This is a genomic window from Ensifer sp. CCNWLY38 (genome assembly GCF_037120565.1).
Classification (GTDB): Bacteria; Pseudomonadota; Alphaproteobacteria; order Rhizobiales; family Rhizobiaceae; genus Ensifer; species Ensifer adhaerens_H.
In genome coordinates this window covers 57,489-112,610 of sequence record NZ_JBBBBO010000004.1, presented here as the reverse complement: position 1 = coordinate 112,610, position 55,122 = coordinate 57,489, and the positions used below count along the sequence as shown (strand labels likewise).

The window sequence follows — 55,122 nt, the reverse complement described above, 5'->3', positions numbered from 1 at the left end:
CAATCTCATCCATGTTCGTGCCGAGAAAGCCATGTTTCAGGAAGAGATCGCTTGCCGCCGCCACGATCCCCTTGCGGGTGCGCTCCATGCGCGTCTTTGCGCCGTTGCTCAATTCTGCCCCTCCGCCTTGCTGCACTTCACAAATCACCAGCCACACAATAGGCCAGTCGGATTGACAAATCAAACTGGACGGTCCAGTCTAGTTAGTGAGACAGATCGGGAGAGGGCCATGGTGAAACCACAAGCAAGAAATCGAATTGCCGCCTGCCGCTGCGGTCAGGTTGCCTTTGAAGCCGTCGGTGAACCGATCGTCGGCGCCGCCTGCTATTGCACCAGCTGCCGCACCGCCGGCGAGCGCTTCGAGGCCCTGCCCGAAGCGTCGCCTGTGCTGGAAGCCGACGGCTCGACGCGCTTCGCGCTCTACCGGAAGGACAGGATCCGCTGCATCCGGGGCAGCGAGCTTTTGCGCGAGCATCGGTTGACGCCCGAGGCGCCGACGCGAAGGGTGATCGCGAGTTGCTGCAACGCCGCCATGTTCCTCGAATTCAAAGGCGGCCACTGGCTGAGCGTCTACAATCAGCGTTTCGCCCCGGACGAACAGCCGCCACTCGAAATGCGGACCATGACGAAAGATCGCAAGGCAGGCGTAGAATTCGCCGATACACTGCCGAGCTACAAGACGCATTCGGGCCGCTTCATGTGGCGGCTTTTGACCGCCTGGGCGGCCATGGGATTCAAGGCGCCCAGGATCGACTATGTGAAAGGCGAGGCCAATGGCATCTGAGGCTCAGAAGATCGAGATCGAAAACATCGTCTCTCCCGGCCACAAATACCGTGTCGACCGGGTAAAGTACGAGGCAATGCGCGAAGCCCTGCTCGCGATTCTGCCACCGGCCGCACCGGGGCTGACCGTTGCGGAAGCGAAGGAGCGGCTATTGCCGTTGTTGCCGCAGGACCTTTTCCCCGAGGGTGCAAAGGCCGGCTGGTGGCTGAAGGCGGTTCAGCTCGATCTCGAAGCAAAAGGTACGATCGGGCGGGAAACGAGCAAGCCGCTTCGTCTGCACAGGAAGGCATAGGGCAAGCCGGCACTGCCGGGCACTCCCACGCCGGTCGCTATTCCTCTGGCTCGGTGGTGAAGAGCAGTGGAAAACCCGCTTCCTTGGCAAGATCGGTTGCCGCCTTGGCCTTGGTTTCCGCAATGTCGCGCACACAGACGACGACCACCGAAGTGCCCATCTTGTGCGCCGTCATCATCACGCGGTAGCCGGCCTCCTCGCTCATATGGAACACGGCCTTGAGCACGCCGACGACAAACTCGCGCGGCGTGTAATCGTCATTGAGCAGCATGACTTTGTAAAGCTTCGGCCGTTCGAGCTTCGGCTTGACCTTCACTGTGACTTTTCTGGCAACCTCGTTGTCACTCATCGGAACCACCCCGTTGATGACGGAAAGAACGGCACGGCCGCTACCGCATAGTTCCTTATATCGGAATAGATTTAAGGGCAGATCCGAGAGGCAGATCTAAGTGTTGCAGCAACCCCGCCTCAAGAGACGCGCGCCGCCGTATGCGCACTATCCTACGGGCGGCCGCACCGATCAAGCAAAAGCAGTCACCGTCGGTCAGTTGGCAGGCCAGTGGCCGACGAACATCGACGCCGCCTCGTCATAGGAGCGGGCGCGCTCCAGTGCCGCCTCGGGCGGCTGCTTGCGCGCGAGAAGCGCGTGATAGAAGCAATGCACGAAGAGCGGCGCATCGGCCCCTTCGGGCGAACCATCGGGGGCGACATAGAGGGCTGCGCCACCCGCCCCCCACAAAGGCATCGCCGTATGCCTTTCCGCCGGTTTCGCAGCAGGTGCTGAGAACGATCTTGCCGCCGAGCCTGGCATGCTCGGCGACGACCGAAGGCGGCAGGCTACCGTCGACCAGCATCGAGGTGTCGATGCCTTCGCAGTACTCGCCGAAGACGAAACCACTTTCGTCACCGTGGCCGCAGATGGCCAGATACTGATGCACCAGATCGCCGCCGGCGAGCAAGGTCAGGAAGTCCCCGGGTGTTCCCGGCAGATGCAGCGTGACGACGGCGCCAAGGCTCTCCAGCATGGAACGGATCAGCAGCGCTTCAAGCGTGTCGCCGATATCGACGACGGCCACCGGCACGCGCGGGAACATGAATTTCTGATCGATCAATGTGGGCTCCTCAGAATTTTCGCCGCGACGGGACCGGCGGATTTCTGAGCGCATATGCGGCCCAAATACCGCGCGTTCAACGGCGCAAGCCCCTTATTTACCGTGAACGGGGTGTCCACCCTTGACCAGGAAGCGCCCTTCCCGCATAGCCACGCCAACGGAATTTAAGGATACGGACGAGACCCCATGGGCTTCAAATGCGGTATTGTCGGGCTGCCGAACGTCGGCAAGTCCACGCTCTTCAACGCACTCACCAAGACGGCGGCCGCCCAGGCGGCCAACTACCCGTTCTGCACCATCGAGCCGAACACCGGCGAAGTGGCTGTGCCGGACCCGCGCATGCGCAAGCTTGCCGACATTGCCAAGTCGAAGGAAATCATCCCGACGCGCATCTCCTTCGTCGACATCGCCGGCCTCGTGCGTGGCGCGTCGAAGGGTGAAGGCCTCGGCAACCAGTTCCTCGCCAACATCCGCGAAGTGGATGCCGTCGTACATGTGCTGCGCTGCTTCGAGGATGACGACATCACCCACGTCGAAGGCCGCATCCACCCGGTCGCCGATGCCGAGACGATCGAGACCGAGCTGATGCTCGCCGACCTCGACAGCCTCGAGCGCCGCACCGAGCAGACCCGCAAGCGCGCCGGCGGCAAGGACAAGGACTCCATGGCGCAGTTGCCGATCATGGAAGCCTCGCTGAAGCTGCTGCAGGACGGCAAGCCGGTACGCACGCTGCTTGCCACGCTCGATGCCGAAGAGCTGCGCATCCTGCAGGGCCTGAACCTTTTGACCGCCCATCCGGTGCTCTACGTCTGCAACGTCGCGGAAAGCGATGCGGTCGACGGCAACGAGCACACCCGCGCGGTTGCCGAAATGGCAAAGGCGCAAGGAGCTGAGAGCGTCGTGATTTCGGCGGCGATCGAATCCGAAGTGGCCCAGCTGCCGGAAGAAGAATCCAAGGAGTTCCTGAGCGCACTCGGTCTCGAGGAAGCCGGTCTCGACCGCCTGATCCGCGCCGGCTACAAGCTGCTGGACCTCATCACCTACTTCACCGTCGGCCCCAAGGAAACGCGCGCCTGGACGATCCAGCGCGGCACCAAGGCGCCGCAGGCCGCCGGCGTCATCCACACCGACTTCGAGCGCGGCTTCATCCGCGCCAACACGATCGCTTATGAAGATTACATCGCGCTCGGCGGCGAAGTCGGCGCCAAGGAAGCCGGCAAGGCACGCGACGAAGGCAAGGAATACGTCGTCCAGGACGGCGACGTCATCCACTTCCGCTTCAACACGTAAGACGTGGCGCGGCGATCTTGCGTAGCAGGCGCAAGATCAAAGACACAAGGCGCGCTGCAACGGTGCAGCGCACGCAGAGAACTCGGTATCACGGCGCGGCATGCAACCGCGCCGTTATCGTTTCCGGCAGCTGGTCCATGACCATGCGGCGCAGTCGCTGCCAGAAGATGCCGATGAAGAGCACGGTAACGCCGACCACCGCGAAGGCGAGGAAGACGTAGCTGTCGAGCGATGCGCCGGTCTGGCTGAGCATCGTCCAGATCGCGCCACCCAGCGACACCAGCCCGGACGTGACGAAAGCGCGGCGGTCGATGATGAGCCCGACCAGCATGAATGCGGCGACGATCAAAATGGCGGCAACCGCCTGATCGAGACCGGCCTGCCCGTCCCACCACGTTCCGCCGCTGTTCGACAGGAAGACCAGGCCCATCAGCGAATAAAGCAGAGCTGGAGCCGCGGCGAGGTGCAGCCAGAAGGCCGTGTCCGAACGGGAGGTGACGCGTTGCGGATCGGAGATGTCGTAACGCATGGCAACCGCGAAGACGGCCAATGCGCCGACAAGCAAGGTGAGCGGCAGAAGCAGGAAACGATCGCCGCTGGCGATATCGATGCCCAAGGTCTTTTCGAAGGCGAGCAGCACGGCCACCACGCAGATGAGCGCGATCGACAGCACCAGACCGGCAAGCGCCAGTGGAACGCGATAGCGCCAATAGAACAGCGCCAGCGGTATGGGGAAGGCAGAAAAGTAGGCCACCGCGAAGGTCAGGGGGCGCCAGGCATCCGCATGATCGTCCACGAACCACATCGAGGTCATCGCGACCCAATGTACGAGAGCGAGCGTCAGCATCACCGAAGGCAGCGCCAGTCGCTGGCGGCGCACCAGGATTTCCGCAAGCACGAGAATGATCGGCAAGGTCACGAGCGGACCGCCCAATCCCCACAGGCCAACGAGTACGACGACAACGCCGATCGTGATCAGGATATCGTGAAAACCCCTGATGAACCGCGGCTGCTCGCTGTCTTCGGCCGCCCGTGCATCCAATGCGGCGTCTGCCCTCTCCACCGCGGTATCCGGCGCCGCCGGACCGAAGCTGAAGCCGCGATCGGCAAGATAGACTTCCAGATCCTGCACCTGATGTGCAGAGATGATCCCTTTTTCGGCAGCGCCTGCGAGCGCTCTGTTCAGTTCGGTCACGAATGCTCCTCGATCAAGCGCCGGCGGATGCGGCAGCCAGACAGGTGGTTGCATGAACGTCCGGCATGCGCAACCTGGAAATTCAGCCCGCGCTGCCTCGCAACAGATGCGCTCAAATGGATTCCGCTTCGATAAATTATGCAGTAGGTAGACGGCAGCAAATCAGACGGGACAACTCAAGCATGCTGTATTTCGAGGATTTTTCCGAAGGGCGGCGTTTCGACTACACGCCGGTCGAGATGAAGCCGGCGGAGATGATCGCCTTCGCCAGTGAGTTCGACCAGCAGCCGATGCATCTCGACGAGGAAGCGGGAAAACGCAGCATTCTTGGCGGACTTGCCGCATCCGGCTGGCACACCAGCGCCGTCGGCATGCGCATGATGCTCGACGCCTTCATGGGCAATTCGACGTCTCAAGGCTCGCCCGGCATCGACTTCATGGACTGGAGGAAGCCGGTCATATCAGGCGATATCCTCAACGGCTTCAGCCTCGTGCTCGAGGCGCGGCGGTCGAAATCGAAGCCCGATCTCGGCATCGTCAAATTCCGCAACGAAATCACCAACCAGGCGGGTGAGCCCGTGGCGGTCTCCGAATGCACCGTTCTCTTTCGCTGCCGCGAGAAGGGGCAAGCCTGATGATGACGATGGAAGAATTCTACGCCGCTAGGGCCAGGACCGCCATCGGCAGCCTGACCTTCACGGCCGAAAACATCATCCGCTTCGCCCGCGACTTCGACCCGCAGCCTTTTCATCTCGATGAGGAAGCGGCGCGGCATTCGCTGTTCGGTGGACTCTGTGCATCGGGCTGGCATACCAGCGCCGGATGGATGCAATGCTTCGTCCGCTTCTGGAGAAACGAGCAGCGCCGGCTTGCCGCCGAGGGTCTGCGTGCGCCGAACCTCGGCCCCTCGCCCGGCTTTCGCGATCTCAAATGGTTGAAGCCGGTCTATGCCGGAGACACGGTCACCTATTTCGTGACCTTCCTCGAAAGCCGCTCGCTCACCTCGAAACCCGGCTGGCGGATCAACACGATCCTGTGCGAAGGCGACAACCAGCACGGCGAGGCGGTGATCCGCTTCGAGAGCAAGGTGATCGAGTTCGTGTAGCAACGAGCGCCGCCTTCGGGCGACGCAGCTCCAGAGACATCTTAATTCCAGCGCGGTTTGCGCGTAAAATCAGCACCAGACAAAGCGCGGTGCCGCCTGTCACTTACCCCGTGCGGGATGCCCGCCTTGCATCAAGGAAACGGGAGTGTTGGCCATGGAAAAAACCCATGTCTGTGAACTGGCGGACGCCTATCTGCGTCTCGGCGGCCATCGCCGTGTCGTGATCGACGATAACGAGACATCCGTCAGAAGTTGGGAAGACGAGCCTCCGGAAGCCGAACAGTTCTGGCAAAAGGAAGTAGAGACACTGCCACCCGCCACACAGCGTGAAGTTCAGCTGATGTTGCGGACGATCAATCGCCTCTGAAGCGATCGAAAATGATCCGGTGCGGCACGGCAGCGCGGATTTCGATCCGCGCCGCTATCGCCCATCAGGATCAGTGGCCTTCGAATTCGATCAGCGTGCGGACATTGACGCCGAGCGCTTCGAGCTTCTTGCGTCCACCGAGATCGGGGAGGTCGATGACGAAGCAGGCGGCGACGATATCGGCGCCCATCTGCTTCAGAAGCTTGGTGGCAGCTTCCGCCGTCCCGCCGGTCGCAATCAGATCGTCGACGAGGATCACCTTTTCACCCGGCTTGATCGCGTCCTTGTGCATCTCCATCTCGTCGACGCCGTATTCCAGGCTGTAGGCGATGCGCACGGTGTCGTGCGGCAGCTTGCCCTTCTTGCGGATCGGCACGAAGCCGGAGGAAAGCTGGTGTGCGATCGCGCCACCGAGAATGAAACCGCGCGCTTCGATGCCGGCGATCTTGTCGATCTTGGTGCCGGCATAGGGATGCACCAGTTCATCGATCGCGCGGCGGAATGCACGCGGATTGCCGAGCAGCGTGGTGATATCGCGAAACATCACGCCCGGCTTCGGATAATCAGGAATGTTCCGGATCGCGGAGATCAGTTCCGATTGAACGGTGGTCATGGGCAAAAGGGCCTTTGCGTCTCTTGTTACCGCAAACCCATAACACCATCGGCCTCTTTGTCTATAACGGTTTCTTCTCGCGTCGTCGGCGGGAACAATTGGCCGCCCTTGGGGGTTGATGCTACTCTAATCGTGCGGTCGCCCGACCGGCGCGCCGCGCTCTCGCATCAAAGTTTAGACAGGGAAGGAAGCACCATGCGCCTGTTTGAATGCGGTTCCCTCGTCCCGGGTTGCGAATGGCACACGCGCGCCGACAACGATGCCGAAATCGTGCGCCGCGCCGTCGAGCACATGCGCGAAACGCACGGCGAGACGGTCATTCGCGAAAACATGATCGACAACATCAAGGCCCGGATCACCGACGAATCCAAGGCGGCGTAGCCGTCCGGTCAAGGCGGCGTAAAGCCGTCCGGCCCAGACGGGGTAGCCGTCCTCAAGGCGGCGCTAGCCGTCCGCCTAGTCCGGCTGCACCATGGCTTCGAGCCGGGCGATGAGGTTTGCCCGGTCGAGACTGAAGTTGCGCTCGATCCAGAGATTTTCGAGTTCGCCGAGGATCTCCCCCACGCGCGGGCCCGCCGCAACGCCGGCCTTCAGCACGTCGCCGCCATTCAGCGGGAAGCTAGGCCGCTTCCAGGTCTCGGCGCGTGCCAGCAGCCGGCGCAGTGCCGCGGTCTCCGACAGCAGCGCCGGGTCGCCTTCCGACTTGCGCCGCGCCGTTGCCAGCGCCAGCCGCAGCGCTACGACAATCCCCTCCACGCCATGACGATAGAGCAACCGATCGAAGGCCGTGTCGACGGTGGTCGCGGGGACCGCCGGCGCCTTGGCCCAGCGGCTGAAATAGGCAGCTTCCGCCTTCGACAGACGGAGGCGCTCCGCCATTGCCTCCAGCCGCTCTTCATCCGGCGGCACGATTGCGGCCAGGCGCAGAAGCGGGTCCGGCGTCCAGCCAAAGGCCCGCTCGGCGGCAACGATATCCGGGATCGCGTCGATCCCCCATTTTTCCGTTTCCGGCAGAATTTCGGTCAGCACGCCGGCCTGGCGCATCCACAGCAGCGACCGGCCCGGATCGGCGGCGGAAAGCAACTTCTTTGTTTCGGCCCAGACCCGCTCGGCCGAAAGCGTTGCAAGCTTCGAGCGCGCCCTGGCACAGGCGCGCAAGCCCTCGGCATCCGGCCTGCCGCTGCCGTAATGCGCGAAGAACCGGAAGAAACGCAGAATGCGCAGATAGTCCTCGGCGACGCGTTCGGAAGCATCGCCGATGAAGCGCAACGTGCGCGTCTCGATGTCCGAGAGCCCACCGACATCGTCGAACACGTCACCGCGATCGTTCGCGTACAGTGCGTTGATGGTGAAATCCCGCCGTTCGGCATCCGCCTTCCAGTCGGTGCCGAAGGCGACTTCCGCGCGCCGGCCATCGGTCGAAACGTCACGCCGGAGCGTCGTCACCTCATAGGGCGTTCCGTCGATGACGAGCGTCACGGTGCCGTGATCGATGCCTGTTGGCACCAACTTGATGCCTGCCGCCTTCGCCCGCTCAGCGACCTGGTCGGGGCGCCAGGTGGTCGCCATATCGATGTCGCCGGCCGGCAGGCCCATCAGGCTGTTGCGCACGGCGCCGCCGACAACCCTGACTTCGCCGCCCTCGACGTTCAGGACCTCGAAAACACGGCGGAGAGAGGGCGATGAAAACCAGCCTTCGCCGGCAACGGAAGTCATGCGTAAAGCCTTTCATAGAGCATGCGGAGAATGCCGGCGGTGATACCCCAGATGTTATGGTCACCATAGGGCATTCGATAGAAATGCCGCTCCTCGCCCTGCCAATGCCCGCGACCGCGGGCGTGATTGCTCGGATTCATCAGGAAGGACAGCGGCACTTCGAAGACGCTTTCGACCTCTTCCGGATTCGCCATCAGCTCGAAGCCGGGCTTGACCACCGCCAGCACCGGGGTGATGCGAAAACCGGACATGGCCATGTAGTGCGGCAGCCGGCCGATGGTTTCGACGAAGCGCGGATCGAGGCCGATCTCCTCCTGCGCTTCGCGCAGTGCCGCCACTTCGACGGACCGGTCCTCTGGATCGACGGCGCCGCCGGGAAAGGCGACCTGGCCGGAATGCTTGCGCAGGCCCGCCGTGCGCTGGGTCAGGATGACGCTCGCATCGTCGCCATCGTCGACGACGGGCACAAGGACTGCGGCATCCTTGAGATGCAGCGTCTCCAGATAGGGCACGATGCCCGGATTGAGCAGGAAATCGCCATGGTCGCGCCAGGAGGTTTCCACCGGTCCACCCATCTGGGTCAGCGCGCGTCGACGGAACTCGTCAGCGGAGAAGAGATGCCGGTTCATCGCGACAGCGCTTCCAGTTCGGCCGCCGGCATGATCGGGAAGACGGCGCCGCCCGAGCGTACGCAGAACATCTCGGTGCCATCGACTTCAAGCGTCTCACCGAGTTCGACGATGTCATACATGACCGGCCGGGAGACCAGCGCCTCCAGGCGCCCGCGCACATGCAGATAGGGCTTCAGCTCCCGGTTCTCGCCGTGGATGACGAAGCGCAGCGGATGCTCCGGCCCGGCTTCGACCACATCGCCGACATTGGTGCGGAAGGTCAGGACCTGGCCCTCTTCCCCTTGGGTCATGCTCATTTCGACGGCCACGAAGGGCGCATCGACGATGCGGATGCCGACCTTTTCCACAGGAGTCACGAGATAGGTGCGCCCGTCCTCGTCCTTGCGCAAGACGGTGGAAAACAGCCGGACCAGGGGCTGCCGGCCGATCGGTGTGCCGAGATAGAACCAGGTGCCGTCGGCGCGGATCTCCATGTCGATGTCGCCGCAGAACGGCGGATTCCAGCGGTCCACCGGCGGCAAGCCGCGCGCCTTTTCGCCGGTCTGCCCCGCAGCACGCGCAATCAGTGCCGCCAGTCCGGCGGCATCACCGGTTTGCTGAATTTCGGCTTCTGCCATTGTTCCGTCCCGTTTGACCCCGATTTTCAGATCGAGACCTTTGATATCTCACGAGATAGTGCGTCGGCGCCGACTTGTCAGCCGTCCGGCAGGGTCTAAATTGGAATTTGGCAACTGAAATCCCGGTATGGGGCGATTCGGTTTAACAACGGGCAACCGGGGAGTACGACCATGACTGTGATGAAGGGCGCGACCGACGCGATCGACGAGAAGGCGATTGTCGCCGCGGCCGAAAGCGCTCTCGGCGAAATCGCCCGGGTGCGTGCGGAAGTCGGCAAGGTCATCTTCGGCCAGGAAAGCGTTGTCGAGCAGACGCTGCTCGCCGTTCTCTCCGGCGGCCATGCCCTGCTCGTCGGCGTTCCGGGCCTTGCCAAGACGAAGCTCGTCGCCACGCTCGGCACCGTACTCGGCCTTGATTCCAGCCGCGTGCAGTTCACGCCCGACCTGATGCCGTCAGACATTCTCGGCTCCGAAGTCATGGACCAGGATGCGGCCGGCCATCGCTCGTTCCGCTTCATTCACGGCCCGATCTTCACGCAATTGCTGATGGCCGACGAAATCAACCGCGCCTCGCCGCGCACGCAATCGGCGCTGCTGCAGGCGATGCAGGAGTATCACATCACCGTGGCCGGCGCCCGCAAGGACCTGCCGGCGCCCTTCCACGTGCTTGCCACCCAGAACCCCCTGGAGCAGGAGGGCACCTATCCCCTGCCCGAGGCTCAGCTCGACCGCTTTCTGATGCAGGTCGATGTCGGCTATCCGGACCTTGCGGCCGAGCGGCAGATCCTGCTCGAGACCACGGGTGTCAGCGAAGCAACCGCCCACCCGGTCATCGATGCCGCGCGGCTGCAGCAGATCCAGGCCCTCATCCGCCAGATGCCGGTCGGTGAAAAGGTGGTCGACGCGATCCTGGACCTCGTTCGCTCCGCCCGTCCCGGCAACGGCAATGCCGCGACCGACAAGAACGTCGCCTGGGGTCCAGGACCGCGCGCCGGCCAGGCGCTGATGCTCTGCGCCCGCGCCCGCGCGCTTTACGACGGCCGCCTGGCGCCATCGATCGACGACATCCTGGCGCTTGCCGAGCCCGTGCTTCAGCACCGCATGGCGCTGACCTTCGCTGCCCGCGCCGAAGGCATGACCGTGCGCGACGTCATCGCCGATCTGGTGAAACAGGCCAGAGGCTAAGGCATGGCCACCGTCGGGCACATAGTCTCGCGTACTCCTGCTGGTGAAGTACTTTCCCGCGCGCAACAGCGCGCCATGCTCGTCCCCGATTGCCTGGTCGAAGCACGGCGGATCGCCAACACCGTGATCTCTGGCTGGCATGGCCGGCGCAAGCGCGGCATCGGCGAGAATTTCTGGCAGTTCCGGCCCTATAGCGACGGCGAAAGCATGTCGCGCATCGACTGGCGCCGTTCGGCCCGCGACGACCACACTTACGTGCGCGACCGCGAATGGGAGGCTGCGCATACCATCTGGCTGTGGGCGGATCTTTCCCCGTCGATGATGTACAAGTCGAGGCTCGGCACGGTCTCCAAGGAGAGCCGCGCGCTCGTGTTGATGCTGGCGCTCGCCGAGATCCTCGCGCGCTCCGGCGAACGCATCGGCTGCCCCGGCATCATGGAACCGATCTCGGCCCGCAATGCCGCCGAACGGCTGGCGACCGCAATCATGCTGAGCCCGCTCGCTGAAGGCCTCCCCGACACCGGCATGATCCGCAGCGCCAGCGATCTCGTGCTGATCGGCGATTTTCTCGATCCGGCGGAAAAGATCATGGACCGCCTCGGCCCGCTGGCACGGCGGGGTTTGCGCGGCCATGTGGTCGAGATCGCCGACCCTGCAGAAGAGGTGTTTCCCTATAGCGGCCGCACCGAATTCACCGACCCGGAGACCGGCGAGAAGCTGACGGCCGGCCGCGCCGAAGTGCTGCGCGAGGACTACCAGCGCGCCTATGTCAGCCGCCGCGACAGCCTGGGCGTGACGCTCCGCCACCTCGGCTGGACCTTTACCCCGCACAGAACCGACCGGCCCGCCTCGGAGGCGCTCGTCGCCGTGCACACCTATCTCTCCGGCATGCCGGGACGCGCGACGCATGGGGGCCAGCTATGAGCAGCTTGCCCTTCCTCTTCACCAACCCCGCCATCCTCGCCGCCCTGGTTGCCCTGCCTGTCATCTGGTGGCTGCTGCGCATGACGCCGCCAAGGCCTGCGGCCGAAGTCTTCCCGCCGCTGCGCATCCTGGCGTCGGTGATGAAACGCGAGGAAACCCCGGCCCAAAGCCCCTGGTGGCTGACCCTGCTGCGCATGCTGATGGCCGCGGCGGTGATCCTGGCGATCGCCGATCCCGTATTCAACCCGCGACAGAACACGCTTTCCTCGGCTGGCCCGCTGGCGCTCGTCATCGACAACAGCTGGGCGACGGTCTCCGATTGGGATCGGCGGGTCGAGGCCGCCAACGCGCTCATCGACGACGCGGAGGCGAAGGATCTGCCGGTTTCGATCGTCTTCACGACCGACCGACAGCACGATGCGACCCCGGCTTCCGCCACCACCGCGCGCGACCGCCTGGCCGCGGCGCAGCCGCAACCGCTGCCGGCCGCGCGCGATCGGGCGCTTGCTGCCATGAAAGCCGCCCTCGCGAGCTCGCCGCCTGGCACGCTTGCGTTCCTCAGTGACGGGATCGAGGCCGGGGACGGTCAGACGATGCGCCAAGTCGCGGAGATCGGCGCGACCAACGTCCGCCGGATCGAAGGCAATGCGGAAAGCGCCATCGCGTTGACGTCCGCGACCAACGAGAACGAGGGCATGCGGGTCACGGCATCGCGGCTGCCGCTTGGCGAGCCGCGCGCCTATTACGTCTTTGCCCGCGACGCGCGCGGCACCGCCATCGCCGAAGGCGAGCTCCGCTTCGCCTCCGGCGCCACGGCAGCGAATGCCCTGTTGAGGGCCCCCTTCGAGCTGCGCAACGATTTCGCGCGACTGACGATCGAGGGCCAGGCGACGGCCGGCGGCATCCACCTGCTCGACGATGGCAATCGCCGTCGTCGCGTGGCCTTGCTGAGCGGCGAGGTTCACCAGTCGCAACCGCTGCTTTCACCGCTCTATTATATCAAGCGGGCGCTCGAACCGCATGCCGACCTGATCGAGCCGCGAGAGGAAGCGATCGGCAAGGCGATTGCCGAACTTCTCGCTCAAAATCCGTCGATCCTGGTCATGGCCGACGTCGGCCGGTTGCCGGACGAAAGCTATCCGCTGGTGACGCGCTGGCTGGAGAATGGCGGCATGCTCGTTCGCTTTGCCGGCCCGAGGCTGGCCGGTGCACCTGCCGACGACCCGCTCGTCCCCGTCGTGCTCAGGCAGGGCGAACGGTCCCTCGACGGCGCGCTCTCCTGGTCAGAGCCGCAGCCGCTTGCCGACTACCCAACTTCCAGCCCCTTTGCCGGTCTCGAGCATCCGCGCGATGTCCTTGTCAAACGCCAGGTTCTGGCGCAGCCGACACCGGACCTTGCCGAACGGACCTGGGCCAACCTCGCCGATGGCACGCCGTTGGTCACGACAGCCGAACGCGGACGTGGACGCATCGTGCTCTTCCACGTGAGCGCCGACCCGGGCTGGTCGAACCTGCCGATTTCAGGCTCCTTCGTCGACATGCTGCGCCGGTCCATCCAGCTTTCACGTGCCGGCGGCATTGCCGGCGACCAGACAAGCAAGGCGCAGACCCTGCCGCCCTATCGCCTGGTAAACGCCCGGGGAGAACTGACCACGGAGACGGGCAGCGCCCGGCCGCTTGAGATCGCCCCCGGAGTTGCGCCGATTGTTTCCGCAGATACACCGCCCGGCCTCTACGGCTCGGAAGAGGGCTTCGTTGCCAACAATCTTCTCCCCGACGGCGGCAGCATCGCTCCTATCAGAGGCAGCCTCGTCAGCGAACGCGCGGAGGGGCTGGAAGGCGTGCGCCCGTTCTCGATCCGGCCGTATCTCTTCGGGCTCGCGCTGATGCTTTTCCTGATCGACACGTTGATCGTGCTTTATATGGCCGGCGGCCTCACGGGATTGCGCCGCCGCGCTGCCGGTGGCGCGGCCACGGCAGCCCTGCTTGCAACCCTTGGCCTTGCCACGCTTGGTCTTGCTGCCCTTGGTCTTGTTGCCCTGGCACCCACGATTGTTCACGCGCAGGATAGCCAGCCAAGCGACGCGCAGACACTGCAACGCCTCGACACGACCCACCTCGCCTATGTCATAACCGGCGAGGCCGAGGTCGATCGATTGTCGGAACAGGGCCTCCTGGGCCTCAGCAACTACCTGACCTATCGCACGGCTCTGGAACCGGGCGCCCCCGTTGGCGTCGATCTGGAACAGGACGAGCTGGCGTTCTACCCGATCATCTATTGGCCGGTATCTGCCACGGCGCCGATGCCGAGCAGCAGAGTGATGAGCCGGATCGACGCCTATATGCGCAATGGCGGGACTGTGCTCTTCGACACGCGCGACCAGTTCTCCTCGCTCACGCCTTCGGCAGCGGGCGACAGCCCCAATGTGCAGCGCCTGCAGGAGATGCTGAACGGCCTCGACATTCCGCCGCTGGAACCGGTGCCCTCCGACCACGTGCTCACAAAGGCCTTCTACCTGCTTTCGAATTTTCCCGGGCGTTACACCGAGAGCCAGTTGTGGGTGGAAGCCGCGCCCCATGACGCCGAGGAGCAGACGAACCGACCGGTGCGCGGCGGCGATGGCGTCACGCCGATCATGATCACCGGCAACGACTTCGCCGGCGCCTGGGCTGTCGACACCAACGGCGCGCCGCTTCTGCCGACGGTACCGCCGGACGAAATGCAGCGCGAATATGCCTATCGGGCGGGGGTCAACATCATGATGTACATGCTGACCGGCAACTACAAGTCCGATCAGGTTCATGTGCCGGACCTCCTCCAGAGGCTTGGGCAGTGAGGGCTGATCGATGACTTATGGTTTTGCTCCGCTGCTTCCACTGATGTTCTTCGTGCCGCTTCTGATCGTCGCGGCGCTGTTCATCGGCTACGGCCTATGGCGAAAGATACGCGGCGCCTGGCTGCGCGCCCTCGCCTTGGCCGCACTCGCCCTGGCGATCGCCAATCCTTCCATCTTCGTCGAACTGCGTGATCCGCTCTCGACGATCGTCGCGATCGTGGTTGACCGCAGCCAGAGCCAGCAGAATGGCGACCGCACCGAGCAGACCGATCGTGCGGTCGAGGGCCTGAAGGCGCGGCTGGCGGCGATACCGCTGATCGAGCCGCGCATCGTCGAGGCCAAGACCGATCCGGCGAGCGTCTCGCCGGCGACCAACCTCTTCACCACACTCGCGACAGCGCTCGCCGATGTTCCGCCAGCGCGCATCGGCGGCGCCATCTTCGTGACCGATGGCCAGATCCACGACGTGCCCGACGTCAGCCGCAAACTGGGTTTCGACGCCCCGGTTCATGGCCTGATCACCGGCAAGCCTGATGAGTTCGACCGGCGCGTCGAGCTCATCAACCCGCCGCGCTTCGGCATCGTCGGCGAAGAGCAGAAGCTCTCGTTCCGGGTTGTCGACGACGGCGCCGCACCCGGCGGGACCGCGGAAGTCAGCATCCGCCTCAACGGCAACGAAATCGCCCGGGAACGGGCCGAGCCGGGCACCGACGTCCCCTTCAGCTTCAAGGTTACACGCGGCGGCAACAACGTGCTCGAATTTGCGGTGGATGCGGTTCCGGGCGAAGTGACCACGACCAACAACCGTGCGGTTCATGTGCTCGACGGCATTCGCGAAAATCTGCGCGTGCTGCTTGTGTCCGGCGAGCCTCATGCCGGTGAGCGTGCCTGGCGTAATCTCCTGAAATCCGACGCCGCGGTCGATCTCGTGCACTTCACCATTCTGCGTCCGCAGGAAAAGCAGGATGGTACGCCGATCAACGAACTGTCGCTGATCGCGTTCCCGACGCGTGAACTGTTCGTCGACAAGATCAACGAGTTCGACCTGATCATCCTCGATCGCTACCAGCATCGTGGCCTGCTGCCGATCCTCTACTACGACAACATCGCGCAATATGTGGAGAACGGCGGCGCGCTTCTGATTGCCGCCGGGCCGGAACATGCCGGCGACGATTCGATCGCCGCAACGCCGCTCTCGGCCGTGCTTCCGGCCGCGCCCACGGGTGTGATGAACGAGAAGGCCTTCTTCCCCCGCCTGTCGGAGGAAGGGAAGAAACATCCGGTAACCCGCGGCCTCGAAGGCTCCGATAGCGAGCCGCCGCACTGGGGCCGCTGGTTCCGTACGGTCGATGTCGACAGGCCTGAGGGCAATACGGTGATGGAAGCGGCCGATGGCAAGCCGCTGCTCGTGCTCAACCGTGTGGGCAAGGGCCGCGTCGCCATGCTGCTCTCCGACCAGGGCTGGCTTTGGGCTCGCGGCTTCGAAGGCGGCGGTCCGCATGTCTCGCTCTATCGCCGCACCGCCCATTGGCTGATGCAGGAGCCCTCGCTCGAAGAAGAGGCGCTGACGGCACGCGCCCGGGGCCGCACGCTGGAAATCACCCGTCAGACGATCGACGGTGACCCGGGTCCCGTTTCGCTCGTTTCGCCGTCGGGCCAAAAGCAGGACGTGAAGTTGACCGAGCGCCAGCCGGGTCTCTATTCGGCAGAACTCGCCACGACCGAGACCGGCCTGTTCGAGATGGCCAATGGTGAACTCACGGCCCTTGCCCATGTCGGCGATCCCAATGCGCCCGAGTTCAAGGCGGCGATCTCGACCGAGGACAAGCTGCGCCCGTGGGCGGAGAAGACCAAGGGGCTGGTGCGGCGTCTCGCAAGCGCCGACGGGCCGCTCGATCTGCCGACGGTCCTGCCGGTCAGAGGCTCGATACGTTCGGCCGACGACCAGCGCCTCTCTATCCGCATGACCGACGAAACCGTGCTGAAGGGCATCAACTCGCTGCCGCTGTTTACCGGCCTCCTCGGGCTTGCGGCACTGCTCTTCCTGATCTCCGCCACCTGGTATCGCGAGGGACGATGACCGAACGGAACGTCGTCGTCAGCAACCTTCGCGACACACCGCATTTCTTCGATGCCGTGGCCGATCGCATCTGGCGCGCTTGGTGGGAGCCGCGGGGGTTTCCTCTGAGCCATATTACCTGCCTGCTGCAGGAGAGCCTCACCGAAGATGCAGAACCCCTTTGCCTGGTGGCACACGCCGGAGATCGCTTCGTCGGCACCGCCTCTGTAATTGCCTCGGACCTCGAGGAGCGACCGGACCTCTCACCCTGGGTGGCGGCCGTCTGGGTCGACCCGCCGTTCCGCGGCACCGGCATCGGCGGCGACATCGTGCTGAAGGCCGCCCGTGCGGCCCTCGATGCAGGCGCAGAGGCCGTGCATCTCTGCGCCCTTCCCGGCAAGCGCGCCTTTTACGAGCGTCTCGGCTGGCGGCTCGATGAAAGGGACGTGGGCGAGGATCGCCTCGACGTCTTCAGCATGCGCCGCACCTGAGAGGTTTTCGATGTTCGAGGTAACGGACGCGCCTCCGGCCGAGGCGCTGGAAGCGATCGGCAATGGCCTCGCGGCCTTCAATGCCGCCGATGTCGGCCCGTCGGAGCGGAGACCGCTCGCCGTGCTCGTTGGCGGTTCCGAGGCGAAGGGGCAACGCGGTGGCTTGAACGGCTACACCGGCTGGGGCTGGCTCTTCGTGCAATGGCTGTGGCTGCCGGAGGATCTTCGTGGCCAGGGCCTTGCCGGCAAGCTGCTTCAGGCGGCGGAAGACGAAGCTCGACGCCGCGGCTGCCACAGTGCCTGGATCGACACCTTCAACCCGCAAGCCCGGCGGGCTTACGAACGCCAGGGTTACCAGGCCTTCGGCGAATTGCCGGACTTCCCCATCGGCCGCACCCGGGTCTTCCTGAAGAAATCGCTCGTCTCCGGCTAGAGCGCCGTGCGTTCAATTGAACGCACACAGGACGCTCTAGCACTTTGGATCTAGAGCATCTTTCCACCTTCGGTGTTTCCACCTGAAAGCGGGATGCTCTGGTCTCAGACCGCGAGCTGCAGCTCGAGCGGCACGGCGGATGCCACCGCATCGTCCCGCCAGCCGATGGTGCCGGCAAGGCCAGCATGCACGCCCTCGGCCATCGGCACGACGAGCACGCGGGCGGGATCGACCGGTCCCGGAAATTCGAGCGCACCGTAGCGCACCTTCTCGAAGCCGAGCGGCTGATAATAGGGCGGATCGCCAACGAGGATCACCGCCTCCGAACCCTGCCGCCGCGCCGCTTCGACGGCGATGCGCACGAGCTCCCGGCCGATACCCATGTTCTTGTGCGAAGGCCGTACGGCCAGCGGCCCAAGCAGATGGCCCTTGATCGATCCTGCCATCACAGGCGTCATCCTGACCGATGCGATCGTCTCGCCATAGTCGGTACAGATGAAGGAGAGCGACCGATCATGCGGCCCCTGCTCGCGGATGCGCGCGGCCGCCCGGGCAAACCGGCCGGGACCGAAGGCTTCTTCGTTGATGATTTCGATGGCTGCGTCATGGGACGCGTCTTCGGTCAGGTAGACGAGATCGTGCTTTTTCATGGGATCGAGAAACCAGGCATGCGAACAGACATAGGGATGGCTTCGCCCAAACCGGGCGTTGGCAGCATCAGCGTCGTCGCAGGTTTCCCGAGAACATCATCAGTGTGGTTTCTTCCAACACGAAAAAAAGTGTGAGATCGCCGATATCAGAAAATTGCCCGCTGTCAAAGCCTAAAACGCACTGTTCGGATTTCGCCATCTATCGGACGCCGCTGGAAGCGCTATCTATGAGGGCAACGATCACGAAGGAGAATTCAAGATGGGCAGGTTGGTGGACGGCGTCTGGCAGGACGTCTGGTATGACACGGTGGCAACGAACGGCCATTTCAAGCGCAGCGCCTCGCAGTTCCGCAACTGGGTGACAGCAGACGGATCGGCGGGACCGAGCGGCGACGGCGGTTTCAAGGCGGAGGCCGGTCGCTATCATCTCTATGTTTCGCTCGCCTGCCCCTGGGCGCACCGCACGCTGATCTTCCGCAAGCTGAAAAAGCTCGAGGACCTCATTTCCGTTTCGGTCGTCGATCCGCTGATGCTCGCCCAGGGCTGGGAGTTCAAGGACGGCGGCATCGGCACCGGCGACCATCTCTTCGGATCGAAGGCGCTGTGGCAGATCTATACCCGTGCCGACGCCCACTATTCCGGCCGCGTGACCGTGCCGGTTCTTTGGGACAAGCAGCAAAACACCATCGTCTCGAATGAATCGTCCGAGATCATCCGGATGTTCAATTCCGCCTTCGACGGGCTGACCGGCTCGACGACCGACTTCTACCCGGAAGAACTGCGCGCCGAAATCGATGCGCTGAATGCCGACGTCTACAACGACGTCAACAACGGGGTTTACAAGGCGGGCTTTGCCACCACGCAGGCCGCCTATGTGGAGAGCGTTACTGCGCTCTTTTCCCGGCTCGACAAGCTGGAAGAGCGCCTTGCGTCGCATCGCTACCTGACCGGCAGCCGCCTCACCGAGGCCGACTGGCGCCTGTTCACCACGCTGGTGCGTTTCGACCCGGTCTATGTCGGCCACTTCAAGTGCAACATCCGCCGGATCGCCGACTATCCGAACCTGCAAGGTTACCTCCGGGAGCTTTACCAGGTCCCGGGCGTGGCCGAGACCGTCGATATGCGCCACATCAAGGAGCACTACTACCGCAGCCACACGACCATCAACCCGACCGGCGTCGTGCCAATGGGTCCGGTGCTCGACCTCACCTCCCCGCACGGACGCGAAAGGCTGTAGATCGAGTGCTCGAGCGGATCGACCGCCTCTACCAGTGAATGTCGAAGGCAGCTCTGCCGGCGAGTTCCGCAAGCCGGCGACGTGTCGCCGGCGTGGTATCCTCCGGCAGCGCATTGAGCGCGAAGAAGCCGCTCGCGGCGATCTCCAGATCCGGCGTCTTCGGCGCTGTCTGTCTGACGCCGTCGCAGCGGTAGAAGACGACATGGTCGCGGCGGCTCGTGCGCCTGTTGTAGTAGACCTGGATGAGCACCGGCGGCGCCGTTGCCTCCAGGTTCCCCTCTTCGCGCAACTCCCGCAGCAGCCCGTTAATCGAGGCTTCGTCGCGATCAAGCCCCCCACCCGGCAGGTGCCAGCCCGGCAGATAGGAATGGCGCACGAGAAAAACCCGGCCCTCGTCATCGAAACAGGCAGCGCGAACGCCGATCGTCATGCCGCGCGCAACGGCGTAATAGCCATGCGCGAGCCGCATCAGGAGCCGGAGATACCAGCGCCGCATCTCCGGTGGCCGTTCCTCGTTCAGTCGTCTCGTCCTTCCCATGTTTTCGGCCGCACGCGATTCATCGGGCGACCTGATTCCCCTCGGCCGGAATATGCGCTAGACGGGGGCGATGTTCAAACTTGCCCATATCTCCGATGTCCATCTCGGGCCCCTGCCCGAATTGTCCCTGAGGGAGCTCGCGTCGAAGCGCATCACCGGTTTCGTCAACTGGCACCGCAACCGCAGCCGGCATCTCTTTACCGGCACGCTCGACACCCTGCTGGCGGATATCGAGAAGAAGGATCCTGACCATCTGGCGATGACAGGCGATCTCGTGAACCTCGCGTCTTCGCTTGAGATCAAGGCAGTGACCGAATGGCTGGAGGATGCCGGCAAGCCGGAGAACATTTCCATCGTTCCGGGCAACCACGACGCCTATGTTCCGGGTGCCTACGAAAAGACCACCCGTGCCTGGTATCCCTATATGCGCGGCGACGATGCGCCGGCTCATTGGCACGACCGGCACCGTTGCTTTCCCTATATGCGCGTGCGCGGACCGGTCGCGCTGATCGGCTGCTCGACCGCTGTCGCAACGCCCCCCTTTGCCGCAAGCGGCTATTTCGGCCAAAGGCAGGCGCGCGCCACGGTCAACCTGCTGCGTCAGGCCGGCGACGCGGGCCTCTTTCGCATCGTCATGATCCACCACCCGCCGATCCGCGGCGCAGCCTCGATGCACAAGCGCATGATCGGCATCCGCCGTTTCGCCGCAACGATCTCCTCGGGCGGTGCGGAGCTCGTGATCCATGGCCACACCCATCTCAACACCGTCTACTGGCTGAAAGGCCAGAATGCACCGGTCCCGGTCGTTGGCATCGCCTCGGCCTCGCAAGGCCCGGGCGGCCACAAGCCGCCAGCAGCCTATAACCTCTTCACCGTCACCGGCGAGCCGGGCAATTGGCAGCTGACGCGCGAACGCTATGCGCTGAACGGTGACGCAACGACGGTGACGCTCGCCGAAACGACGCGTTTCTGAAGCCGTCAGGCGGGCCACTTCGCAGAATATTCATCGCCCGGCGAATAATTTCCCGTTTTCATGCGTCATACCCCAGTCGTGCGCCGCCTGCTGGTGGCGTGCACTGTCTTCTGTCATGCTTCGTCGGTGGATCCGCCCGATGGCGGCTCACCTCCTTACGGAGCGTCAAGGACACGCGATCATTTTGAAACGACGCGCGGGCTTTCGAGGGCATGCGCAAGGAACGGGAGATGGCATGATGTACCGGAAGAGCCTGCTTGGCGCCCTGATTGTGGCCGGCGCAACCAGCTTCATGGCGCAGGCCGTGATGGCAGCCGGCGAAGATACCAGCGAACCGCCCAAGAAGACCAAGACGACCAGCGAATGCACGGATGGCAAGGTGTGGGACGCAAAGAAGAACGCCTGCGTCAACGCCAAGAAAAGCGACCTCAGCGACGATATCCTGTTCCGGGCTGCCCGCGAGCTCGCCTATGCCGGCCAGTATGAAAATTCCATCAAGGTGCTCGGCGCGGTCAAGGACCAGAAGAGCGCCCGCGTGCTCAACTATCTCGGCTATGCCAACCGCAAGGCCGGCCGCATGGAACTCGGCATGCAGTACTACAAGCGCGCGCTCCAGGCCGACGAGAACTACATTCTCGCGCGCTCCTATATGGGCCAGGCGCTGATCGAACAGGGACACGTCGAGGAAGCACGCGTGCAGCTCGTCGAGATCCGCGATCGCGGCGGCGAAAACACCTGGGCCTACCGCGCTCTGTTGCAGTCGCTTGGCGGCGTCCGCCAGTACTGACCCGCCGGGAGCATAGAGGCGGCGCCCGGCGCCGCCTCGATTACTGCGCCAATCGACAGAGCGCCGAGCGCGCAAGAGATGCGCCGGCATCTAGCCCTTCTTGGCGCCTCCGCTGGTGCCGCTTGCAATGGGCGCGCTCTCGTTCTTCTTCTCCGACCATTCCGGCGGCAGACCGAGCGCGCCACCGGCGATGCCGCCGAGACCGGATCCTTTGCCGAAAACGGCGCAATCGGGATCGGAGGGCTTGCCGGTCACCGCATAGGCGACGCTGTTCTTGACGTTCTTCATCGAAGGCAGTTCGAAATCGGATTTCATCGGGTCACCCGATTTCTCCAGCAACGCACTGAAATCGCCCGAAAAATCTCCGGCGAGCTCAAAGGCGTCGGCTGCCGTCGATGCGCGGGAACCATTGGTGAGGATGTTGGCACCGCGCGCCCATGTCAGCCCGGCGATCTGCTTGCCCCGCGCGTCGAAAGCCTCCGCCTCGACTGCGAGACTTCCAAGACCGATCGGAATGCGCGGAACCGGAACGGGAGCGACCGCCGAGGTGACGGTCGATACGCCCGCAACAACGGCATTTGTCGATTTGACCTTGCTGATGACGGAACGCACGGCCATATCCGCCGGCTTCGATATCGGCACGACATCGAACTGCGCACTCAATGCTTCGCAGAGCGACCGGTCGATCGCCGTCGCCACCAGTTTCTTCTGCGGATCTCCAAGCTTGTCGAGATCGGCATTGGTCGCGAAGGTCGTCGGGATCACGTGCACCGTCTTAATGTTCTTGGTCGAGGCGGCATCCACCCGATACTTCGTCTTGGTCACCATCCCGTCGCTGGCGACGAAATCCTTGTAGGACGATAGCGATCCGGTTTCCATGACCTGAGCGCTCTGGCATGCGGCAAGCCCCACAAGCAGCGGAACCACGGCACCAATGCGCATGGCCATGGCCCCTCGCCGAAGCTGGGCTCGGCCCCATCGGCCGCCCCCGATCCGAGCGGCGTTCATTCTCTTGCTACGATGCTGTGTGTTCATTGGCGTGTCCCCGACATCGACTTGCAGTTGTGCGATGAGGTCCGGCCAGATTCGGGCCGAACTTTGACGCGATCTCGGGGCGCGGGTGCAGTTTACGGTAACGAAGCCCTTGGTTAACGGCCGCCGGCAAGCAAAAGCTTTTTGAGAAAAGACGCCATGAAGCAGCAGAATTTGCTTTCCGTTCCGGCACTTCCCTTGCAGACTAAGGGGCAAATGTTTCATATCATCCGGCTCGTGCCTCGCACCGCGAATAAATGCACGATCCGGCACGTTTCATTTGGAAGAGCAATGCGTCCAGCGGCAGAAACGAAGGACTTCAGACGCGACTTGGTCAGTCTCCTGCCCAAATTGCGTCGGTTCGCGATGACGCTGACGCGCAACGCCAATGATGCCGACGACCTGGTCCAGGAAGCCTGCGAGCGCGCGATCACGCGCAGCCACCTGTGGAACGGAGAAGGCCGGCTGGAAAGCTGGGTCTATGCGATGACGCGCAACCTTTGGGTCGACGAGATTCGCAAGCGCAAGGTCCGCGCCGGCAGCGGCACGGTCGATGCGCTCGGCCAGGACGAGCTCAGCATCGAGGCTTCGGCCGAAAAGGCCGTCTACGCCAACCAATTGCAGAAGATGATCCTGTCGATGCCCGAAGGCCTGGCGAGCGTGTTCCTGCTGGTCAATGTCGAAGGCCACAGCTACCGCGAGACGGCCGACATCCTCGGCATTCCGATCGGCACTGTCATGAGCAGGCTGTCGACGGCGCGCCTCAGGCTTGCCGCCATGATCTCCGAGAATACCGAAAGGAGGGCCTGACCGTTGCAACAGACAAAGGGTCACGCACTCGAAGTTCGCCTATCCGCCTATATCGACGGTGAGATCGGCGAAGCGGAACGAAATGAACTCGACGCGCTTCTCGCCCGCGACGAAGACGCCAAGGCTTTGTTCGAAAAGCTGAAAGCCGGCAGCAGCTTCGGCGATACGGCTTTTGAGGATTTTCTGCACGATCCCGTGCCGCTGGCCCTGGTGCGACAGATCAAGCAGGGTCCCGGTGTCAGCCCCAAAACCGAACGCGTGACGGCGACAGCCGCCAACGTCAGAAACGTGCGCATCTGGCCGCGCGTGCTTGCCGCATCGGTCGCACTGATGCTGCTCGGCGGTTCGGCCGGCTTCGTCATCGGCACGGCAAACAATGTGGGCGAACCGGCCGAAGTGGCTGCAGCGCGCGGTTGGCTGGACGATATCGCCGACTACCACCGCATCTATTCGCGCCAGAAAGAGCATCTCGTCGAGGTTCCCGCCTCCGAGGCTCCCAAGATCGAGACCTGGCTTGCATCCAGCGTCGGCGTTCCCTTCAAGATTCCGCAGCTTGGCGGTAAGGGCCTGACCTTCGAGGGCGCCCGTCTGCTGGTGGCCAACGGCAAACCCGTGGCACAGCTCGTTTACCGCAGCACGGAAGGCGAGATCTTCGCGATCTGCTTTCTCAAGAATACCACCGGCCCGCAGTCGAACGATTTTGACGAGAGCATCCGCGATGATCTCGGCATGGTCTCCTGGCAGAGAGGTGGCGCCTCCTTCGTGCTCGTCGGCCCTTCCGCCCATGTCGGGATGCAGGATATCGCCGAGGCCGCCGCCGCGACGATCTGAGTTCACGCCTTCAAAGCTTAGCTTTGCCGCAACCAACACGAAAATTCTGGAACCGCCCCCTTGGCAACACCAGTTGCCAAGGCAGATTTCGCTGCCATGAAAAGCAGACATCGGCCGCGGCTCGGCAGAGAGCATAATTCGTGCGCCCGTGTTTGGATCAAGCAGAAATTTGTGTAGGCAACCAAACGGTTACACCTGCGACCACGTCGCAAAATACATATATCGCGATGGCCAAATATTGAGTCTGAATTGGAGCGTCGAAGCTCCCGCAAAATTGGCAAAAATCGGAAAGAAAAAACCAAATGTTGACATTGCAATACTTTGTCTATATCTCTGGCAAATCGATATTTGCTTGCTAAGCTTTGGTTACCGCGCATCTAGCAACCGCGCCCTGAACGAACCTTCCTTTCAAAAATCGCTATCACCATCCGCAGCGCTCCCGCGTCGCGGTCGTTCAATATGCTATGAGAGGGTTCTTCATGACCACCGGCACAGTTAAATGGTTTAATTCCACCAAGGGCTTCGGCTTCATTCAGCCTGACAACGGCGGCCCGGACGCCTTCGTCCACATCTCCGCCGTCGAACGCGCTGGCATGCGCGAAATCGTCGAAGGCCAGAAGGTCTCCTACGACATGGAGCGCGACAACAAGTCGGGCAAGATGTCGGCCTGCAACCTTCAGGCGGCCTGAATCGGTATCGGCTCTCCCTTGACCACGGATGTACTGGCACTGTCGAGAGCATGATACCCATCAAGGTCAGGCAATATGCCTGGCCTTTTTTATTTCCGCGCATCGAATGCACGTTCCCGCGACTGCGTTGCACATCGGGAACGACGTGAGTACCGTCGACGCGCCTGAAAGATCGGGATCACCCATGACAGAGACCCACACCAAATCGCGCCAGCGGGCCGAAATTGCCTTTGCCAAGGAGCAATCGCAATTCTTTGCCCGAGGCAGCGCAGTCGAGGAACTCGACGCCATCGTCCAGGCTCGCGAAGAGAAGACCTTGCGCCTGCGCGAAGCACGCCTGGCGAAGGAATTGCAAGATCGTCTGGCGGGTGTTGCCGCCCCCATTTCGAAACGCGTCAGAAAAACCTGACCTTCAGTCAGCGTGACGCTTCAACTGGAAGAGAGACTTGAGAAACATCAGAAACAGTGAACTCACCGACCGTCGCAGCGCCGCTGCCGATGCGAAGAAGGCGCTTCTTGACGCCTACCGCGCGGCAAAGGAAGCCGCAGAACCGACCCAGCTCGCCCGCCAGGCCGAGCGTCAGGCAGTCGCTGCGGCCCGCGAGGAACGGCGCGCTGGTCGCGAACGGGCGAAGGCCGAGGAGCGCGAGCGTCTGCAGGCCGAGGCGGCAGAGCGCGAGGCCGCCGTCACAGCCGCTGCAAGAGCTGAAACCGAGGCACGCGAGGCCGCTGATCGGAGCCGCATTGCGCGCGTGATCGAGGACGAGGCCGCTCGCAAGGCCGAACGCGACCGGCGCTACGCCAACCGCAAGGCGCGGCAGGCATAACAGGCGACCGGCGCGCCGGCATGACGCCGTCATGCCGAGCTGCGACTGCGCTATCTCAACGATTGATCGAAAACGCCGCGCGTCCATTGAGGGCGCGCGGCGTTTTTGTTGATCAGCCGCGCTTCATTTCCAGAACGCGGTTCGCCGCCGAGACGATCGCTTCGAGCGAGGCGGCAACGATGTTGGTGTTGATGCCGGCACCGAACAGCTTGCCGCCCGGGTGCTCCATCTCGACATAGGCGATCGCGGCTGCGTTCGAGCCGTGCTGCAGCGAATGCTCGGAATAGTCGGCAACCGAAAGATCGACGCCGAGATAGATCGACAGCGCGTTGATGAAGCCGTCGATCGGCCCGGTGCCCTTGCCTTCGATGCGCTTCACCTCGCCATTGTCGGTGATCTCGGCCGCCACCACGCGCACGCCCTTGTGTTCGCCCGCGGGATAGGTGTGGTGATCGACGAACTTGATGCGCGCGCCCGGCTGCTCGACGTAGCGTTCGATAAAGCGCTCATGGATGCGCTTCGAGGGCAGCTCCTTGCCCTCCTCGTCGGTAATGCGCTGGATGTCTTCGCGGAACTCGACCTGGAGGTTGCGCGGCAGGTTGATGCCGTAATCCTCCTGCAGGATATAGGCGATGCCGCCCTTGCCCGACTGCGAGTTGATGCGGATGATCGCCTCGTATGAGCGGCCGACGTCGCGCGGATCGATCGGCAGGTACGGCACTTCCCAGAGCGGCTTGTTGGCCGTCTTGATCGCCTTCATGCCCTTGTTGATCGCATCCTGGTGCGAGCCGGAGAAGGCCGTATAGACCAGCTCTCCGACATAGGGGTGGCGCTCCGGAATGACCATCTGGTTGGAGTATTCGTAGACTTCCTTGATCCGCTCGATATCGGAGCAGTCGAGCTGCGGGTCGACGCCTTGCGTGAACATGTTCAGCGCCAGGGTGACGACGTCGACGTTGCCGGTGCGCTCACCGTTGCCGAACAGCGTGCCTTCGACGCGGTCGGCGCCGGCCATCAGGCCGAGCTCGGTGGCGGCGATGCCGGTGCCGCGGTCGTTGTGTGGGTGCAGCGAGATGATCAGGCTCTCGCGATTGTCGAGGTTGCGGCACATCCATTCGATCTGGTCGGCATAGATGTTCGGCGTCGCCATCTCGACGGTCGAGGGCAGGTTCAGGATCAGCTTGTTGTCCGGCGTCGGCTTGACGATTTCGGTGACCGCATTGCAGATCTCCAGCGCCACTTCGAGCTCGGTGCCGGTAAAACTCTCCGGCGAGTATTCGAAGCGGTAGCCGCCACCGGCCTTGGCCGCCATGTCGGTGATCATCTTGGCAGCGTCGGTGGCAATCTGCTTGATGCCTGCGACGTCCTTGGCAAACACCACCCGGCGCTGCAACTCACTGGTCGAATTGTAGAAGTGCACTATCGGCTGGTGGGCGCCCTCGAGTGCCTCGAAGGTACGGGTGATCAGTTCGGGCCGGCACTGCACCAGCACCTGCAGCGACACGTCCTTGGCGACGTTGCCCTCCTCGATGCACCAGCGGGCAAAGTCGAAGTCCGTCTGCGAGGCCGAGGGGAAGCCGATCTCGATTTCCTTGAAGCCCATGTCGAGCAAGAGCTGGAACATGCGCGCCTTGCGATCGTGGCCCATCGGATCGACAAGCGACTGGTTGCCGTCGCGCAGGTCGACCGAGCACCAGATCGGCGCCTTGGTGATCGTCTTCGACGGCCAGGTGCGGTCGGCGAGGGCGATCTGCGGGTAAGGCTGATACTTCACCGACGCTTCCGGCATGCCGTTCTTGATGGAATGGGATTTCTGGATCATTGCAGCTTCTCTTCATCACTGAGCGCTCTGGCCGCATTGCCATAACCGATCGGGGACCGGATTGCGATGGCAAATGCCGCGGCGGGCGCGCCTTTGTCCTAAAACTCTATGGGGTCGAGGAGCATCCGCCGGCGTGGCTTTTCGGCCGCCGGGCGCTCCTCAGCGAACCCGGCAACCGCGAGTAAGGCCGAGAAGAAGAAGCGATGCGAAGGCGCGCGACGGCGCACGATTGTCATCGTGTCCGGCGGGGATCGAGGCGATCCGATATGCGTCAGCCTTGGTCATGGTCAAAGCCTATACACGGCTTGCCGAACCGGAGCAAGCGGCACAATGCGCGGAGGTCACTGCAAAGGAAAAGGGCACCGGCGCGATGCCGGTGCCCTTCATATCCGTTCGGCTGAAGCGAACTCAGATGTCTGCAGCCGAGGTGATGATGCGCGACACGAGACCATAGCTTTTGGCCTCTTCAGCCGACAGCCAGTAATCGCGCTCGGTGTCCTTGGCGATCTTTTCGACCGTCTGGCCGGTCGCTTCGGAGAAGATCTTGTTCAGGCGCTCGTTCATCTTGATGATTTCGCGTGCCTGGATCTCGATGTCCGAAGCCATGCCTCGGGTGCCGCCCGACGGTTGGTGAAGCAGGAAGCGGGTGTTCGGCAGGCAAAGGCGACGCTCCTTGGGAACGCCGACATAAATCAGCGCGCCGGCGGATGCGACCCAGCCGGTGCCGATCGTCCAGACCTTCGGCTTCACGAACTTGATCATGTCGTGAATGCTGTCGCCGGATTCGACGTGGCCGCCCGGCGAACTGACGAAGAGACGGATGTCCTCATCGCTGGCCGACGCAAGCGCCACGAGCTGCGAGCACACCTTCTGCGCCAGTTCCTGGGTGATCGTGCCGTAGATGAAAATCGAACGCGACTTGAAAAGGTTCGCCTCCGTTTCCTTGCCGAGCGGCAATTCGGTCTTCTTGTCGTCCTCGTCGTCGTTGTCGTACATCCGTGTTTCTCCGGCGTCTCATGAAGTCTTCAGTCAAAGTCAGATAATGCGACTCGACCCCGAAGACAATGCAACAAACGGAAGCGGCGACAAAGCGGCAAGGCGCACTTCGCTTATGGTAAAAACACCTACCGCCAAATGCCGTATAGACAGGTGGGCAAAGGCCAATAAGATCAACAGCGTCAAAGAACTGCAGAACGGGGCCGTCCTCCCAGGCCTCGCCGATCCATGGGGACGCGCATGAACAGACGCATCCTGATTGCCGCCGCGGCGCTGATCGCTTCCGCCGCCCCGGCCTTCGCCCACCTCAACCCGGAAGAACACGGTTCGTTCGCGGCCGGCTTCTCGCATCCGCTCTTCGGCCTCGACCATATCCTCGTCATGGTCGCCGTCGGCCTCTGGGCCGCCCAGATTGGCGGCCGGGCACTGTGGATCGTGCCGACGGCCTTCGTCTCCATGATGGCGGCAGGCTTCGCGCTCGCCATGGCCGGCGTCGGCCTGCCCTTCGTCGAGCCGGCGATCTTGGCCTCTGTGGTCGCACTCGGCCTGCTCGTCGCCATGGCGGTGCGCCTCGACACCGCGGCATCGGCGGCGATCGTCGGCGTCTTTGCCCTCTTCCACGGCCACGCCCATGGCGGTGAGCTTGGCAGCGCCGGCGCGCTTGCCTTCTCGATCGGTTTCATCCCTGCCACCGCAGCGCTTCATGTAGCCGGCATCGGCCTCGGCATCGCCCTTCAGCGCCTTTCCGGCGGCAACGTGCTGGCACGCATCCTCGGCGGGCTGACGGCAGTTGCGGGTGCAGCCCTGATCTTCGGCTGAGATCAGCAAACGTGCAGCACGGACGCATTATCTTTCTGAATGGCACGTCCAGTTCCGGAAAATCCACGCTGGCAAAGGCGCTCCGGGAAATCCTCCCGGAGCCCTTTTGCTACTATGCGTCAGATCAGCTTGCCGATGCAGGCTTTCGGGTGCTCAGGCGTAGCATGCACCATGGGATGCGCGGTGAACGCAACAGGTTCTTCGACGGATTTCATCGCTCGATCGCCGCTTTCGCCGAGACCGGAAACGATCTGATCGTCGAGCACATCGTCGAGGAGCAAAGCTGGTCCGACGAGATCAGAAAACTGACAGCACATCTGGATATCTTCTGGATCGGCGTTCATGCGCCCATCGAAGACCTTGAGCGTCGCGAGCGCGAGCGCGGCGATCGCACGCCCGGCGAAGCGCGCTTTCACCTGAAGACGCATGACCACTGCCACTACGACCTCGAAGTGGATACGCGCGACCCTACCGATCAGGTTGCCGCGCGCATCGCTGATGCTTGGCGCCAACGCCAGGCTTTCAAGCCGTAGCGGGGACCTTGTTTTCCTTTAGCCGCGACCGCGATAGGTCGGCACACCCTGGTCGGGCAGCCACAGGCCTTCCGGCGGCTTGCCGGTCTGCCAGAAGACGTCGATCGGGATGCCGCCGCGCGGATACCAGTAGGCGCCAATCCGGAGCCAGCGCGGCGAAAGCAGCGAGACCAGCCGGCTGGCGATCTCGATGGTGCAGTCCTCGTGAAAGGCGCCGTGGTTGCGGAAAGAGTGCAGGAACAGTTTCAGCGACTTCGATTCCACCAGCCACTCGTCCGGCACATAATCGATGACGATATGGGCGAAGTCCGGCTGCCCGGTCATCGGGCAGAGCGAGGTGAACTCCGGCGCGGTGAAGCGCACCAGATAGTCCTTGCCCTTGTTGCCGCTCGGCACCCGCTCCAGCACCGCCTCTTCCGGGCTCTGCGGCAGGTCGACCTTCGCGCCCAATTGCGAGAGGCCAGATACGTCAGTCTTGCTCATTTGCCTGTTGCTCCGTGAACATCCGCGCGTGGGTTCGGTCGATACCGGCTTGCGCCCTCGCCGACCCGCTCCGTTTGCGGCCCTTAAATCAGAACTGCCTTAAGAAGGAAATCTTCTCGCAGTTCAAGCGATATCGGCAGTTTGTGTTTTCAATGGCGCGCTGACGTCGTCTTGACGCGCACGCCGTGTGCCTTTTCGCCCTCCGGCTCCACATGGATCGCTATCCTGGCCCCGGGATGCACCACTCGGATCGCATCCTCGATCCGGTCGCAGATATCGTGCGCCTCGCCGACCGGCATTGCTTCCGGTACGACCATGTGGAAGTCCACAAAGATGGCCGGACCGGCCTGACGGGTCTTGAGATCGTGCACGCCGAGCGACCCCGCGGCATTGGCGGCGATCGCCTGCTTGATCGCCTCTTCTTCTTCACCCGAAACCGCGCGGTCCATCAATCCGTCGATCGAACGCGAGATCACCATCCAGCCCTGGAAGAGGATGTTGCAGGCGACCACGACAGCAAGCAAGGGGTCGAGGATCGCGTAGCCGGTGGCAATGGCAAGGATAAGGCCGACGAGCACACCGGCCGAAGTGACGACGTCGGAGAGGATGTGATGGCCGTCGGCGCTGAGTGCCGGCGAGCGATGCTTGCGGCCGGCTGTGATCAGCACATAGGCCCAGATGGCGTTGACGACACCCGCGGCGAAGTTGATCGCCAGGCCCAGAGCCGGCGCTTCCATCACCACCGGCGCCATGATCGCCGGCACCGCTTCCCAGACGATCAAAAGAGCTGCAACGACAATCAGCACGCCTTCGATGACGGCTGAAAAATACTCGGCCTTGTGGTGGCCGAAGGGATGGCCGGCATCCGCCGGTTTGGAAGCATAACCGATCATCAGATAGGCGATCACTGCGGCGATCACGTTGACCGTGGATTCGAGACCATCGGACAAAAGGGCCACCGAGCCGGTGAGCCACCAGGCGAGAAGCTTCAGCCCCAGCACGGCCAGAGACAGCGGAATGCCCCAGAAGGCAAGCCGCAGGACGGTTCTGTTGTCGGATGCAGACATTTTGATCATTCCCTATGCAGATGCAAACGAGTTGCAAACGCAAGCCCATTGAAACGCAAAACCGCCCGCGCGAATTTCGCGCAGGCGGTTTATGCCTCAGCATATGAGCGATTGGGCGCCGCTTGTCAAAGCTTGGTTCGGCTGGCTCCGGTTTCTCCGCAGGCCATGACCTCGAGGGCGAACATCTCGGCTTCGATTTCATCGCCGTCGGCAGCCTTGCTGCTCCGGCCGATGAAGAAGAACACGACGGCTGCGGTCGCCACCGTGATGCCGGTCAGCAGCCAAAGCAGGGCATTGAACGCATCGCCATAGGCTTGCAGGAGAACCGCGTGCGATGTCTGCGGTGCAAGCAGCGCTGCGTCCGCGAGGTTGCCGGTCACGATGCGCTGGGCCATTGCAGCGGCATTCGCGCCGCCCTCCGGTCCCAGGTTCGAGGCGGTGAGCGCCGAGAGAACTGCGGTCACGATTGCGAGCGCTACGCCCTCGCCTGCAACGCGCGTGGTGCTGAAGATCCCCGTTGCCATCCCCGCGCGCTCCTTCGGCACGACGCTGACGGCAAGCCCGTCCATCAGCCCCCAGGGCAGGCTGATGCCAAGACCGATCAGCAGCAGAGGTGCGAGCAGAACGGCGGGCTCGGAACCCACCGGAAACCGGCTCAACCAGAAGAGCCCCGCCGCCGAGAGCAGCAAGCCCGCTCCACAGATCGCTGCCGGCGTGAACCAGCGCGTCAGCAGGCCTGCGGCAATCGGCAGGATCAGAAGCGGCGCAGACATCGCGATCATCATCTGGCCACCTGAGACCGCGCTCATGCCTTCGATGCCGATGAAACGCACGGGAAGCAGGATGAGGAGGACGACGAAGCCATAGGCGGGAGCGGCCGCAAGCAATTGCACGCCGACGAAGCGTGGATAGCGAAACAGCGTCAGATCGAGCATCGGCCGCGCGACCGAGCGCTCGATCCGCCAGAAGGCCAGAAAGAAAAGCACGGAGGCCGCGAACATGGCGACCACGAGCGGGTGGCTCCAGCCGCTTTCCGGTGCCTGCAAAATGCCGAAGGTGAGCGCAGTCAGCGCCGCGGTGAAACTCGCGGCTCCCCTCCAGTCAAGGCCGGTGGCATCCGGATCCCGCGTCTCTCGCATGAAAACCGCGCCGAGTGCCAGCGCCAGGCCAGCAAGAGCGACGACGAGCAGGAAGATCGCCGGCCACCCGAAGGCCTCGACCATGAGGCCCGAGGCGATCGGTCCGAAGGCGAGGCCGACGCCGAAGCTGGCGCCAACGAGACTGAAGGCTCTCAGCCGCTCGTTTCCTTCGAATTCCTGGGCGAGCGAGGCCATGCCGCCGGAGAAGGCGGCGGCTGCCCCGATCCCTTGAAGCGCGCGCAACACGTCGAACCAGACGATATTGCCGGCGAATGCCAGAGCGGCCGAGAACAGCAGGAAGGCGGCGAGACCACCGAGGAAGACGCGCTTGCGGCCGAAACTGTCGGCAACTGCGCCTGTCGCCATCAGCGAACTGCCGAAGGTCAGCATGAAGGCATTGGTGACCCAATTGAGCGCGATCGGATCGGCGCCGAGGCTGCGGCTGATCGAAGGCAGCGCCACGGCTGGTCCCGTGAAGGTGAGCGGCATTGCCGCTGCTGCGCAACACACCGCGAGGAGTACGAACCGGCGTCCGCGCCGGTCTTTGAACTGATCTCTCATATCGTCCATCCGTTGGAGCAAGGAGATACCCACACAGGCTTCCTGGAAACCTGTAGTTGGACGTCCACCGCTTGGGTATCGATTGACGAATGCAGGATAGTTTAGCCATAATCGGTTGAATATTGCGCCAAGCGGACAGGCATACCGGAACAGAACGCTCGAATAGGAAGTCAGTAATGGATCGCCTGAGTGGATTGACCGCCTTCGTCCGCACCGCCGATCTCGGGAGCTTCGTCGCGGCCGGGCGCGTGCTCGGCCTGTCCGCCTCCGCGGTCGGCAAGGCAGTCACCGCTCTCGAAAAGCAGCTCGGCGTCCGCCTGCTACAGCGCTCGACCCGCAGCATCCGGCTGACCGAGGAGGGACGCCTCTTTCACGAGCGCTGCCGCCGCATCCTCGACGACCTCGACGACGCCGAGGCTTCGCTGGCCGAGGCGGTGGCCGTTCCGCGCGGTCGGCTGCGCGTCAGCGTGCCGATCGTCAGCTATCATCTGCTGTTGCCGGTGCTGCCGGAGTTCGTGCGGCGCCATCCCGAAATCGAGCTCGACCTCGACTTCAACGACCGCATCGTCGATCTGATCGACGAGGAAGTCGACGTCGCCATCCGCAGCGGCGTGCTGCCGGATTCCCGGCTGATGACCCGGGCCCTGCGACCGTTCCAGCTTCTGCTCTGCGCCGCCCCCGCCTATCTCGATCGGCATGGCACACCCGAATGCCCGCGTGACCTCGACGGGCACCATGCGATCCGCTTCCGTTTTCCCAACAGCCGGAAGCTGCAGGAATGGCCGATCGCCATGCCCTCAGACGGACCCGGACCGCAGATCAAGACCGTGCTCTACAGCAACAACATGGAGGCGCTCAGCGGCGCCGTCCTCAGCGGGCTTGGCATCGGCTGCCTGCCGGACTTCCTCGCGCGCCAGCCGCTCAGCGATGGCCGGCTCCGCACCGTGCTTGACGCCTATCTCGACGCTCCCGGGCAGTTTCACCTCCTCTGGCCGTCAAACCGCCATCTATCGCCAAAGGTGCGCGTGTTCGTCGATTTCCTGAGCGAACGGCTTTTTGCCGATCACTGCGAGCGCGCGCCAGCCATTCAGGCGACACGGTAGGAACAAAAAAGGGCCGCTTCCATAACGGAAGCGGCCCCCTGGTTCTTCAATGTCGTCAAAATCTTCCCGGTGCAGCAATGCCCGAATGCGGGAATGCTCAGGCTGCCTTGATCTTGGCGCGCTTGGCGAGATGCGCCACGACGTTCTCGATCATCCGCATGCCGGCGTCGCCGCCAAGCGTCATGATCGATTCCGGGTGAAACTGCACGGCTGCCACCGGTTCCTTGGTGTGCTCGATACCCATGATCGTGCCGTCTTCGCTTTCAGCCGTAATCATGAAGTCGTTGGGCAAGCTCGACGGATCGGCGAAGATCGAGTGGTAGCGGCCGACGGTCACTTCCTTGCCGAGACCGGAGAAGACGATGCCCGGTTCCAGCACGCGGATGCGCGACGGCTTGCCGTGCATCGGGATCGCGAGTTGGCGCAGGTCCCCGCCATAGGCTTCGGCAAGCGCCTGCAGGCCGAGGCAGACGCCAAAGATCGGCAGTTCGCGCGCCCGCGCCTTCTTGATCGTTGCCCTGCAGTCGAAATCCTTGGGGTTGCCGGGCCCGGGTGAAAGCACGACGAGATCCGGCTTCACCCGGTCGAAGATCTCCTCGGCCACCGGCGTGCGTACTGTCGTGACGGTTGCCCCAGTCTGGCGGAAATAGTTCGCCAGCGTATGAACGAAGCTGTCTTCGTGGTCGACGAGCAGGATGTTGACGCCGGCGCCGACCGCCGCAACGTCGCGGCTTGCCTTGCCGGCGTTGGCGGATTTCGCGTCGCGAATGGCAGCGATCATGGCGGAGGCCTTCAGTTCGGTTTCGGCTTCTTCTTCTTCCGGGTTTGAATCGTAGAGCAGCGTTGCCCCTGCCCTGACCTCGGCGATACCGTCCTTGATACGGATCGTGCGCAGCGTCAGGCCCGTGTTCATGTCGCCGTTGAAGCCGACCATGCCGATGGCGCCACCATACCATGCGCGCGGGCTCTTCTCATGGCTTTCGATGAAGCGCATGGCCCAGAGCTTCGGCGCACCGGTGACCGTCACCGCCCAGGCGTGGCTGAGGAAGCCGTCGAAGGCATCCATGTCGTCGCGCAGGCGTCCTTCGATGTGGTCGACCGTGTGGATCAGGCGCGAATACATCTCGATCTGCCGGCGGCCGATGACCTTGACCGAGCCCGGCACACAGACGCGGCTCTTGTCGTTGCGGTCAACGTCCGAGCACATGGTGAGCTCGGATTCGTCCTTCTTGGAATTCAAGAGCTTCAGTATCTGCTCGCTGTCGGCGATCGGGTCGTCGCCGCGCTTGATCGTTCCGGAGATCGGGCAGGTCTCGATGCGGCGGCCGGAAACGCGAACGAACATTTCCGGCGACGCGCCGACGAGATACTCCTGGTTTCCGAGATTGATGAAGAACGAATAGGGCGACGGATTGATCGCCTTCAGCCGGTTGGAGATCTCCGATGGCTTGCTCTCGCAGCGCTCGAAGAACTTCTGGCCGGGCACCACTTCGAACAGATCGCCACGACGGAAGCTCTCCTTCGCTTTGACGACGAGCTCGGCATATTCGCCCGGGCGATGGTCGCCATGCGGCGGGATGCTGTCGACCGTCTGGAAGGGTTCGCTCGCAATCTCGTCCGCCTTGCCTTCGGTCGTCTTGCCGTCCTTTGCAAAATCGTAGCGGTCGATCCAGGCCTTGGCGGCATAGTGGTCGACAACCAGGATCTCGTCCGGCAGGAACAGCACCATGTCGCGCTGGTCGTCGGGACGCTTGAGCTTCAGGTCGATCGCATCGAACTGAAAGGCAAGATCGTAGCCGAAGGCGCCGTAGAGGCCGAGGCTCGCATCCTCGGCCGAATGGAAGAGATTGGTGACGGCGCGCAGCACGCTGAACACCGTCGGCATCTTCGAGCGCTCTTCCTCGGTGAAGACGCGGTCAGGCTGGTTGATCGTCAGATCAAGGCGACGGGTGGTCGACGCGCCGAGCGTGATGTCGGCGACCGTCTTCAGGTGCTCGGCGATGATCGACAGCAGCACTTCGCCGCGGTCGTTATAGGCTTCGATCCAGAGCGAGCGGCCGAAGGAGGAAATGCCGAGCGGCGGATCGACCACAGCCGTGTCCCAACGGGTGTAGCGGCCGGGATATTCATAGTTGGAGGAAAACACCGCGCCGCGGCGTTCATCGAGCTTGTCCACATAGCTCGCGATCGCCTGGCCATAGGAGGCTTCGCGTCGCCTGCGCGTCACCACGATGCCGCCTTTGGTGGTGTAGCTCTCCGCTCCGCCCTCGAGAATTACCGTTGCCATTCGCCTCGCTCCGTAAAAGCCCGGTCCTTGAGCGGCCCAAACATGAAAAAAGCCGCCTCGAAATCTCCGGGCGGCTTCATCTCTCAATCACGCATGACTGGTCAAGGCCGCTTCAGCGAGCCCACCACCAGATCGAAATGTTGCGTGCATTTTCCATGGGCGAAAGTGTTAGCGTGGGTTGATGCCTTGCGCAAGCGGGAAAGCCGCGCCGGATATCACGGATCGATCAAAAAAAGAGGCGGCTCTTGCGAGCCGCCCGACTGGAGTTGATCTGATCCTATCAGAACTTCGCCTTCGCCGTAACCAGGAAGGTGCGACCGCGACCCGTATCGATCGTGCTGCCTGCAATCGTGCTCGACGACGGCGTGTAGGTCTTGTCGAACAGGTTCGTCACCGTCGCCGTCACCTCGAAGCCGTTCTCGAACTTGTAGTTCGCGAAGAGGTCGACGAGGCCATAGCCCGGAACGTTCGGCGGCGTGCGGTTGATCTCGCCGACGAATGCGTTCGACACGGCATAGAGCCGCGTGCCGACCGTCAGGCGCTGGTCTTCGAGGAAGCGCGCACCGAGCGTTGCGCTGATGATGTTGTCAGGCAGGTAGCTCTGGACACCGAATCCATTGACCTGCGAAGGCAGGTTGCTGTCGGTGTAGGTGTAGGCGAGATCACCGAAGACATAGCCGGCATCGTAGGCCGCCTGGAGTTCGAAGCCCTGCACCGTCGACGTGCCGGGATTGTTGACGAAGAAGATCTGGCGACCACCACCCAGCAGCGCTGCGGTGATGTAGTTGTCGATCCGGTTGTGGAAGTAGTTCGCCTTCACACGCAGGCTGTCGCTGGGATCGAGCAGCCCGTCGAAGGTGAAGTTCGCGCCGATTTCCCAGCCCTTCGAGATTTCAGGCTCGAGGAACGGATTGGGGAAGAACGACTGGCCGCTCGTACCCGGGTGCGTGCCGCCGGCGAAGGTCTCGTTGACGGTCGGCGAACGCGAGGTCTCGGCGTAGGTAACGTAGGGCTGGAACCAGTCCGTCGGGTTGAGCGCGACCGTGACGTTCGGATTGAGACGGCCGTCGGACTTGTCGACCGTGTAGGGACCCGCCGGCAGGCCGATCGGGTTGCCTCGCACCACGGCGCCGGAACCATCGAGGCTGAAGTGATCCCACCGCAGGCCGGCCGTCAGGTCGACGATGCCATAGGTAAAGGTCGTGTTGCTGAAGACGCCGGTCGTGGCATTCGTACCGCTACCGTTGACGCCGCCAGACGGGCGCGCCGTGCTGTTGATGACGTCATAGTCGTCGCGGAAGTATTCGACGCCGTAGTTCGCCCGGACAGCAACGTCGCCGAGATCGAACAGCGAGGTGTTCGAGATATCGAAGCCCTTGCCCGTATCGGTGATGCGACGACCGGCCGCCGTGCCGCCACCGCGAATATCGGTGTCGTACTTCATCTTCAGCCGGTTCCAATAGGCATTGGCCCGGAAGTCGATGAGTTCGTTGTCCGGCGTATAGGAATAGCTGGCCGAAACGGTCTCGTTCTTCACGTTCTGGAAGTAGGAGTTCGCGAAGAAGTCGTTGTCATAGGTGATGCCGGTGAGCTTGAAGGTGTGGTCCTGGTCCGGGGTCACCTCGAACTTCAACAGGCCGGAAAGCAGGTCTTCCTCGGTGTAAGGCACCGTTACGCCGTTGCCGTTGTCGTAGTTGCCGGGATCAGCCTTGCTGATGCCGCCGAGTACCGAGAAGACGTCGTTGAAACGATAGGCGCCGATCAAAGATTCCGACCAGCCGGCCTCGTTGCTGCCGTAGGTGGCAGAAGCGATGCCGCCGTAGGTCTTGCCGTCCTGGATCAGGTCTTCGACGTCGTAGGTTCTGAAATTGACCGAACCGGCCAATGCACCGCCGCCGACACCGGTGACGGCACCGCGGGTGACGTCGATCTCGGACAGGAATGCCGGATCGAAATAGGCAAAGCCCTGGGCTTCGTGGCCGGTGAAGCGGAAGTTCTGGCGCACACCGTCGATCATCATGTTGACGCGGCCGGAACCCTCGAAGCCACGGATGTTGACCGCAACGCCCGGGTTCTGCGGGTTGTTGGCGGTCGACGTGCCGGGAACGCCGCGCAGCAGATCGTCGGTCTCCAGACCGGATTGCAGGTCGATCTGGTCGGACGTGACGACGCTGACCGGGCCAGCCTTGGCATAGGGGTCAGCGGTGCGCGCGCCCTTGGCAACGATCGGCGAGAGGTAGGTTTCGCCCTTCTTGGTCTCGTCGGCCTTTTTCTCTTCCGGCTTTGCCTGGGTTGTCGCGCTCTGGGCGAATGCGATGGTAGCGACTGAAATTGCAAGAGTTGTCGTGCAAGCCAACAGGGCCTGGCGACGATGCCGGGTGAGCATGGACCAATCCTTTGAGGTTCGAGGCCGGGCTTGCTGTTGAGCGGCAAACTCAAGGGGCTGGCTGGGCGCGTTCTGGGCGTTGCGACATGTCGTCGCCTCATTTATGCCGCATAAAAAACATGAGTATATTTGTCAACATACAAAGATACTCCCCACAATTTGTGGGGTCGTGCCAATTCGAGGCGTTGCCGAACTGCAACGCTTTTGCCGGATAGACGGAGCGGACGAGGAAAAGTGTATGCGGCTTTCCGCCCGCATCCCGCTCTAATTTGTTGGAATCGGTCACGTTTATGATTGGGTCGATTCCACCCAAATCATCGCGATCTCATGAAACCAGATCCGGTTCTGCGCGTTCCCTCCGCTCAAAGCCCGCCGCGCGGGCAGTGAGAAAGGTACTGGATGCGTCGCTCTTTCCCCTTGATCCTGCTGTCACTCCTGATCCTGACGGGCGCCAGCCTGCCGAAATACGGCCCCATCCCGATAGAAAAGCCGTCGACGGATACGGGGGCGGAAGAAGCTGTTCCGACACCCGACAGGAAGCCGACGGCACCGGCGGACGACAGCAAGAGCGCGACGGAGAAAGAGCCGACGGCAGCCGACCGCGAACAGCCCGTTCCGCAGCCGAAGCAGGCGGATGGAGACGAGCAATCGACAAAGGACAAGGAGCCGCCGGCGGACGAAAAGGACCAGCGCGCAGACGAGAAGAAGGATGCCAAGCCAGCGCCGACGCCAATCGTCTATCCACCGGTCGAGACGGAGAATGCTGCCGAATATGCCAAGTGCCTCGCCGACCTGAAAGCGGTTGGCGCGACGTTTGTCGAAGCCAAGCGCATCGACGACGGCAAGGGCTGTGGCATCGATAAGCCGCTGGAGGTCACCAGCATTCTTCCCGACGTTACGCTCGCGCCCAAGGGAGTGATGCGGTGCGAAACGGCGCTGGCGCTGGCGCGCTGGACGAAGGAAGCCGCCCAGCCGGCTGCCGAGGTCGCCTTCGACAAGAACATCAAGATCAAGGCGCTGAACCAGGCGTCGACCTATATCTGCCGCCTGCGCAACAACGGAACGTCAGGTAAGATCTCCGAACATGCCCACGGCAACGCCGTCGACATCGCGTCCTTCCGCTTGAGCGACGGAACAACGATCGCCATCCAGCCGCGCGACGAGGATGGCACGATGGACGGCGCCTTCCAGCGCGCGGTCACCGCCTCCGCCTGCCTCTACTTCAGAACCGTGCTCGATCCCGGCAGCGACGCCGCCCACGAAACCCACCTTCATCTCGACGTCATCGAACGCCGCAACGACTATCGCTACTGCCGTTAGGCGGGGGTCTATTGGTGAGGGCTACGCACAGCTCAGCCCTTGTCATAGCCGAGGGCGACGAACTCGCCCTCGAAGCGTCCGGCCACCTCTCCACCGTCAAGCAGGTCGGCAACGACCACGGCCCGCGCCCTGCCCCGCCGTTCGAGCATCCGCAGAAAGCTCGGCCACTGCCCGGCATTCGCCAACGACGAGCGAGCCGAAAAGGCACCGGCCACCGGCTTTAGATAGTCCATGCGGTTGCTCTGAATCACCAGACGCGCCGCCACGCCGCTTTTGCGCAACCGCACATGCAGGAGCGACCAGGCCGACAGGATCGATAGCGCCGAGGCGCTGCCGCCGAACACCGTCTCGCGGTGATTGATGTTGGGTGCCAGGGGCGCCGACAGCAGGACATGGTCGTCCGCCACCTCCTCCACATGAACCTGCATCGCCGCCGACAGCGGGATATGGGCATGAAGATAGGTCTGCAAATCCTGAGGCGTCATGGCGGTATCCATTGTGTCTGCTGCAGCGGCGTACGCCTTGCGAGTCGCGCAAAGGTGGCCTCCAATCAATGCACGAGGCGCCATGTCCTGGCCAGAGCCGCAGGCCCGCCTTCAGTCGCCTCCGGCCAACCTCGTAACCACAAAGATACCGGTCGGCGCGCCTTGCAGGACGGCACCCCGGCTCCCAAATACAGGCACGAGGAAAATCCACCCGTTTTGCGCCCAGTCTCAAGGAAATGTGTCATGGCATTGACGATGTACCATCTCTCCATTCCCGCATTCATTCGCGGCCTTGGTGTGCTCACCAAACTGCTCGACAAGGCCGAGGCTCACGCGCGCGACAACGGCATCTCCCCTGATGATCTTGTCAATGCCCGGCTGGCGCCGGACATGCTGACGCTTGCCGGCCAGGTGCAGCGTGTAAGCGACACGAGCAAGGGTCTGGTCGGGCGCCTGACCTCGATCGAGGTTCCCCGTTTTCCGGACGAGGAAAAGACCCTGGACGAACTGCGTCAGCGCATCGCCAACACGGTTGCTTTTCTTGAAACTGTGCGCCCCGTCGACCTGGAAGATAGCGGCAGCCGCGAGGTCGTCCTCAACTTCCCGACCCTGAAAGTGACGCTCACGGGCGAAGAGTACCTGTTGAGATTCGTTCTGCCGAACTTCTATTTCCACCTGACGACGGCCTACGACATCCTGCGCCACAAGGGCGTCTCGATCGGCAAGGCCGACTTCCTCAGCCTCACTGCCTAACCTCCGTTCCGGAAGCGAAGACGAAGCAATGCAAAACACGACAACGCCGCGCATCCCGCCGGACGCGCGGCGTTGTTTTGCTCAGGCCGGTCGAGGGAACCAAAGCGCGCACCAACACGCAAACGTTTGGGGCGCCGTGCGTTCAAATAAACGCACTACTGCATGTTTCCTTTGATCGAAGCCGATTAAAGGGCAAACATGCAGCACTTCAAAGTGTTACCGCGACCTTTGCGCGTCTGATAAGACGCGCGGCGCTGTGAGGTCGTTCTAGAACAGCCCCTCGATATAACCCTGCTCGTTCAGGAAGATCTTCTCCGACGACGGCACTTTGGGAAGGCCGGGCATGGTCATGATCTCGCCGGTGATGACCACGATAAAACCGGCACCAGCCGCAAGCCGCACCTCGCGGATCGGCACCGCATGGCCGCTCGGCGCGCCGCGCAGGTTCGGGTCGGTCGAGAAGGAATATTGCGTCTTGGCCATGCAGATCGGCAGGTGGCCATAGCCCTGGTTCTCCCAGGTGTGCAATTGATCGCGCACCGACTTGTCGGCGATCACTTCGCTCGCATGATAGATGTCCTTGGCGATTGTCTCGATCTTGTGGAAAAGCGGCATGTCATCCGGATAGAGCGGCGAGAACTGCGAATGGCCGCCCTCGGCAAGATCCGCTACCTTGCGCGCCAGTTCTTCGATTCCCGCCGACCCCTCGGCCCAATGCCGGCAGAGCACGGCGTCGGCACCGAGTGTCGCCACATAGTCCTTGATCGCCTGGATCTCGGCCTCGGTGTCGGAGGTGAAATGGTTGATCGCGACGATCGCGGGAACGCCGAATTTCTTCACGTTCTGCACATGCCGGCCAAGGTTGGCACAGCCTTTGCGCAGAGCCTCCAGGTTTTCCTTGCCGAGATCGTCCTTCTTCACGCCGCCATTCATCTTGATCGCCCGGACGGTGGCGACGATCACGGCGGCATCGGGCTTCAGCCCCGCCTTGCGGCACTTGATGTCGAAGAATTTTTCTGCACCGAGATCGGCGCCGAAGCCGGCTTCCGTCACCACATAGTCGGCGAGCTTCAGCGCCGTCGTCGTCGCGATCACCGAATTGCAGCCATGCGCGATATTGGCGAAGGGACCGCCATGCACGAAGGCCGGATTGTTTTCCAATGTCTGCACCAGGTTCGGCTGCATCGCGTCCTTGAGCAGCACCGCCATCGCGCCATCCGCCTTGATGTCGCGCGCAAACACCGGGCTCTTGTCGCGTCGGTTGCCGACGATGATATTGCCGAGGCGCTTCTCGAGATCCTTTAGATCGGTTGCCAGGCAGAGGATGGCCATGACCTCCGAGGCAACGGTGATGTCGAAACCGGTCTCGCGCGGATAACCATTCGCGACACCACCGAGCGGCCCGACAATGCTGCGCAGTGCCCGGTCGTTCATGTCCATCACGCGACGCCAGGCGATGCGGCGGATGTCGACGTTCTGCTCGTTGCCCCAGTAGATGTGATTGTCGAGCAGCGCCGCGAGCAGATTGTGCGCTGAAGTAATGGCGTGGAAATCGCCGGTGAAATGGAGGTTCATGTCCTCCATGGGCACCACCTGTGCGTAACCGCCGCCGGCGGCTCCGCCCTTGATGCCGAAGCAGGGGCCGAGCGACGCCTCGCGGATGCAGACGATCGCCTTCTTGCCGATGCGGTTGAGCCCGTCGCCGAGGCCGACTGTCGTCGTCGTCTTGCCTTCGCCGGCGGGCGTCGGATTGATCGCCGTCACCAGGATCAGGTGGCCGTTTTTCTTTTCGCGCTGCCGGGCGATGAAATCGGCACCGATCTTAGCCTTGTCGTGGCCGTAGGGCAGCAGATCTTCCGCTGGGATGCCGAGCGCCGCCCCGATCTCCAGGATCGGCTTTTTCTTCGCCGCACGCGCAATCTCGATATCGGACTTAACCTCGGTCATGACATGTCCCCTCCCCAGGGTCTCGTTTTCATCCACGCCTTTCAAGGCGCAGTTCGCGATGCCGGAGCGGGATGAGGAAACGTGTCTGCGGCTTTCAGCCCGCATCCCGCTTTAACTCAAGTAAGGTCTGCGGCAGCGCCCGGAAGTTCAGGCGCCACCTTGCCGTTCCGCCCTATCGCGCGAGGATATCGCGCATTTCGACGATGTTCGAGCGTACCCTCAGCGTATAGAAGCCCATCGTCGCCAGATGCGTCGGCATGATCCAGCCTGCTTCCTCGCCGTTGGAGATGATCCATGGCTGGATGCGCAAGGCGGCCCGCAGCTGCTTGATCGTTTCCGCCCAGATCGGCGTCAGGCCGCGCTGGGCAACGACGTTGTCGAAGTCGGCACCGGCGGCCGAGAGAATGCCGTAATAGCCGTAGAGCTGGCCATAGGCGAACCAGAAGCGGTCGTCGGCGCGCGTGTCGAACCAGCCGCCATTGTGGTTTTCCGAGCGCTCGCGCAGGATGGCCGACGTGTTGCCAAGGTCGTTGGCGACGCGGTCGAGAAACTCGACGAGGTTGTCGGAGCGGCCGTCGAAGATCGCGTCGCACTTGCTGAGCGAAATGTTGAAGGACCTGAGATCCCTCATCGCCGCCCGGTAGAAGCTCGGCGTCGGGGTTTTCGGGCCGAACGGGTTCAGGCCGAAGTACCAGGTTTCCTCATCGAACTGCATATTGCCGCGCGCGCTTTGCAGGGCGTTGTTGATGCCCGAGGTGCCGCGCACGCGACCGAGCGAATCGACCAGTTCCACCGACGTCCGGCGGATCGCCTGGTTGATGCCGCGCTGGAACGACGCCTTGTTGTCGAGCCAGGGCGTGTCGTCCCAGTCGAGCCCGAAGAAGCCGAGCTTGTAGAGCAGCATCGACGAGATCCAGGCGTTCTCGTTGACGTTGAAATCAATGAGATCGGCGGTGACGTCGACGATCGCCGAGGTCTGGCACACGGTGCCGGCCGGCAGCTGGACGGCGGCCAGTGCTTCCGGTGTCGATTCCATCGGCTGCGTCGCCACGCCCGCGAGGTTGTTGGCGGTGCCGCCAGTCGTCGACTGCCCCGTCGCAGCGGGACCGCTCATCGGCGAGCCGGCAGGGACCTTGCGCTCCGTCAGCTTGTAACGATCGACATAGTCTTCGTTAAAATTCGTCCAGGCCTGCGTCTGCCAGATGAAGTAGCCGTAGAACAGGATCAGGCCGAGCAGGATAAGGCCGATCGGTCCCTTGAGAAGCCAGCTGCGTTGCCGATACCAGTTGCCCGCCGCGACGAAGGGCCAGAGCAGCCAGGCAACGACGAGCCCGATGCCGCGGCCGATCGCGGTAAAGACACGCTGGAAAAACGCAACGATCGGATCGAACATGTCCTATTCCTCTCTGAGGCCGTAGAGCTTGTGGCGGAAAGCCGCCTTGTCTTTGAGATATGAACCCGTCAGCGTCGCCACAACATAGGCCTTGAAGCTTTCGCCATAGCGCTCATAGGCGTCGTAGAAGCCCTGCTTGTCGAAGACGAAGCGCGAGACGAAATCGCGGGGCACGAGCTGGGAAATCAGCCGGTTGACCAGCCACTGGTCGGGATGGGTGGGTGCTGCGCGCACCAGCATGAAGCGGTTCGCCGGCGCCACGTCCTGCATCTTGATCGTGCCGGTCGCACTAACCATGCGGATCATTTCCTGCAGGAACGGATAGGCCCCGTCCCTCGCGACTGCAGCCGCATTGCGGTGCATCCAGGTCTGCAGCCAGATCCGGTCGGCATTGGCGAGATCGGCCGTCGGGTCAATTTCGTCGATAAGCCCGCGCACGATCATGTCGGCTCGGTGCTGATAGAGCCCCGACTCCTCCACCCAGGACGCCTGCGGTAATTGCAGCCGCTTGGTCAAGGCGAGGAAGTTGTAGATCCGGGCATGATCGTTGATGGCGATATAGCTGACCTGCCAGGGCCGCGAGCGGCGGAAGCCGGGGACCGAAGGGGCGCAGATCACGGTCGTCGTCTTGTCGTCGAGAAAGACATAGACGCCGCCGAAATGATTGGCCCAGAAGGCTTCGTGGCGGAAGACGAGCTGGTCCGGCACCAGCGCATTCTGGCGGATATCGCCGGTGAGCTTGGCAAGCTCGACCATGCGGTTCAGCATTTCGTCGTCGGCCCAGGCCGTCGGCACTTTCTTCAGCCGGTCGACCAGTCCGCGCAGCTCGGCGGCCTTGCCGAGCATGTCCTCGGCCGATAGCACCCGGAAACGCACCTCGTTGATCGACAGCAGGTCGTCGATGTCGTCGACGACCGAAACCGAATCCTCGATCTCGCCGTAGAGCGCGTCCTTGATCGTGATGGCATTGATCGCGCGGCCGTTGGCGTTGAAGAATTCGTGCATCAGCGCCGCCGTATTGGAGAAGCTCGTATGCACGACCGGCAGCTCCGCCTGATCCGGCGTCATGATGATGAACCGGCGGTTGACTCGGTTCGGATCGAGATAATCACGGTCACCCAGTTCGTCAGCGATTTCGGGCGAAAACCCGGTCATGTCGATGCTAAACGCCGTCAACGCCGTCGGACGCAGACCGAAGCCTTCGAGTGCCTTGTTGTAGCGCGCGATCAGATGCGGCTCGGAAATATCGAGCAGCCGCCCATAGATCAGTTCGGCTTCGAGCAGGCGTTTCATCGGTCAGCTCTTCCCATCATCACCCCTGCCACCGGCCGTCGCGCTTCATCGCCTCGATCTCGCGGATCGCCTTTTCGCGCTGGCGCTCGCGTCGGATGATGTCGGTGACGGCGGCATCGTCGGACTTGTCGGTGTAGCGGAATTCGCTGTCGGCGTAGCGGTTGATCTCCTGCAGCACCATGTCGATGGTGATCGGGCCGCGTAGCGCCTCGATCATCGCTTTCTTCTCGTCATAGCCCTTGTGCATGAACGAGCCGGCATCCTTGAACCAGTCATCCGGCAGCTCGACATCCATGGCCCTGAGCTTGATCGCGTCGGTGATGTTCTTGATCGCCCGGCCGGTAAAGCGCGGCTCGGCCTCCTTGATCAAGTGCAGATAGGCGCCGACATCGGCGAGCGAGGCAAGCGCGCCCCGTTCCTTCTGGTAACGCTCCCAGACGGCGATGAGGCCATCCTCCTTCGGCCGCGCGTGCTCGGCATAGGATTGCGACACGGCCCGCTTGATCTCCTGACCCTCGAACAATTGGTGTTCGCCGAGCGGGATCTTGTGGTTCTTGCCGACGAGCAGCGCGAAGATGTCGATATAGTCATCTTCCGTCTGCGGCCCGTCGACCAGCCAGCGGGCGCCGGCGCGCTGGCGCAGCGCGTCGTCGACATTCTCAGGATAGTTGGAGAACATGCCGAAGGTGCAATTGCCGCGCACCACGGTCGAAGCACCCGCGAAGCTCTCCATCAGCACCGCCGTCACCTCGTGCTGGCCGGCGGACGCGCGATCGTCGGAGCGCTTCGCCGCCACCTGGTCGACATCGTCGATCGTGCCGAAGCCGATCGCGCGCGGGTTGATGACGTTGTTGACGAACTCCTTGCAGTTCTGGCCGGACTTGCCCTGATAGGAGGAGATCTGGTCGACGCCGAAATTTTCGTAATGGAAGGCGTAGCCGGCGATCTCGCAATATTCGTTGAGCATGCCGGCGAGCATCTGGATCAGGATCGTCTTGCCGGTGCCCGGCATGCCGTCGCCGATGAAGGTAAAGAGGAAGCCGCCAAGCTCGACGAACGGGTTCATCTGCCGGTCGAAGTCATAGGCCATCAGCATCTTGGCAAGCTTCAGCGCCTGGTACTTGGCGATGTGGTTGCCGATGATCTCCTCGGGCTTCTTGAAGGTCATCACCAACGGCTTGCGCTTCTGGCCGGGCGCAACGTCGAAGCCGTTCAGCGTGAAGTCGTCCTGGTCGAGCCGGATATGCACGGTCTCGAAGCTCTGCAGTCCGGTGAAACGCGCCTTGCGGGCGATCAGCCCCTCGACTGCCACGCGCGAAAAGGCGCGCGCCCGGGCGGTCAGCGCCAGATCGTCGGGCGCCCCGGCAAGTCCGCGGTCGAGCGCCGATATCAGGCTCTTCAATGCATCCTGCGGTGTGTCGAACAGAAAGTCGGGCTCGACCGCATCGTCGACCGGCTCGCCCTCACCTGAAAGCGTCGAGCCGAGATAGGCGGCAAGCGTGAAGGCGGCGACATAGGCGGACGCCGAGAGCAGCGCCTTGAACTGGTTGGCCTCGTCGCCTCCGAGCGGCGATGTGGCGTTTTTCGCCTGCAGTTGCTCGAGGTTTGTCTGGCGCGCAAAGACGGCGGCGACGGCGAGCGCCACCTGAATACCGCGGCGTGTGCGATAAAGCACGGCGTGCTGGGCCGGCGACAACATCGGATCGCCCTGGCGCACTGACTGAATGGTCTTGGTCAGCTCGACTTCGCGCGTGCGCCGCTGGCCACCGGTCGAAACCGTCGAGACGAAGCGGCGGCCGGTACCGGCAAGCGTCGTCCCGGCGGATGCATCCTCCCGCTCCAGGATAATCAGCTTGGTCACGAGACCCTGTGCCACCGCCTGATGCTTGGCGATGTCGTCCTCGTGCAGCGTCGTCAGCCCCGTATTGAGTGTCATCGTCAAACCTCGCTCACGACCTGGTTGCCGGAAATGACGTGGACCTTGTAGTCGCCGAACACCTGTTCAGCCTCGCCGGCGGCATAGAGCGCCTGATAGGCGTCATGCGGCACCAACGCGTGTTTCTCGTAGGAGGAGACCCCCATGCGTGCCGCTTCCAGATTGGCGGTATCGATGTGGAATTCCTCCTGCGCCGGCGTCGATGACCAGAAGCCGCGTTTGGCAGGCCTTTCGGCCTTGGAGAAGACCTCCTGCACGGTCCAGGTCAAAAGCCAGGCATTCTCGGTCTTTCGCACCTTGGAGAGGATGTCGTTGATGCGCGCATTGTTCTCGGTGATCCCGGCAGAATAGAACGGGCCGAGCACGATGCGGCGCAGCTGCTTCGGATGGAGCTCGTCAAAATCCTTGTCGAGATTGGTCGCGATCGTCACCGGGGTCAGCGAATAGCTGCTGTTCTTGGAGGCGAAATCGTCGAAGCGGCTGGCGAGCTCCGGATTGAGCAAGCCACCAACTGGCAACGGGATCTCGACCTGCGGATTGAGCTTGCCGTCCTCGGTCACCAGCATCTCGACAATCTTCTCGGAGGAATCCTCGATCGTCGCCATGTAGACCATCGGCAGGGTATTGGCGCCGTCGAAGGCGCCCCAGCTCACGATGTAATAGGGGCGCATCGTCTTGGAATTGACGGCGACGCGAATGGTTTCCGGCAGGATGAAGGGCGAGAAGATCTCACCCTTGCCGATCTGCTCCAGATAGAGCCGCTCGGCCACGCGCGCCTGCAGCGCCTCGGGAAAGGCCTTCTGCCTCAGGATGAAATCGACCATCTCGTCGCGCAGCGCATCGGCCGAAGGGATGTCGGCGAGACGCTTGGCCGCCGTCTGGCGATCGTTCTCCAGTTCCAGCACGTTCTGGAACACCGGAAAGCCGCTTTCGGCGCGGGAGATCCGGAACTGATCGACAAAGCCGATCCGGTTCTCCCAGCAGTCGATCGAGGCTTTCAGCCGGCCGAGATAGGGAACGATCACTTCGCCGACGACGGTGTTGCGATAGAGCGGCGAGTTGCGGTCGCCGAGGAAGAGTTCGAGCCCCGCGAGTGCGGCGTGGATCGACGCGAAATATTGTGCGACAGCGGATGAAGCCGCGACTTTCATGCAAATCCCCGTGGCGCGTGCCAGACGGCAAACTCGGTTCCGATCATTCGCCTGCCGATCACTGCTTCACGTAGTTAGCCGTGTTGTGCTTGTCCATGACAGCCTGGAAGCGACGGGCAAAGGCGTCGTCCGCCAGCTTCTTGCGGCGCTGGATATCCTGCGTCGAAAGCATGTTCTTTTCATGCATTTCGAGGAGATCGCCGATATGGCGCTGCGCGGCGGCACCGATGCCGGCCATCGTTTCCTCGGCGGCTGTGTCGACCTGGCTGCCGAGCGTGTTGATCTTGTGGGCGACGTCCTGCTGGGCAGCCGTCTTCAAGGAATCTTCCAGCGCCTTGTAGAGCACGATGCGCTGCTCGGTATCGATCGTCAGCTTGTTGATCAGGGTGTTCTGCGCGGCGATCTGGTTGTTGAGCGAATCGACGAAGGTCTGGAACATCGAGGTGTAGCGCTCAAGCGTCTGGCTTTCGGCGAGCAGCTCCTGCTCCTTCGCCTGCTTCTCGTTGTATTCGGTCGCAAGCGCCGAGCGCTCGCCCTCGAGCTCGGTGCGCACCTTCTGTTCGGTCGAGGCGGCGATGCGGTTTTCGATGTCGAGCAGCAGCGGGTTCAGTTCCTCGATGCGCTTCTGCACCTCTTCGAGGTTCGCCATCGTACCCTTGCGGCGCTCGATCACCTGGATCAGGCTCTGCTCCGAGGTCTTGTAGCGCTGGTCGAGGATCGACTTCTGCTCCTTGAGGATGCCGACGATCATATCGGACTTCGAAAGCAGCTCCTGCAGGTTGCCGGCAAGCGACATGTTGCGCACGCGGTCGGTGCGCATGCGCTGCATCTTCTGCTTGGAGAAGATACCGATGAACTTCTCATAGCCGGTATAGTTCTTCATGCTCTCGAACTCGGAGCCGAAGACATTGGTCGCATCCTCGAGGCCGATGATCAGGTCGGCGATGTTGGCTTCCATCACCTTCTGCTGGTTGATCACGTCCTGGATGCGGGCGTTCTCGATGTCGAAGTTGACGTCGCCGAGCTTGGTCTCGGCCTTGGCGAATTGCTCCAGCACCACACCGGATTGCTCGAGCTTGCCGCGCATCTGTTCGACGACGCCTTTCGTCTTCTCGATCTCCGCGTCAAAGTTCTGAAGAGTCGCCATGTTCTGCCCCTCGATCCATCGTGGCGCGATCCGCCAGCCCAGCCGAATTATTCAGCCTTCGATTGCAGTTATATAAAGGGTGTTTATGGAAAGAGAACAAGCCTGCCGCAGCGGCTTTTTTCGATCAAACGCTGCGGCGAAGTGCTTGAGAAATCGAAGGCATTGCCTATTTGGCGGCCGGTGGCGCCTTGAGATAGGCGATCACGTCAGCAATGTCCTGCGGCTTCTTGAGACCGGGAAAAGTCATCTTGGTAGCGCCGACCATCGCCTTGGGGCTCAAGAGATATTCGCTCAGCGTCGCCTCATCCCAGACGTGCCCCGCAGCGCCGAAAGCCTTCATCGCCTCAGAATAGTTGTAATCCGAGACCGACGCGGCCGGCCTGCCGACGACGCCCATCAGGCTCGGGCCGACGCGATTGACCGGCTCGGTCGCCGTGTGACAGGCCGCGCACTTGCGGAACACCGCGGCCCCCGCCGTCGCGTCGCCGCCGGCATGGGCAGCCGGAGCTGCGACACCAAGACAGAGGAAGAGACTGGGAAGCAGGCGCCGCATCGAAAACCTCTTGCTGACAGGACCCGACGAGAATGGCACCGCGACCAAGGCGGCCGCAAGCGGCCAGTCGGTCGCACTCATTCGCAACGCATCAGGTCGTCCCAATGGCGCCGGCAATAGGAGACGTATTTCTCGTTGCCGCCGACATCGACCTGGGCACCCTCGCGCACCACCTTGCCCGTACCATCGAGACGCACGACCATCGTCGCCTTGCGGCCGCAATGGCAGATGGTGCGCACCTCGCGCAACTCGTCGGCGATCGCCAGCAGCGCCATCGAGCCCGGAAACAACTTGCCCTGAAAATCCGTACGCAGGCCGTAGGCCATGACCGGAATGCCGATCCGGTCGGCGACCCGTGCGAGCTGCCAGACCTGCGCCTCGTTGAGGAACTGCGCCTCGTCGACGAAGACGCAGGCGATCTCGCCGGCACCGTCGGAATGAAGCGTTTCGATCAGCGTATAGATGTCGTCATCGCCATGGAACGGAATGGCGTCGGAGGCAAGACCGATGCGCGAGGAGATGCGGCCTACCCCTGCCCGGTCGTCATGCGCAGCGATCAGCATCACCACGCGCATGCCGCGCTCCTGGTAGTTGTAGGAGGCCTGCAACAGCATCGTGCTCTTGCCCGCGTTCATCGTCGCATAGCTGAAATAGAGTTTGGCCATCTTCACCGCGTCCGGTTTCCGTCTCCCGGGTAATGACGAGCCTTGTCCCGGAAGGCCAGAGCGTGTTTGCGGCACCCACAGTTTTTCGCCGGACTAGACCATTTCGTGGACAATGCGACATTCAGCGTCGCATCGTGCACCCCGTCAGCATATTGACGCAATACACTTCCTTCGACATCAAAGCGCTTGAATTCGCTATCCAATGGTGTTTGGCTAAAACAATAATAGAGGCAGGGGAACGACAACGATGAAAAAACGACTCTCTCTCAAACTGATGCTGGCAGGCGCCGTTTCGGTCGTCGCCCTCACCGCTGGGCAGGCTGCAGCTGCCGAGCCGGAAAGCTGTGGTACCGTCCGTTTCTCCGACGTCGGATGGACGGACATCACTGCAACCACCGCGACCGTTTCCACCGTTCTCAAGGGCCTCGGCTACGAGACGGACATCAAGGTTCTCTCCGTTCCGGTCACCTACACATCGATCAAGAACAAGGACATCGACGTCTTCCTCGGCAACTGGATGCCGACCCAGGAAAACGACGTTCGCCCCTATCTCGACGACAAGTCGGTCGAATCCTTCGGTCCGAACCTGGTCGGCGCCAAGTACACGCTGGCGACCAACGCCAAAGGCGCTGAGCTCGGCATCAAGGACTTCAAGGATATCGCCGCCAAGAAGGACGCGCTTGAAGGCAAGATCTACGGCATCGAGCCCGGCAATGACGGCAACCGCCTGATCATCGACATGGTCGACAAGGACACCTTCGGCCTCAAGGGCTTCGAGGTGGTCGAATCCTCCGAACAGGGCATGCTGGCGCAGGTGTCGCGTGCCGAAAAGGATGGCGCGCCGATCGTCTTCCTCGGATGGGAACCGCATCCGATGAACGCCAACTTCAAGCTGACCTATCTTTCGGGCGGCGACGACATCTTCGGCGCCAACTTTGGCGGCGCGGAAGTCTTCACCAACGTGCGCGCCGGCTACACCACCGAGTGCCCGAACGTCGGCAAGCTGCTCACCAACCTCAAGTTCTCGCTCCAGATGGAAAACGAGATCATGGGCAAGATCCTGAACGACGGGCAGGAGCCGGACAAGGCTGCCGAGGAATGGCTGAAGGCCAATCCGACGGTCGTCGATCCGTGGCTTGCCGGTGTGACCGCCAAGGACGGCGGCGATGGCCTGGCCGCGGTCAAGGCCGCTCTCGGCCTCTGATCGGCATCAAGGCGGGGAAAACCCCGCCTTTTTTCACCGCGTCATGCGCTCCTTTTTGACCTGACGAGACGGATTACCTTCGTGGAATATCTGACCGATAACCGCATCCCCATCGGCGGCTGGGCCAAGGCGTTCGTCGACTGGCTGACGACGAACTTCGAACTGTTCTTCGACCAGCTTGCTGGCTTCCTCTCCGGCGTTGTCGCCGTGCTGCTCTGGGTTCTCCAGACCCCTCACCCGCTGATCGTCGTCGCCGTGATCACGGCGGCTGCCTGGTGGTTCCGCCGCTCGCTCGGCGTCACGCTGTTCACCGGCCTCGGCCTGCTGCTGATCATCAACCAGGGCTACTGGAAGGAAACGACGGAAACGCTGGCTCTGGTGCTCGCCGCCAGTTTCGTCAGCATGGCCGTCGGAGTGCCGCTCGGCATTGCCGCCGCCCGTCGCGCCTGGATCTATGCCATCATGCGGCCGATCCTCGACCTGATGCAGACGATCCCGACCTTCGTGTATCTGATCCCTGCGCTGATCCTCTTCGGTCTCGGCATGGTTCCCGGCCTTATCGCGACGGTGATCTTCGCGATCCCTGCGCCGATCCGCCTGACCCGCCTCGGCATCATCTCGACGCCGCCGTCGCTGGTCGAGGCCGCCCAGGCCTTCGGCGCCACGCCCGGCCAGGTGCTGCGCAAGGTGGAGCTGCCCTTTGCCATGCCTCAGATCATGGCCGGCCTGACCCAGACGATCATGCTGTCGCTGTCGATGGTGGTCATCGCCGCCCTCGTTGGCGCCAACGGCCTTGGCGTTCCGGTCTTGCGAGCCCTGAACTCTGTCAATGTCGCCAAGGGCTTTGAAGCCGGCCTCTGCATCGTCATCCTGGCGATCATTCTCGACCGCCTTTTCCGCTCGTCCGACGAAGGAGAAGGCGCATGACCACCGCCGTCGTATTCAAGAATGTCGATATCATCTTCGGCAATAACCCGCAGATCGCGCTGCAGATGGTCGACCAGGGCAAGACCCGCGACGAGATCGGTGCCGAAACCGGCCTCGTGCTCGGCGTTGCCGGCGCCTCGCTCGAAATCACCGAGGGCGAGATCCTGGTGCTGATGGGGCTTTCGGGCTCCGGCAAGTCGACCCTGCTTCGCGCCGTCAACGGCCTTGCGCCGGTGGTGCGCGGCGACGTCGAGGTGAAGACCTCGAACGGGCCGCTCAATCCCTACCGGACCAATGCGAAATCGCTGCGCGACTTCCGCATGCACACGGTCTCGATGGTGTTTCAGCAGTTCGCTCTCTTGCCTTGGCGGACTGTCGCCGACAATGTCGGCTTCGGCCTCGAGCTTGCCGGCATGCCGGACGCCGAGCGCAAGGCACGCGTCGGCGAACAGCTCGACCTCGTCAACCTGACGAAATGGGCGGGGCGCAAGGTCAATGAGCTCTCCGGCGGCATGCAGCAACGCGTCGGCCTCGCCCGAGCCTTTGCCACCGGCGCGCCGATCCTGTTGATGGACGAGCCGTTCTCGGCGCTCGACCCGCTGATCCGCACCCGACTGCAGGATGAGCTGCTCGAGTTCCAGCGGCGGCTGAAGAAGACCATCATCTTCGTCAGCCACGATCTCGACGAGGCGTTCCGCATCGGCAACCGGATCGCCATCATGGAAGGCGGACGCATCATCCAGTGCGGCACACCGCAGGATATCGTCAAGAATCCGGCCAACCAGTATGTCGCCGATTTCGTTCAGCACATGAACCCGATCACCATGCTGACGGCAAAGGACGTGATGCAGACCGGCGTCCAGCGCGGCGCAACCGTTGCCGGCGTGACCGCCACTGCCAAGCCGACGACACCGCTCGTCGACATTCTCGACGCCATGTCCCGCCAGCCGGGCAGCATCGGGGTTGTCGACAACGGCTCCGTCGTCGGCACCATCGATGCCCAGGATATCGTTCAGGGATTGACGCGCCATCGCAACAAAAGTTGACGAGACCGCTCAACAAGCCAATAAAAGCCCGGAGCGTCGTTCCGGGCTTTTTTCGTTCCGGAGCGATGTTAGCATGGCAG

58 protein-coding genes (1 of these 58 cut by a window edge) are annotated in these 55,122 nt (G+C 62.7%); 30 read left to right on the top strand and 28 right to left on the bottom strand.

What is annotated here, in order from left to right; genetic code table 11:
• Window positions 1–112, bottom strand: partial view of a TetR/AcrR family transcriptional regulator gene (locus V7S54_RS10145; RefSeq protein ID WP_234793134.1) — the beginning only. The gene continues 518 nt to the left of window position 1, outside the view; only the first 112 of its 630 coding nucleotides appear in the window; its start codon is at window positions 110–112; its stop codon lies beyond the left edge, outside the window.
• 117 nt (window positions 113–229) lie between these two features.
• Here V7S54_RS10145 and V7S54_RS10140 point away from each other — a divergent pair, with 117 nt between their 5' ends.
• Window positions 230–784, top strand: a complete 555-nt coding sequence (locus V7S54_RS10140) for a GFA family protein (protein ID WP_083203740.1) — start codon at window positions 230–232, stop codon at window positions 782–784.
• Window positions 774–1,076: a DUF6958 family protein gene (locus V7S54_RS10135; RefSeq protein ID WP_065375726.1), complete on the top strand. Its 303-nt coding sequence runs from the start codon at window positions 774–776 to the stop codon at window positions 1,074–1,076. Before V7S54_RS10140 ends, V7S54_RS10135 begins: the two co-directional genes overlap by 11 nt.
• Window positions 1,077–1,113: 37 nt before the next feature.
• Here the strand turns inward: V7S54_RS10135 and clpS are convergent, their stop codons facing one another.
• Together clpS and V7S54_RS10125 are read right to left on the bottom strand one after the other, a co-directional pair.
• Window positions 1,114–1,425, bottom strand: a complete 312-nt coding sequence (gene clpS / locus V7S54_RS10130) for an ATP-dependent Clp protease adapter ClpS (RefSeq protein ID WP_065375727.1) — start codon at window positions 1,423–1,425, stop codon at window positions 1,114–1,116.
• A 195-nt stretch (window positions 1,426–1,620) separates the two neighbouring features.
• Window positions 1,621–1,821 carry a hypothetical protein gene (locus tag V7S54_RS10125; protein WP_210183812.1) on the bottom strand — a complete coding sequence of 67 codons (201 nt, stop codon included), beginning with the start codon at window positions 1,819–1,821 and terminating at the stop codon, window positions 1,621–1,623.
• Window positions 1,822–1,885: 64 nt separating this feature from the next.
• Here V7S54_RS10125 and V7S54_RS10120 point away from each other — a divergent pair, with 64 nt between their 5' ends.
• Window positions 1,886–2,236, top strand: coding sequence for a hypothetical protein (locus V7S54_RS10120; protein WP_210183813.1), 351 nt, complete (start codon window positions 1,886–1,888; stop codon window positions 2,234–2,236).
• 138 nt (window positions 2,237–2,374) lie between these two features.
• Window positions 2,375–3,478 carry a redox-regulated ATPase YchF gene (gene ychF, locus V7S54_RS10115; protein WP_065375728.1) on the top strand — a complete coding sequence of 368 codons (1,104 nt, stop codon included), beginning with the start codon at window positions 2,375–2,377 and terminating at the stop codon, window positions 3,476–3,478.
• Window positions 3,479–3,566: 88 nt separating this feature from the next.
• On the opposite strand, the gene V7S54_RS10110 is transcribed toward ychF, so the two are convergent.
• Entirely contained in the window at window positions 3,567–4,673 is a 1,107-nt protein-coding gene (locus V7S54_RS10110; protein WP_065375729.1) for a hypothetical protein, read from the bottom strand.
• A 182-nt stretch (window positions 4,674–4,855) separates the two neighbouring features.
• Between V7S54_RS10110 and V7S54_RS10105 the strand changes: the two genes are divergently transcribed.
• From V7S54_RS10105 to V7S54_RS10095, 3 genes are all read left to right on the top strand, one after another.
• Window positions 4,856–5,308 carry a MaoC family dehydratase gene (locus tag V7S54_RS10105; RefSeq protein ID WP_065375730.1) on the top strand — a complete coding sequence of 151 codons (453 nt, stop codon included), beginning with the start codon at window positions 4,856–4,858 and terminating at the stop codon, window positions 5,306–5,308.
• Entirely contained in the window at window positions 5,308–5,778 is a 471-nt protein-coding gene (locus V7S54_RS10100; RefSeq protein WP_083203741.1) for a MaoC family dehydratase, read from the top strand. The genes V7S54_RS10105 and V7S54_RS10100 overlap by 1 nt, the downstream gene beginning before the upstream one ends.
• Before the next feature lie 154 nt (window positions 5,779–5,932).
• Window positions 5,933–6,145 carry a hypothetical protein gene (locus tag V7S54_RS10095; protein ID WP_057253108.1) on the top strand — a complete coding sequence of 71 codons (213 nt, stop codon included), beginning with the start codon at window positions 5,933–5,935 and terminating at the stop codon, window positions 6,143–6,145.
• Between the two features lie 70 nt (window positions 6,146–6,215).
• Here the strand turns inward: V7S54_RS10095 and V7S54_RS10090 are convergent, their stop codons facing one another.
• A complete protein-coding gene (locus V7S54_RS10090) occupies window positions 6,216–6,758 on the bottom strand; it encodes an adenine phosphoribosyltransferase (protein ID WP_057253106.1) in 543 nt (180 codons plus the stop codon).
• Window positions 6,759–6,953: 195 nt separating this feature from the next.
• Here V7S54_RS10090 and V7S54_RS10085 point away from each other — a divergent pair, with 195 nt between their 5' ends.
• Window positions 6,954–7,139: a DUF1059 domain-containing protein gene (locus V7S54_RS10085; RefSeq protein WP_057253104.1), complete on the top strand. Its 186-nt coding sequence runs from the start codon at window positions 6,954–6,956 to the stop codon at window positions 7,137–7,139.
• A gap of 75 nt (window positions 7,140–7,214) precedes the next feature.
• Here the strand turns inward: V7S54_RS10085 and V7S54_RS10080 are convergent, their stop codons facing one another.
• From V7S54_RS10080 to V7S54_RS10070, 3 genes are read right to left on the bottom strand one after another with little or no spacing between them, the layout of a single operon-like run.
• Window positions 7,215–8,474, bottom strand: coding sequence for a CCA tRNA nucleotidyltransferase (locus tag V7S54_RS10080; protein ID WP_065375731.1), 1,260 nt, complete (start codon window positions 8,472–8,474; stop codon window positions 7,215–7,217).
• The gene (locus V7S54_RS10075; protein ID WP_065375732.1) at window positions 8,471–9,103 is read right to left on the bottom strand and encodes a CoA pyrophosphatase; all 633 of its coding nucleotides are present in this window, start codon (window positions 9,101–9,103) and stop codon (window positions 8,471–8,473) included. The genes V7S54_RS10080 and V7S54_RS10075 overlap by 4 nt, the downstream gene beginning before the upstream one ends.
• Entirely contained in the window at window positions 9,100–9,723 is a 624-nt protein-coding gene (locus V7S54_RS10070) for a DUF1285 domain-containing protein (protein ID WP_065375733.1), read from the bottom strand. The genes V7S54_RS10075 and V7S54_RS10070 overlap by 4 nt, the downstream gene beginning before the upstream one ends.
• A gap of 171 nt (window positions 9,724–9,894) precedes the next feature.
• Here V7S54_RS10070 and V7S54_RS10065 point away from each other — a divergent pair, with 171 nt between their 5' ends.
• Genes V7S54_RS10065 through V7S54_RS10040 form a run of 6 tightly spaced genes read left to right on the top strand, consistent with a single transcriptional unit; the run spans window position 9,895 to window position 17,652 of the window.
• The gene (locus tag V7S54_RS10065; RefSeq protein WP_065375734.1) at window positions 9,895–10,908 is read left to right on the top strand and encodes an AAA family ATPase; all 1,014 of its coding nucleotides are present in this window, start codon (window positions 9,895–9,897) and stop codon (window positions 10,906–10,908) included.
• 3 nt (window positions 10,909–10,911) lie between these two features.
• The gene (locus tag V7S54_RS10060; protein ID WP_065375735.1) at window positions 10,912–11,832 is read left to right on the top strand and encodes a DUF58 domain-containing protein; all 921 of its coding nucleotides are present in this window, start codon (window positions 10,912–10,914) and stop codon (window positions 11,830–11,832) included.
• Window positions 11,829–14,669 (top strand): DUF4159 domain-containing protein, encoded by a 2,841-nt coding sequence (locus V7S54_RS10055; protein WP_336408380.1) that lies wholly within the window; start codon window positions 11,829–11,831, stop codon window positions 14,667–14,669. The genes V7S54_RS10060 and V7S54_RS10055 overlap by 4 nt, the downstream gene beginning before the upstream one ends.
• A 10-nt stretch (window positions 14,670–14,679) precedes the next feature.
• Window positions 14,680–16,749, top strand: coding sequence for a hypothetical protein (locus tag V7S54_RS10050; RefSeq protein WP_065374246.1), 2,070 nt, complete (start codon window positions 14,680–14,682; stop codon window positions 16,747–16,749).
• The gene (locus V7S54_RS10045) at window positions 16,746–17,219 is read left to right on the top strand and encodes a GNAT family N-acetyltransferase (RefSeq protein ID WP_065374247.1); all 474 of its coding nucleotides are present in this window, start codon (window positions 16,746–16,748) and stop codon (window positions 17,217–17,219) included. The genes V7S54_RS10050 and V7S54_RS10045 overlap by 4 nt, the downstream gene beginning before the upstream one ends.
• A 10-nt stretch (window positions 17,220–17,229) precedes the next feature.
• Window positions 17,230–17,652: a GNAT family N-acetyltransferase gene (locus V7S54_RS10040; protein ID WP_065374248.1), complete on the top strand. Its 423-nt coding sequence runs from the start codon at window positions 17,230–17,232 to the stop codon at window positions 17,650–17,652.
• Between the two features lie 104 nt (window positions 17,653–17,756).
• Here the strand turns inward: V7S54_RS10040 and V7S54_RS10035 are convergent, their stop codons facing one another.
• On the bottom strand, window positions 17,757–18,302 hold the full coding sequence (locus tag V7S54_RS10035; protein ID WP_065374249.1) for a GNAT family N-acetyltransferase: 546 nt from the start codon (window positions 18,300–18,302) through the stop codon (window positions 17,757–17,759).
• Between the two features lie 259 nt (window positions 18,303–18,561).
• Here V7S54_RS10035 and V7S54_RS10030 point away from each other — a divergent pair, with 259 nt between their 5' ends.
• Window positions 18,562–19,539 carry a glutathione S-transferase family protein gene (locus V7S54_RS10030; protein ID WP_065374250.1) on the top strand — a complete coding sequence of 326 codons (978 nt, stop codon included), beginning with the start codon at window positions 18,562–18,564 and terminating at the stop codon, window positions 19,537–19,539.
• A 28-nt stretch (window positions 19,540–19,567) separates the two neighbouring features.
• On the opposite strand, the gene V7S54_RS10025 is transcribed toward V7S54_RS10030, so the two are convergent.
• The gene (locus V7S54_RS10025) at window positions 19,568–20,077 is read right to left on the bottom strand and encodes an NUDIX domain-containing protein (RefSeq protein WP_065374251.1); all 510 of its coding nucleotides are present in this window, start codon (window positions 20,075–20,077) and stop codon (window positions 19,568–19,570) included.
• Between the two features lie 70 nt (window positions 20,078–20,147).
• Between V7S54_RS10025 and V7S54_RS10020 the strand changes: the two genes are divergently transcribed.
• Together V7S54_RS10020 and V7S54_RS10015 are read left to right on the top strand one after the other, a co-directional pair.
• Window positions 20,148–21,050: a metallophosphoesterase family protein gene (locus V7S54_RS10020; RefSeq protein ID WP_065374252.1), complete on the top strand. Its 903-nt coding sequence runs from the start codon at window positions 20,148–20,150 to the stop codon at window positions 21,048–21,050.
• 235 nt (window positions 21,051–21,285) lie between these two features.
• A complete protein-coding gene (locus V7S54_RS10015) occupies window positions 21,286–21,837 on the top strand; it encodes a tetratricopeptide repeat protein (protein ID WP_176707557.1) in 552 nt (183 codons plus the stop codon).
• A gap of 90 nt (window positions 21,838–21,927) precedes the next feature.
• Here the strand turns inward: V7S54_RS10015 and V7S54_RS10010 are convergent, their stop codons facing one another.
• On the bottom strand, window positions 21,928–22,785 hold the full coding sequence (locus V7S54_RS10010) for a DUF3313 domain-containing protein (RefSeq protein ID WP_176707558.1): 858 nt from the start codon (window positions 22,783–22,785) through the stop codon (window positions 21,928–21,930).
• Between the two features lie 375 nt (window positions 22,786–23,160).
• On the opposite strand from V7S54_RS10010, the gene V7S54_RS10005 reads away from it, so the two are divergent.
• From V7S54_RS10005 to V7S54_RS09985, 5 genes are all read left to right on the top strand, one after another.
• A complete protein-coding gene (locus V7S54_RS10005; protein ID WP_057253076.1) occupies window positions 23,161–23,679 on the top strand; it encodes an RNA polymerase sigma factor in 519 nt (172 codons plus the stop codon).
• Between the two features lie 3 nt (window positions 23,680–23,682).
• Window positions 23,683–24,510: an anti-sigma factor family protein gene (locus V7S54_RS10000; RefSeq protein ID WP_065374254.1), complete on the top strand. Its 828-nt coding sequence runs from the start codon at window positions 23,683–23,685 to the stop codon at window positions 24,508–24,510.
• Window positions 24,511–24,989: 479 nt separating this feature from the next.
• Window positions 24,990–25,199, top strand: a complete 210-nt coding sequence (locus tag V7S54_RS09995; protein WP_053248201.1) for a cold-shock protein — start codon at window positions 24,990–24,992, stop codon at window positions 25,197–25,199.
• 184 nt (window positions 25,200–25,383) lie between these two features.
• Entirely contained in the window at window positions 25,384–25,608 is a 225-nt protein-coding gene (locus V7S54_RS09990) for a hypothetical protein (RefSeq protein WP_065374255.1), read from the top strand.
• A gap of 37 nt (window positions 25,609–25,645) precedes the next feature.
• Complete coding sequence (locus tag V7S54_RS09985; RefSeq protein ID WP_065374256.1) at window positions 25,646–26,026, top strand: DUF6481 family protein; 381 nt, start codon at window positions 25,646–25,648, stop codon at window positions 26,024–26,026.
• Window positions 26,027–26,138: 112 nt separating this feature from the next.
• On the opposite strand, the gene leuA is transcribed toward V7S54_RS09985, so the two are convergent.
• Both leuA and V7S54_RS09975 read right to left on the bottom strand, forming a co-directional pair.
• The gene (gene leuA / locus V7S54_RS09980; protein WP_065374257.1) at window positions 26,139–27,848 is read right to left on the bottom strand and encodes a 2-isopropylmalate synthase; all 1,710 of its coding nucleotides are present in this window, start codon (window positions 27,846–27,848) and stop codon (window positions 26,139–26,141) included.
• Between the two features lie 408 nt (window positions 27,849–28,256).
• Window positions 28,257–28,844, bottom strand: coding sequence for an ATP-dependent Clp protease proteolytic subunit (locus V7S54_RS09975; RefSeq protein WP_057253064.1), 588 nt, complete (start codon window positions 28,842–28,844; stop codon window positions 28,257–28,259).
• Window positions 28,845–29,084: 240 nt separating this feature from the next.
• Between V7S54_RS09975 and V7S54_RS09970 the strand changes: the two genes are divergently transcribed.
• Together V7S54_RS09970 and V7S54_RS09965 are read left to right on the top strand one after the other, a co-directional pair.
• On the top strand, window positions 29,085–29,663 hold the full coding sequence (locus V7S54_RS09970; RefSeq protein WP_065374258.1) for a HupE/UreJ family protein: 579 nt from the start codon (window positions 29,085–29,087) through the stop codon (window positions 29,661–29,663).
• Window positions 29,664–29,674: 11 nt separating this feature from the next.
• Window positions 29,675–30,196, top strand: coding sequence for a chloramphenicol phosphotransferase CPT family protein (locus V7S54_RS09965; protein WP_176707559.1), 522 nt, complete (start codon window positions 29,675–29,677; stop codon window positions 30,194–30,196).
• Window positions 30,197–30,214: 18 nt separating this feature from the next.
• On the opposite strand, the gene queF is transcribed toward V7S54_RS09965, so the two are convergent.
• The 3 genes from queF to V7S54_RS09950 all read right to left on the bottom strand — a co-directional run bounded on the left by queF (window position 30,215) and on the right by V7S54_RS09950 (window position 33,446).
• Window positions 30,215–30,679, bottom strand: coding sequence for a preQ(1) synthase (queF, locus tag V7S54_RS09960; RefSeq protein WP_065374260.1), 465 nt, complete (start codon window positions 30,677–30,679; stop codon window positions 30,215–30,217).
• Between the two features lie 149 nt (window positions 30,680–30,828).
• A complete protein-coding gene (locus V7S54_RS09955) occupies window positions 30,829–31,746 on the bottom strand; it encodes a cation diffusion facilitator family transporter (protein ID WP_065374261.1) in 918 nt (305 codons plus the stop codon).
• 125 nt (window positions 31,747–31,871) lie between these two features.
• Window positions 31,872–33,446, bottom strand: a complete 1,575-nt coding sequence (locus V7S54_RS09950; RefSeq protein ID WP_083203619.1) for an MFS transporter — start codon at window positions 33,444–33,446, stop codon at window positions 31,872–31,874.
• A gap of 176 nt (window positions 33,447–33,622) precedes the next feature.
• Here V7S54_RS09950 and V7S54_RS09945 point away from each other — a divergent pair, with 176 nt between their 5' ends.
• Complete coding sequence (locus V7S54_RS09945) at window positions 33,623–34,549, top strand: LysR substrate-binding domain-containing protein (RefSeq protein WP_065374262.1); 927 nt, start codon at window positions 33,623–33,625, stop codon at window positions 34,547–34,549.
• Window positions 34,550–34,646: 97 nt separating this feature from the next.
• Here the strand turns inward: V7S54_RS09945 and V7S54_RS09940 are convergent, their stop codons facing one another.
• The 3 genes from V7S54_RS09940 to V7S54_RS09930 all read right to left on the bottom strand — a co-directional run bounded on the left by V7S54_RS09940 (window position 34,647) and on the right by V7S54_RS09930 (window position 39,222).
• Window positions 34,647–36,836: an anthranilate synthase gene (locus V7S54_RS09940; RefSeq protein ID WP_065374263.1), complete on the bottom strand. Its 2,190-nt coding sequence runs from the start codon at window positions 36,834–36,836 to the stop codon at window positions 34,647–34,649.
• A gap of 112 nt (window positions 36,837–36,948) precedes the next feature.
• Window positions 36,949–36,993: a trpE operon leader peptide TrpLE gene (gene trpLE / locus V7S54_RS09935; RefSeq protein ID WP_178385070.1), complete on the bottom strand. Its 45-nt coding sequence runs from the start codon at window positions 36,991–36,993 to the stop codon at window positions 36,949–36,951.
• A 123-nt stretch (window positions 36,994–37,116) separates the two neighbouring features.
• Window positions 37,117–39,222: a TonB-dependent receptor domain-containing protein gene (locus V7S54_RS09930; RefSeq protein ID WP_065374264.1), complete on the bottom strand. Its 2,106-nt coding sequence runs from the start codon at window positions 39,220–39,222 to the stop codon at window positions 37,117–37,119.
• A gap of 399 nt (window positions 39,223–39,621) precedes the next feature.
• On the opposite strand from V7S54_RS09930, the gene V7S54_RS09925 reads away from it, so the two are divergent.
• On the top strand, window positions 39,622–40,542 hold the full coding sequence (locus V7S54_RS09925) for an extensin family protein (protein WP_065374265.1): 921 nt from the start codon (window positions 39,622–39,624) through the stop codon (window positions 40,540–40,542).
• 32 nt (window positions 40,543–40,574) lie between these two features.
• On the opposite strand, the gene V7S54_RS09920 is transcribed toward V7S54_RS09925, so the two are convergent.
• Entirely contained in the window at window positions 40,575–41,027 is a 453-nt protein-coding gene (locus V7S54_RS09920; protein WP_065374448.1) for a YiiD C-terminal domain-containing protein, read from the bottom strand.
• Window positions 41,028–41,270: 243 nt separating this feature from the next.
• Between V7S54_RS09920 and V7S54_RS09915 the strand changes: the two genes are divergently transcribed.
• Complete coding sequence (locus tag V7S54_RS09915) at window positions 41,271–41,780, top strand: DUF1993 domain-containing protein (protein WP_065374266.1); 510 nt, start codon at window positions 41,271–41,273, stop codon at window positions 41,778–41,780.
• Window positions 41,781–42,047: 267 nt separating this feature from the next.
• Here V7S54_RS09915 and V7S54_RS09910 read toward each other — a convergent pair whose 3' ends face one another.
• The 8 genes from V7S54_RS09910 to V7S54_RS09875 all read right to left on the bottom strand — a co-directional run bounded on the left by V7S54_RS09910 (window position 42,048) and on the right by V7S54_RS09875 (window position 51,865).
• On the bottom strand, window positions 42,048–43,727 hold the full coding sequence (locus V7S54_RS09910) for a formate--tetrahydrofolate ligase (protein WP_336408381.1): 1,680 nt from the start codon (window positions 43,725–43,727) through the stop codon (window positions 42,048–42,050).
• Window positions 43,728–43,899: 172 nt separating this feature from the next.
• On the bottom strand, window positions 43,900–45,120 hold the full coding sequence (locus V7S54_RS09905) for a DUF2333 family protein (RefSeq protein ID WP_065374268.1): 1,221 nt from the start codon (window positions 45,118–45,120) through the stop codon (window positions 43,900–43,902).
• 3 nt (window positions 45,121–45,123) lie between these two features.
• On the bottom strand, window positions 45,124–46,413 hold the full coding sequence (locus tag V7S54_RS09900) for a DUF6638 family protein (RefSeq protein WP_336408382.1): 1,290 nt from the start codon (window positions 46,411–46,413) through the stop codon (window positions 45,124–45,126).
• A 19-nt stretch (window positions 46,414–46,432) separates the two neighbouring features.
• Window positions 46,433–48,349: an AAA family ATPase gene (locus V7S54_RS09895; RefSeq protein ID WP_065374270.1), complete on the bottom strand. Its 1,917-nt coding sequence runs from the start codon at window positions 48,347–48,349 to the stop codon at window positions 46,433–46,435.
• 2 nt (window positions 48,350–48,351) lie between these two features.
• Window positions 48,352–49,500 carry a hypothetical protein gene (locus V7S54_RS09890; RefSeq protein WP_065374271.1) on the bottom strand — a complete coding sequence of 383 codons (1,149 nt, stop codon included), beginning with the start codon at window positions 49,498–49,500 and terminating at the stop codon, window positions 48,352–48,354.
• 58 nt (window positions 49,501–49,558) lie between these two features.
• Window positions 49,559–50,647: a hypothetical protein gene (locus V7S54_RS09885; RefSeq protein ID WP_065374272.1), complete on the bottom strand. Its 1,089-nt coding sequence runs from the start codon at window positions 50,645–50,647 to the stop codon at window positions 49,559–49,561.
• Between the two features lie 166 nt (window positions 50,648–50,813).
• Entirely contained in the window at window positions 50,814–51,200 is a 387-nt protein-coding gene (locus tag V7S54_RS09880; protein WP_065374449.1) for a c-type cytochrome, read from the bottom strand.
• 77 nt (window positions 51,201–51,277) lie between these two features.
• Window positions 51,278–51,865: a thymidine kinase gene (locus V7S54_RS09875; RefSeq protein WP_065374273.1), complete on the bottom strand. Its 588-nt coding sequence runs from the start codon at window positions 51,863–51,865 to the stop codon at window positions 51,278–51,280.
• 247 nt (window positions 51,866–52,112) lie between these two features.
• On the opposite strand from V7S54_RS09875, the gene V7S54_RS09870 reads away from it, so the two are divergent.
• The 3 genes from V7S54_RS09870 (at window position 52,113) to choV (ending at window position 55,042) form a co-directional block, all read left to right on the top strand.
• Complete coding sequence (locus V7S54_RS09870) at window positions 52,113–53,069, top strand: choline ABC transporter substrate-binding protein (RefSeq protein WP_065374274.1); 957 nt, start codon at window positions 52,113–52,115, stop codon at window positions 53,067–53,069.
• 81 nt (window positions 53,070–53,150) lie between these two features.
• Window positions 53,151–53,996: a choline ABC transporter permease subunit gene (gene choW / locus V7S54_RS09865; RefSeq protein ID WP_065374275.1), complete on the top strand. Its 846-nt coding sequence runs from the start codon at window positions 53,151–53,153 to the stop codon at window positions 53,994–53,996.
• Window positions 53,993–55,042, top strand: coding sequence for a choline ABC transporter ATP-binding protein (choV, locus tag V7S54_RS09860; protein ID WP_065374276.1), 1,050 nt, complete (start codon window positions 53,993–53,995; stop codon window positions 55,040–55,042). Before choW ends, choV begins: the two co-directional genes overlap by 4 nt.
• The last annotated feature ends 80 nt before the right edge of the window (window positions 55,043–55,122 follow it).

Coding starts and splice junctions, on each gene's coding strand:
- V7S54_RS10035 (WP_065374249.1), bottom strand. CDS start 18,302: ATGAAAAAGCACGATCTCGTCTACCTGACCGAAGACGCGTCCCATGAC.
- choV (WP_065374276.1), top strand. CDS start 53,993: ATGACCACCGCCGTCGTATTCAAGAATGTCGATATCATCTTCGGCAAT.
- V7S54_RS10060 (WP_065375735.1), top strand. CDS start 10,912: ATGGCCACCGTCGGGCACATAGTCTCGCGTACTCCTGCTGGTGAAGTA.
- V7S54_RS09930 (WP_065374264.1), bottom strand. CDS start 39,222: ATGCTCACCCGGCATCGTCGCCAGGCCCTGTTGGCTTGCACGACAACT.
- leuA (WP_065374257.1), bottom strand. CDS start 27,848: ATGATCCAGAAATCCCATTCCATCAAGAACGGCATGCCGGAAGCGTCG.
- V7S54_RS10140 (WP_083203740.1), top strand. CDS start 230: ATGGTGAAACCACAAGCAAGAAATCGAATTGCCGCCTGCCGCTGCGGT.
- ychF (WP_065375728.1), top strand. CDS start 2,375: ATGGGCTTCAAATGCGGTATTGTCGGGCTGCCGAACGTCGGCAAGTCC.
- V7S54_RS09870 (WP_065374274.1), top strand. CDS start 52,113: ATGAAAAAACGACTCTCTCTCAAACTGATGCTGGCAGGCGCCGTTTCG.
- V7S54_RS10070 (WP_065375733.1), bottom strand. CDS start 9,723: ATGGCAGAAGCCGAAATTCAGCAAACCGGTGATGCCGCCGGACTGGCG.
- V7S54_RS10125 (WP_210183812.1), bottom strand. CDS start 1,821: ATGCCTTTGTGGGGGGCGGGTGGCGCAGCCCTCTATGTCGCCCCCGAT.
- V7S54_RS10005 (WP_057253076.1), top strand. CDS start 23,161: ATGCGTCCAGCGGCAGAAACGAAGGACTTCAGACGCGACTTGGTCAGT.
- V7S54_RS10095 (WP_057253108.1), top strand. CDS start 5,933: ATGGAAAAAACCCATGTCTGTGAACTGGCGGACGCCTATCTGCGTCTC.
- V7S54_RS10050 (WP_065374246.1), top strand. CDS start 14,680: ATGACTTATGGTTTTGCTCCGCTGCTTCCACTGATGTTCTTCGTGCCG.
- V7S54_RS09905 (WP_065374268.1), bottom strand. CDS start 45,120: ATGTTCGATCCGATCGTTGCGTTTTTCCAGCGTGTCTTTACCGCGATC.
- V7S54_RS10030 (WP_065374250.1), top strand. CDS start 18,562: ATGGGCAGGTTGGTGGACGGCGTCTGGCAGGACGTCTGGTATGACACG.
- V7S54_RS09915 (WP_065374266.1), top strand. CDS start 41,271: ATGGCATTGACGATGTACCATCTCTCCATTCCCGCATTCATTCGCGGC.
- V7S54_RS10105 (WP_065375730.1), top strand. CDS start 4,856: ATGCTGTATTTCGAGGATTTTTCCGAAGGGCGGCGTTTCGACTACACG.
- V7S54_RS10015 (WP_176707557.1), top strand. CDS start 21,286: ATGATGTACCGGAAGAGCCTGCTTGGCGCCCTGATTGTGGCCGGCGCA.
- V7S54_RS10075 (WP_065375732.1), bottom strand. CDS start 9,103: ATGAACCGGCATCTCTTCTCCGCTGACGAGTTCCGTCGACGCGCGCTG.
- V7S54_RS09975 (WP_057253064.1), bottom strand. CDS start 28,844: ATGTACGACAACGACGACGAGGACGACAAGAAGACCGAATTGCCGCTC.
- V7S54_RS10025 (WP_065374251.1), bottom strand. CDS start 20,077: ATGGGAAGGACGAGACGACTGAACGAGGAACGGCCACCGGAGATGCGG.
- V7S54_RS09910 (WP_336408381.1), bottom strand. CDS start 43,727: ATGACCGAGGTTAAGTCCGATATCGAGATTGCGCGTGCGGCGAAGAAA.
- V7S54_RS09945 (WP_065374262.1), top strand. CDS start 33,623: ATGGATCGCCTGAGTGGATTGACCGCCTTCGTCCGCACCGCCGATCTC.
- V7S54_RS09875 (WP_065374273.1), bottom strand. CDS start 51,865: ATGGCCAAACTCTATTTCAGCTATGCGACGATGAACGCGGGCAAGAGC.
- V7S54_RS10080 (WP_065375731.1), bottom strand. CDS start 8,474: ATGACTTCCGTTGCCGGCGAAGGCTGGTTTTCATCGCCCTCTCTCCGC.
- V7S54_RS09955 (WP_065374261.1), bottom strand. CDS start 31,746: ATGTCTGCATCCGACAACAGAACCGTCCTGCGGCTTGCCTTCTGGGGC.
- queF (WP_065374260.1), bottom strand. CDS start 30,679: ATGAGCAAGACTGACGTATCTGGCCTCTCGCAATTGGGCGCGAAGGTC.
- V7S54_RS10055 (WP_336408380.1), top strand. CDS start 11,829: ATGAGCAGCTTGCCCTTCCTCTTCACCAACCCCGCCATCCTCGCCGCC.
- V7S54_RS09970 (WP_065374258.1), top strand. CDS start 29,085: ATGAACAGACGCATCCTGATTGCCGCCGCGGCGCTGATCGCTTCCGCC.
- V7S54_RS10100 (WP_083203741.1), top strand. CDS start 5,308: ATGATGACGATGGAAGAATTCTACGCCGCTAGGGCCAGGACCGCCATC.
- V7S54_RS10045 (WP_065374247.1), top strand. CDS start 16,746: ATGACCGAACGGAACGTCGTCGTCAGCAACCTTCGCGACACACCGCAT.
- V7S54_RS10040 (WP_065374248.1), top strand. CDS start 17,230: ATGTTCGAGGTAACGGACGCGCCTCCGGCCGAGGCGCTGGAAGCGATC.
- V7S54_RS09950 (WP_083203619.1), bottom strand. CDS start 33,446: ATGAGAGATCAGTTCAAAGACCGGCGCGGACGCCGGTTCGTACTCCTC.
- V7S54_RS10020 (WP_065374252.1), top strand. CDS start 20,148: ATGTTCAAACTTGCCCATATCTCCGATGTCCATCTCGGGCCCCTGCCC.
- V7S54_RS10090 (WP_057253106.1), bottom strand. CDS start 6,758: ATGACCACCGTTCAATCGGAACTGATCTCCGCGATCCGGAACATTCCT.
- V7S54_RS09925 (WP_065374265.1), top strand. CDS start 39,622: ATGCGTCGCTCTTTCCCCTTGATCCTGCTGTCACTCCTGATCCTGACG.
- V7S54_RS10065 (WP_065375734.1), top strand. CDS start 9,895: ATGACTGTGATGAAGGGCGCGACCGACGCGATCGACGAGAAGGCGATT.
- V7S54_RS09880 (WP_065374449.1), bottom strand. CDS start 51,200: ATGCGGCGCCTGCTTCCCAGTCTCTTCCTCTGTCTTGGTGTCGCAGCT.
- V7S54_RS09895 (WP_065374270.1), bottom strand. CDS start 48,349: ATGACACTCAATACGGGGCTGACGACGCTGCACGAGGACGACATCGCC.
- V7S54_RS09900 (WP_336408382.1), bottom strand. CDS start 46,413: ATGAAACGCCTGCTCGAAGCCGAACTGATCTATGGGCGGCTGCTCGAT.
- clpS (WP_065375727.1), bottom strand. CDS start 1,425: ATGAGTGACAACGAGGTTGCCAGAAAAGTCACAGTGAAGGTCAAGCCG.
- V7S54_RS10085 (WP_057253104.1), top strand. CDS start 6,954: ATGCGCCTGTTTGAATGCGGTTCCCTCGTCCCGGGTTGCGAATGGCAC.
- V7S54_RS10135 (WP_065375726.1), top strand. CDS start 774: ATGGCATCTGAGGCTCAGAAGATCGAGATCGAAAACATCGTCTCTCCC.
- V7S54_RS09940 (WP_065374263.1), bottom strand. CDS start 36,836: ATGGCAACGGTAATTCTCGAGGGCGGAGCGGAGAGCTACACCACCAAA.
- V7S54_RS09990 (WP_065374255.1), top strand. CDS start 25,384: ATGACAGAGACCCACACCAAATCGCGCCAGCGGGCCGAAATTGCCTTT.
- V7S54_RS09885 (WP_065374272.1), bottom strand. CDS start 50,647: ATGGCGACTCTTCAGAACTTTGACGCGGAGATCGAGAAGACGAAAGGC.
- V7S54_RS09920 (WP_065374448.1), bottom strand. CDS start 41,027: ATGACGCCTCAGGATTTGCAGACCTATCTTCATGCCCATATCCCGCTG.
- V7S54_RS10120 (WP_210183813.1), top strand. CDS start 1,886: ATGCTCGGCGACGACCGAAGGCGGCAGGCTACCGTCGACCAGCATCGA.
- V7S54_RS09890 (WP_065374271.1), bottom strand. CDS start 49,500: ATGAAAGTCGCGGCTTCATCCGCTGTCGCACAATATTTCGCGTCGATC.
- V7S54_RS10010 (WP_176707558.1), bottom strand. CDS start 22,785: ATGGCCATGCGCATTGGTGCCGTGGTTCCGCTGCTTGTGGGGCTTGCC.
- V7S54_RS09995 (WP_053248201.1), top strand. CDS start 24,990: ATGACCACCGGCACAGTTAAATGGTTTAATTCCACCAAGGGCTTCGGC.